The 55,305-nt window shown below is 67.4% G+C and carries 57 protein-coding genes, 3 tRNA genes and 1 pseudogene; 37 read left to right on the forward strand and 24 right to left on the reverse strand.

All coding sequences use genetic code 11. The features are described 5' to 3' along the window. The 3 genes from ACR9Y5_RS00005 to ACR9Y5_RS00015 form a co-directional block, all read left to right on the forward strand. A partial coding sequence (locus ACR9Y5_RS00005) for a tyrosine-type recombinase/integrase (RefSeq protein ID WP_481296022.1) occupies nt 1-1,071 on the forward strand: 1,071 nt, incomplete at its 5' end. A 280-nt stretch (nt 1,072-1,351) separates the two neighbouring features. Continuing rightward, nucleotides 1,352-3,064: a tyrosine-type recombinase/integrase gene (locus tag ACR9Y5_RS00010; protein WP_481296023.1), complete on the forward strand. Its 1,713-nt coding sequence runs from the start codon at nt 1,352-1,354 to the stop codon at nt 3,062-3,064. Further along, the gene (locus ACR9Y5_RS00015; protein WP_481296024.1) at nt 3,057-3,437 is read left to right on the forward strand and encodes a DUF6262 family protein; all 381 of its coding nucleotides are present in this window, start codon (nt 3,057-3,059) and stop codon (nt 3,435-3,437) included. Before ACR9Y5_RS00010 ends, ACR9Y5_RS00015 begins: the two co-directional genes overlap by 8 nt. Nucleotides 3,438-3,478: 41 nt before the next feature. Here ACR9Y5_RS00015 and ACR9Y5_RS00020 read toward each other — a convergent pair. The 11 genes from ACR9Y5_RS00020 to dnaA all read right to left on the reverse strand — a co-directional run bounded on the left by ACR9Y5_RS00020 (nt 3,479) and on the right by dnaA (nt 14,522). Next, nucleotides 3,479-3,551 (reverse strand) — tRNA-Ala (locus tag ACR9Y5_RS00020). 65 nt (nt 3,552-3,616) lie between these two features. Beyond that, a tRNA-Ala gene (locus tag ACR9Y5_RS00025) sits at nt 3,617-3,674 on the reverse strand. 19 nt (nt 3,675-3,693) lie between these two features. Then, a tRNA-Ile gene (locus ACR9Y5_RS00030) sits at nt 3,694-3,770 on the reverse strand. 50 nt (nt 3,771-3,820) lie between these two features. After that, nucleotides 3,821-4,234, reverse strand: a complete 414-nt coding sequence (locus ACR9Y5_RS00035) for a DUF3566 domain-containing protein (RefSeq protein ID WP_310132685.1) — start codon at nt 4,232-4,234, stop codon at nt 3,821-3,823. Continuing rightward, a complete protein-coding gene (gene gyrA / locus ACR9Y5_RS00040) occupies nt 4,224-6,773 on the reverse strand; it encodes a DNA gyrase subunit A (protein ID WP_481296025.1) in 2,550 nt (849 codons plus the stop codon). The genes ACR9Y5_RS00035 and gyrA overlap by 11 nt, the downstream gene beginning before the upstream one ends. Nucleotides 6,774-6,820: 47 nt before the next feature. Continuing rightward, nucleotides 6,821-8,821 (reverse strand): DNA topoisomerase (ATP-hydrolyzing) subunit B, encoded by a 2,001-nt coding sequence (gyrB, locus tag ACR9Y5_RS00045; protein ID WP_481296026.1) that lies wholly within the window; start codon nt 8,819-8,821, stop codon nt 6,821-6,823. Nucleotides 8,822-8,944: 123 nt separating this feature from the next. Next, nucleotides 8,945-9,433: a DciA family protein gene (locus ACR9Y5_RS00050; RefSeq protein ID WP_481296027.1), complete on the reverse strand. Its 489-nt coding sequence runs from the start codon at nt 9,431-9,433 to the stop codon at nt 8,945-8,947. Further along, entirely contained in the window at nt 9,426-10,592 is a 1,167-nt protein-coding gene (gene recF, locus ACR9Y5_RS00055; protein WP_481296028.1) for a DNA replication/repair protein RecF, read from the reverse strand. The genes ACR9Y5_RS00050 and recF overlap by 8 nt, the downstream gene beginning before the upstream one ends. Before the next feature lie 13 nt (nt 10,593-10,605). Continuing rightward, nucleotides 10,606-11,493 carry a phosphogluconate dehydrogenase (NAD(+)-dependent, decarboxylating) gene (gnd, locus tag ACR9Y5_RS00060; protein ID WP_481296029.1) on the reverse strand — a complete coding sequence of 296 codons (888 nt, stop codon included), beginning with the start codon at nt 11,491-11,493 and terminating at the stop codon, nt 10,606-10,608. 37 nt (nt 11,494-11,530) lie between these two features. Next, nucleotides 11,531-12,676 (reverse strand): DNA polymerase III subunit beta, encoded by a 1,146-nt coding sequence (gene dnaN, locus ACR9Y5_RS00065; RefSeq protein ID WP_310132672.1) that lies wholly within the window; start codon nt 12,674-12,676, stop codon nt 11,531-11,533. 412 nt (nt 12,677-13,088) lie between these two features. After that, the gene (dnaA, locus tag ACR9Y5_RS00070; RefSeq protein WP_481296030.1) at nt 13,089-14,522 is read right to left on the reverse strand and encodes a chromosomal replication initiator protein DnaA; all 1,434 of its coding nucleotides are present in this window, start codon (nt 14,520-14,522) and stop codon (nt 13,089-13,091) included. A 448-nt stretch (nt 14,523-14,970) separates the two neighbouring features. Here dnaA and rpmH point away from each other — a divergent pair, with 448 nt between their 5' ends. The 7 genes from rpmH to ACR9Y5_RS00105 all read left to right on the forward strand — a co-directional run bounded on the left by rpmH (nt 14,971) and on the right by ACR9Y5_RS00105 (nt 19,500). After that, nucleotides 14,971-15,108, forward strand: coding sequence for a 50S ribosomal protein L34 (gene rpmH, locus ACR9Y5_RS00075; protein ID WP_018189031.1), 138 nt, complete (start codon nt 14,971-14,973; stop codon nt 15,106-15,108). Between the two features lie 25 nt (nt 15,109-15,133). After that, nucleotides 15,134-15,511, forward strand: a complete 378-nt coding sequence (gene rnpA, locus ACR9Y5_RS00080; protein ID WP_481296031.1) for a ribonuclease P protein component — start codon at nt 15,134-15,136, stop codon at nt 15,509-15,511. A gap of 15 nt (nt 15,512-15,526) precedes the next feature. Continuing rightward, complete coding sequence (gene yidD, locus ACR9Y5_RS00085; RefSeq protein WP_481296032.1) at nt 15,527-15,853, forward strand: membrane protein insertion efficiency factor YidD; 327 nt, start codon at nt 15,527-15,529, stop codon at nt 15,851-15,853. Nucleotides 15,854-15,862: 9 nt separating this feature from the next. After that, complete coding sequence (gene yidC / locus ACR9Y5_RS00090; RefSeq protein WP_481296033.1) at nt 15,863-16,828, forward strand: membrane protein insertase YidC; 966 nt, start codon at nt 15,863-15,865, stop codon at nt 16,826-16,828. Nucleotides 16,829-16,844: 16 nt separating this feature from the next. Then, complete coding sequence (locus ACR9Y5_RS00095; protein ID WP_481296034.1) at nt 16,845-17,405, forward strand: Jag family protein; 561 nt, start codon at nt 16,845-16,847, stop codon at nt 17,403-17,405. Nucleotides 17,406-17,419: 14 nt separating this feature from the next. Continuing rightward, nucleotides 17,420-18,046: a 16S rRNA (guanine(527)-N(7))-methyltransferase RsmG gene (rsmG, locus tag ACR9Y5_RS00100; RefSeq protein WP_481296035.1), complete on the forward strand. Its 627-nt coding sequence runs from the start codon at nt 17,420-17,422 to the stop codon at nt 18,044-18,046. A gap of 1,265 nt (nt 18,047-19,311) precedes the next feature. Beyond that, nucleotides 19,312-19,500, forward strand: a complete 189-nt coding sequence (locus ACR9Y5_RS00105) for a hypothetical protein (protein WP_481296036.1) — start codon at nt 19,312-19,314, stop codon at nt 19,498-19,500. Nucleotides 19,501-20,122: 622 nt separating this feature from the next. Here the strand turns inward: ACR9Y5_RS00105 and ACR9Y5_RS00110 are convergent. Next, nucleotides 20,123-20,254: a hypothetical protein gene (locus tag ACR9Y5_RS00110; RefSeq protein ID WP_481296037.1), complete on the reverse strand. Its 132-nt coding sequence runs from the start codon at nt 20,252-20,254 to the stop codon at nt 20,123-20,125. Nucleotides 20,255-21,079: 825 nt separating this feature from the next. On the opposite strand from ACR9Y5_RS00110, the gene ACR9Y5_RS00115 reads away from it, so the two are divergent. Together ACR9Y5_RS00115 and ACR9Y5_RS00120 are read left to right on the forward strand one after the other, a co-directional pair. Beyond that, nucleotides 21,080-21,976 (forward strand): ParA family protein, encoded by an 897-nt coding sequence (locus ACR9Y5_RS00115; protein ID WP_396427089.1) that lies wholly within the window; start codon nt 21,080-21,082, stop codon nt 21,974-21,976. Further along, nucleotides 21,976-22,941 (forward strand): ParB/RepB/Spo0J family partition protein, encoded by a 966-nt coding sequence (locus ACR9Y5_RS00120; protein WP_481296038.1) that lies wholly within the window; start codon nt 21,976-21,978, stop codon nt 22,939-22,941. The genes ACR9Y5_RS00115 and ACR9Y5_RS00120 overlap by 1 nt, the downstream gene beginning before the upstream one ends. 9 nt (nt 22,942-22,950) lie before the next feature. Here ACR9Y5_RS00120 and ACR9Y5_RS00125 read toward each other — a convergent pair whose 3' ends face one another. The 6 genes and pseudogenes from ACR9Y5_RS00125 to ACR9Y5_RS00150 all read right to left on the reverse strand — a co-directional run bounded on the left by ACR9Y5_RS00125 (nt 22,951) and on the right by ACR9Y5_RS00150 (nt 30,645). Then, nucleotides 22,951-23,907, reverse strand: a complete 957-nt coding sequence (locus tag ACR9Y5_RS00125; RefSeq protein ID WP_481296039.1) for a D-alanine--D-alanine ligase family protein — start codon at nt 23,905-23,907, stop codon at nt 22,951-22,953. Between the two features lie 42 nt (nt 23,908-23,949). After that, nucleotides 23,950-25,274, reverse strand: a pseudogene (locus tag ACR9Y5_RS00130) (aminotransferase-like domain-containing protein). A gap of 138 nt (nt 25,275-25,412) precedes the next feature. Further along, nucleotides 25,413-25,757, reverse strand: coding sequence for a thioredoxin (trxA, locus tag ACR9Y5_RS00135; RefSeq protein WP_481299496.1), 345 nt, complete (start codon nt 25,755-25,757; stop codon nt 25,413-25,415). Next, on the reverse strand, nt 25,754-26,740 hold the full coding sequence (gene trxB / locus ACR9Y5_RS00140; RefSeq protein ID WP_481296040.1) for a thioredoxin-disulfide reductase: 987 nt from the start codon (nt 26,738-26,740) through the stop codon (nt 25,754-25,756). The genes trxA and trxB overlap by 4 nt, the downstream gene beginning before the upstream one ends. 82 nt (nt 26,741-26,822) lie before the next feature. Then, nucleotides 26,823-28,430 (reverse strand): murein biosynthesis integral membrane protein MurJ, encoded by a 1,608-nt coding sequence (murJ, locus tag ACR9Y5_RS00145; protein WP_481296041.1) that lies wholly within the window; start codon nt 28,428-28,430, stop codon nt 26,823-26,825. Beyond that, nucleotides 28,423-30,645: a DUF6049 family protein gene (locus tag ACR9Y5_RS00150; RefSeq protein WP_481296042.1), complete on the reverse strand. Its 2,223-nt coding sequence runs from the start codon at nt 30,643-30,645 to the stop codon at nt 28,423-28,425. The genes murJ and ACR9Y5_RS00150 overlap by 8 nt, the downstream gene beginning before the upstream one ends. 95 nt (nt 30,646-30,740) lie before the next feature. On the opposite strand from ACR9Y5_RS00150, the gene ACR9Y5_RS00155 reads away from it, so the two are divergent. The 6 genes from ACR9Y5_RS00155 (at nt 30,741) to dnaB (ending at nt 35,951) form a co-directional block, all read left to right on the forward strand. Next, nucleotides 30,741-32,165: a CCA tRNA nucleotidyltransferase gene (locus ACR9Y5_RS00155; protein ID WP_481296043.1), complete on the forward strand. Its 1,425-nt coding sequence runs from the start codon at nt 30,741-30,743 to the stop codon at nt 32,163-32,165. 258 nt (nt 32,166-32,423) lie between these two features. Then, nucleotides 32,424-32,795, forward strand: coding sequence for a 30S ribosomal protein S6 (gene rpsF / locus ACR9Y5_RS00160; RefSeq protein WP_018189014.1), 372 nt, complete (start codon nt 32,424-32,426; stop codon nt 32,793-32,795). Nucleotides 32,796-32,799: 4 nt separating this feature from the next. Next, nucleotides 32,800-33,312: a single-stranded DNA-binding protein gene (locus ACR9Y5_RS00165; protein ID WP_310132637.1), complete on the forward strand. Its 513-nt coding sequence runs from the start codon at nt 32,800-32,802 to the stop codon at nt 33,310-33,312. An 81-nt stretch (nt 33,313-33,393) separates the two neighbouring features. Continuing rightward, the gene (rpsR, locus tag ACR9Y5_RS00170) at nt 33,394-33,657 is read left to right on the forward strand and encodes a 30S ribosomal protein S18 (RefSeq protein ID WP_018189012.1); all 264 of its coding nucleotides are present in this window, start codon (nt 33,394-33,396) and stop codon (nt 33,655-33,657) included. 11 nt (nt 33,658-33,668) lie between these two features. Beyond that, on the forward strand, nt 33,669-34,121 hold the full coding sequence (gene rplI / locus ACR9Y5_RS00175; RefSeq protein ID WP_018189011.1) for a 50S ribosomal protein L9: 453 nt from the start codon (nt 33,669-33,671) through the stop codon (nt 34,119-34,121). Nucleotides 34,122-34,577: 456 nt separating this feature from the next. Next, nucleotides 34,578-35,951: a replicative DNA helicase gene (gene dnaB, locus ACR9Y5_RS00180; protein WP_018189010.1), complete on the forward strand. Its 1,374-nt coding sequence runs from the start codon at nt 34,578-34,580 to the stop codon at nt 35,949-35,951. 20 nt (nt 35,952-35,971) lie between these two features. Here dnaB and ACR9Y5_RS00185 read toward each other — a convergent pair whose 3' ends face one another. Further along, nucleotides 35,972-36,697: an SDR family oxidoreductase gene (locus tag ACR9Y5_RS00185; RefSeq protein WP_481296044.1), complete on the reverse strand. Its 726-nt coding sequence runs from the start codon at nt 36,695-36,697 to the stop codon at nt 35,972-35,974. Between the two features lie 87 nt (nt 36,698-36,784). Between ACR9Y5_RS00185 and ACR9Y5_RS00190 the strand changes: the two genes are divergently transcribed. Then, on the forward strand, nt 36,785-37,363 hold the full coding sequence (locus ACR9Y5_RS00190) for a TetR family transcriptional regulator (protein WP_481296045.1): 579 nt from the start codon (nt 36,785-36,787) through the stop codon (nt 37,361-37,363). Nucleotides 37,364-37,400: 37 nt separating this feature from the next. On the opposite strand, the gene ACR9Y5_RS00195 is transcribed toward ACR9Y5_RS00190, so the two are convergent. After that, nucleotides 37,401-38,159 (reverse strand): SDR family NAD(P)-dependent oxidoreductase, encoded by a 759-nt coding sequence (locus ACR9Y5_RS00195; RefSeq protein ID WP_481296046.1) that lies wholly within the window; start codon nt 38,157-38,159, stop codon nt 37,401-37,403. Nucleotides 38,160-38,243: 84 nt separating this feature from the next. Between ACR9Y5_RS00195 and ACR9Y5_RS00200 the strand changes: the two genes are divergently transcribed. Continuing rightward, nucleotides 38,244-38,846, forward strand: a complete 603-nt coding sequence (locus ACR9Y5_RS00200; RefSeq protein WP_481296047.1) for a TetR/AcrR family transcriptional regulator — start codon at nt 38,244-38,246, stop codon at nt 38,844-38,846. Here ACR9Y5_RS00200 and ACR9Y5_RS00205 read toward each other — a convergent pair. After that, nucleotides 38,843-39,766 (reverse strand): helix-turn-helix domain-containing protein, encoded by a 924-nt coding sequence (locus tag ACR9Y5_RS00205; RefSeq protein ID WP_481296048.1) that lies wholly within the window; start codon nt 39,764-39,766, stop codon nt 38,843-38,845. The genes ACR9Y5_RS00200 and ACR9Y5_RS00205 overlap by 4 nt on opposite strands. A gap of 73 nt (nt 39,767-39,839) precedes the next feature. On the opposite strand from ACR9Y5_RS00205, the gene ACR9Y5_RS00210 reads away from it, so the two are divergent. After that, on the forward strand, nt 39,840-41,225 hold the full coding sequence (locus tag ACR9Y5_RS00210; protein ID WP_481296049.1) for a dihydrolipoyl dehydrogenase family protein: 1,386 nt from the start codon (nt 39,840-39,842) through the stop codon (nt 41,223-41,225). A 298-nt stretch (nt 41,226-41,523) separates the two neighbouring features. Further along, nucleotides 41,524-42,033 carry a hypothetical protein gene (locus ACR9Y5_RS00215; protein WP_481296050.1) on the forward strand — a complete coding sequence of 170 codons (510 nt, stop codon included), beginning with the start codon at nt 41,524-41,526 and terminating at the stop codon, nt 42,031-42,033. Nucleotides 42,034-42,126: 93 nt separating this feature from the next. Here the strand turns inward: ACR9Y5_RS00215 and ACR9Y5_RS00220 are convergent, their stop codons facing one another. After that, a complete protein-coding gene (locus ACR9Y5_RS00220; protein WP_481296051.1) occupies nt 42,127-42,252 on the reverse strand; it encodes a hypothetical protein in 126 nt (41 codons plus the stop codon). Between the two features lie 96 nt (nt 42,253-42,348). Between ACR9Y5_RS00220 and ACR9Y5_RS00225 the strand changes: the two genes are divergently transcribed. Both ACR9Y5_RS00225 and ACR9Y5_RS00230 read left to right on the forward strand, forming a co-directional pair. Next, nucleotides 42,349-42,951, forward strand: a complete 603-nt coding sequence (locus tag ACR9Y5_RS00225; RefSeq protein ID WP_481296052.1) for a DUF308 domain-containing protein — start codon at nt 42,349-42,351, stop codon at nt 42,949-42,951. Nucleotides 42,952-42,977: 26 nt separating this feature from the next. Then, the gene (locus ACR9Y5_RS00230) at nt 42,978-43,280 is read left to right on the forward strand and encodes a hypothetical protein (RefSeq protein ID WP_481296053.1); all 303 of its coding nucleotides are present in this window, start codon (nt 42,978-42,980) and stop codon (nt 43,278-43,280) included. 42 nt (nt 43,281-43,322) lie between these two features. Here ACR9Y5_RS00230 and purB read toward each other — a convergent pair whose 3' ends face one another. Next, nucleotides 43,323-44,702, reverse strand: coding sequence for an adenylosuccinate lyase (purB, locus tag ACR9Y5_RS00235; RefSeq protein WP_481296054.1), 1,380 nt, complete (start codon nt 44,700-44,702; stop codon nt 43,323-43,325). Nucleotides 44,703-44,771: 69 nt separating this feature from the next. Beyond that, nucleotides 44,772-45,158, reverse strand: coding sequence for a phage holin family protein (locus ACR9Y5_RS00240; protein WP_481296055.1), 387 nt, complete (start codon nt 45,156-45,158; stop codon nt 44,772-44,774). Nucleotides 45,159-45,213: 55 nt separating this feature from the next. On the opposite strand from ACR9Y5_RS00240, the gene ACR9Y5_RS00245 reads away from it, so the two are divergent. From ACR9Y5_RS00245 to ACR9Y5_RS00305, 13 genes are all read left to right on the forward strand, one after another. Next, complete coding sequence (locus ACR9Y5_RS00245) at nt 45,214-45,732, forward strand: hypothetical protein (RefSeq protein ID WP_481296056.1); 519 nt, start codon at nt 45,214-45,216, stop codon at nt 45,730-45,732. A 9-nt stretch (nt 45,733-45,741) separates the two neighbouring features. Further along, complete coding sequence (locus ACR9Y5_RS00250) at nt 45,742-46,851, forward strand: histidinol-phosphate transaminase (protein WP_481296057.1); 1,110 nt, start codon at nt 45,742-45,744, stop codon at nt 46,849-46,851. A gap of 4 nt (nt 46,852-46,855) precedes the next feature. After that, on the forward strand, nt 46,856-47,989 hold the full coding sequence (locus ACR9Y5_RS00255; RefSeq protein ID WP_481296058.1) for a thiamine pyrophosphate-dependent dehydrogenase E1 component subunit alpha: 1,134 nt from the start codon (nt 46,856-46,858) through the stop codon (nt 47,987-47,989). A 324-nt stretch (nt 47,990-48,313) separates the two neighbouring features. Continuing rightward, nucleotides 48,314-49,273 (forward strand): alpha-ketoacid dehydrogenase subunit beta, encoded by a 960-nt coding sequence (locus ACR9Y5_RS00260; RefSeq protein ID WP_481299497.1) that lies wholly within the window; start codon nt 48,314-48,316, stop codon nt 49,271-49,273. A 46-nt stretch (nt 49,274-49,319) separates the two neighbouring features. After that, a complete protein-coding gene (locus tag ACR9Y5_RS00265; protein ID WP_481296059.1) occupies nt 49,320-50,711 on the forward strand; it encodes a dihydrolipoamide acetyltransferase family protein in 1,392 nt (463 codons plus the stop codon). Between the two features lie 94 nt (nt 50,712-50,805). Continuing rightward, nucleotides 50,806-51,708 (forward strand): metal ABC transporter solute-binding protein, Zn/Mn family, encoded by a 903-nt coding sequence (locus ACR9Y5_RS00270; protein WP_481296060.1) that lies wholly within the window; start codon nt 50,806-50,808, stop codon nt 51,706-51,708. Next, complete coding sequence (locus ACR9Y5_RS00275; protein WP_481296061.1) at nt 51,705-52,565, forward strand: metal ABC transporter ATP-binding protein; 861 nt, start codon at nt 51,705-51,707, stop codon at nt 52,563-52,565. The genes ACR9Y5_RS00270 and ACR9Y5_RS00275 overlap by 4 nt, the downstream gene beginning before the upstream one ends. Next, the gene (locus ACR9Y5_RS00280; RefSeq protein ID WP_481296062.1) at nt 52,562-53,467 is read left to right on the forward strand and encodes a metal ABC transporter permease; all 906 of its coding nucleotides are present in this window, start codon (nt 52,562-52,564) and stop codon (nt 53,465-53,467) included. The genes ACR9Y5_RS00275 and ACR9Y5_RS00280 overlap by 4 nt, the downstream gene beginning before the upstream one ends. 6 nt (nt 53,468-53,473) lie before the next feature. Continuing rightward, nucleotides 53,474-53,890, forward strand: coding sequence for a Fur family transcriptional regulator (locus tag ACR9Y5_RS00285; RefSeq protein ID WP_310132597.1), 417 nt, complete (start codon nt 53,474-53,476; stop codon nt 53,888-53,890). Between the two features lie 138 nt (nt 53,891-54,028). Further along, entirely contained in the window at nt 54,029-54,265 is a 237-nt protein-coding gene (rpmB, locus tag ACR9Y5_RS00290; RefSeq protein WP_121263096.1) for a 50S ribosomal protein L28, read from the forward strand. 2 nt (nt 54,266-54,267) lie between these two features. After that, nucleotides 54,268-54,435 carry a 50S ribosomal protein L33 gene (gene rpmG, locus ACR9Y5_RS00295; RefSeq protein WP_055922173.1) on the forward strand — a complete coding sequence of 56 codons (168 nt, stop codon included), beginning with the start codon at nt 54,268-54,270 and terminating at the stop codon, nt 54,433-54,435. 2 nt (nt 54,436-54,437) lie between these two features. Further along, nucleotides 54,438-54,743 carry a 30S ribosomal protein S14 gene (gene rpsN, locus ACR9Y5_RS00300; RefSeq protein WP_481296063.1) on the forward strand — a complete coding sequence of 102 codons (306 nt, stop codon included), beginning with the start codon at nt 54,438-54,440 and terminating at the stop codon, nt 54,741-54,743. A 213-nt stretch (nt 54,744-54,956) separates the two neighbouring features. Continuing rightward, entirely contained in the window at nt 54,957-55,241 is a 285-nt protein-coding gene (locus ACR9Y5_RS00305) for an HU family DNA-binding protein (RefSeq protein ID WP_018188985.1), read from the forward strand. The last annotated feature ends 64 nt before the right edge of the window (nt 55,242-55,305 follow it).

Genomic DNA, 55,305 nt, shown 5'->3' on the forward strand with positions numbered 1-55,305 from the left:
TCGTGGACAGTGGTCGATGCTTCGGGCCTGCCGATTATCCCGATCGAGGACTTCCTCGGAGTCCTTCGGGCGACCATGTCGGTCAATACAGTCTGTGCCTACGCACGCCACCTGAGTCTGCTCTGGCGGTGGCTCGATGCCCGGCAGCTGGATTGGGAGCGCATCAAGTTTCCGGAGCTGACGGAGTTCCTCCTGACATACCGCCGGGGTATCTACCCCTTGGAATCCAGCTCGGGCGAGCGGGCCGAATCCTCCGCCAAGGCAGTGGCCGCAGCCGTCAAGGAGTTCTTCGATTACCACCGCATTGAGGGACGCGGACCGTCGGAGCTGTCCCTGAGCCGAGCCGTTCGTTACTCTGCAACGACCTCACACCGGTTCCTGGCGCACGTCGAGCGTCGACGGCCCGTTGCGAAGAACCGGCTAACCCAGGGAATGCGAGCCCGACCGGCCAGACCTAAGATCGTTCAATTCGAGGACGACTTCGACCGGTTGATAGCTGCCGCCGAAAGCTGGCGCGACAAGCTGCTGATCTCAGCACTCTACGACGGCGGCCTCCGTATCGGTCAGGCGCTCGGACTACGACATGAGGATCTGCACATCGCCGAGCGTGACCTGATGGTGGTGCGCCGGGATGACAACCCAAACGGAGCCCTTTCCAAGTCCAAGCACTCCTATCCAGTCCGGATGCCCAAGCGGTTCTTCGACCTGTACAGCCAGTACCTGCTGAAGGAGCTGGTCCCGGCAGAGATTGAGAACGAGCTGCTCTTCGTCACTCTCCACGGCCCCACGAAGGGTGCCGCCTGCTCGTACTCGAACATCTACCAACAGATCACTGCGATCGGTGACCGCGCCGGCATCCCCGACCTATATCCCCACATGCTTCGCCATACCCACGCCACCAAGCTCGTGAAGGATGCCGGGTGGACGGCTGCCCAGGTGGCGGCGCGGTTGGGGCAGACGCACGCATCATCGTCCAGCGTCTATGTGCATCTGGCCGCCGAGGATCTCGCTGATCAAGTAGACGACTTCCATCGCTACCTCGCCAACGAGAGGCAGGCTGATGCCCCGTAGGTTTGCTCCAACAATCACCAGCGAGGTCGATCGTCCTCGGTCGAGCGATGTGCTCGAGCTCGTCACAGGCCCTTGGATGAACGATGAGTGGGCGCTCCTGGAGAACGCCGGACGGTCGGCGCGAGGTCCATCGGTGGAGTGCGCCGTCGATGGGTGTTCCAATCCCCGGCATACAGACGCCGAGGGCGATCCCCTCTGCCACGGCCACTATTGGCGGTGGCGTCGCGATGAAATGCCGGTCATCTCGTCTTGGCTAGCAATCCCCCAACCCCCGGTCCGCGTGAAGAATGACGATCGCACGCGACGGTCGGTACGGCTGAACGAGCTCCCCATCGACATTGCGCACGAGATTCGTTTCGTGTTCGGGACGAAGCTGAGCCTGGGCGACTGGACGCCGACCGCGGGCTTGCGGATTGTTCTCGAAGCGCTGCACACAGCGGCGCTTTCGACTGGCGCTAATTCATTCACCGAACGCCGGCCCGAGGACTGGTATCTCCTCACCAGGCAGTGCAGTCCGTCCGGCAGGACGAAGAAGTGGGACAGGGAGATGGCACCGTACCTGCGCTCCTTCTTCCACACACTCAACCGCGCGCTCGTGCGCGATCCGTGGTCCGAAGACACCTGGCTGTGGAAGGACCAGTTTGATCAGATCCTGGGTGGCGACCGCTTTGACCAACGCCCGAACCTCTTCTGGGTACGCATCTCGCAGAGCTGGCTCCGCGAACCGCTGAAGCAGTACGCGCGCCTCAGCCTGCAGACTCAGACCCGCTCCTGGTCGACGCTCAACACCTGGGTGCGCGGCTTCTCAAACTTGTCGGAGTTCCTCGAGCGATGCGGTATCAAGGACCCGAGAGACCTTACGCGCAAGGTTCTCCTACTCCACCTAGAAGAGCGTCGAGCGCTCAATGGTTCAGGCAAAGACTTGGCGGTCGTCAACACGGTCGCTTCGGTACTGAGTGTCCTGAAGCTCGAGGAGTTCCTGCCCGAGCTCGGCTCCGAGGTCTTCCTTCGTCAGGGCGAGAACACCGTCGCGAAGATTCGGGCCCCACGCCCGTGGCCGTCAGACGTCCTGCGAAGGATCGAGCAAGAGCTCATCGACAACGATGACGTGGATCAGCAGATGCGGTTGATGCTCCGGTTCTGTCGGTGGGCCGGCCCCAGAGTCAGCGAGCTCGCCTCCCTACCTATCGACGCCCTGATCGAGAACGGCAACGGCGGATTCTGGATCGAGTACTGGATGCCGAAGGTGGAGGCGTATCGCCGGTTCCCGGTCCTCGATCCCACGCTTGGGGAGTTGCTTGCGGAGCAGGCTCGAACCGTTCGCGAGGAATACGGGCCGGAGGCCCGCTACCTGTTTCCACAGCCGAGGATGTCGGATCCGAAGTTCGGCCGCGTGCGTCCCTGGACTGGTCCCGGTTTCGCAAAGGCAGTAGGCAAGCTCTTCATCGAGCGCGGGATCGTTGACTCCTCGCTCACGGGTGAAGTCATATCCGGGGCGGACATTCACCGCTTCAGGCACACAATCGGCACCCAGCTACTCAATGCCGGCTGGACCCAACAGCAGGTTCAGCAGTTCCTGGGGCATCAATCTCCCACCATGACTGCCGCCTATGCGCAGATTCTCGACGAGACCCTAAACCGCAAGGCCGACGAGTTCCACCGGCTAGTTCAGTCTGAACGAGCGGCGGTTGGCGCGGCATATTCTGATCCGGTCGTCGAGCGTCTCCGGCAGCTATCCACAGCGGTCAACCCACTCGGCTTCTGCAACCTCCCCGCTAGCCAGCACTGCTCGGTTCGCGACAACCCGTGCTTGTCCTGTTCGTTCTTCGCTCCTGGCGACACCCCCGACCACGCTCGTCAACGAGATCACTATCGAGAGCAGCTGGTGCGGCGAATCGACGAGGCAGTCGACAAGGGGCAGCAGAAGATCGAGGAGATCAATCGCGGCATCTTGGACAACCTCGACGCGCTCACCAAGGAGCAACATGGATGACCGCCAAGAGCGAGTAACTCGCCTTACGGCCTCAGCTCGTGAACGCTCGGCACAGGCGCACGCATCCGCGCAACGCGCTATCACTAGCTTGGACGCCAGAGGGTTGCCCGTCACTTTCGCGGCCGTCGCGAGAGAGGCGAACGTGTCGCTTGCGTTCGTCTATAAGGACGAAGCAATCGCGGATCGAGTCCGCGGACTTCGGGGCAAGGCACCGTCGCCGCGAGCTCCTCGGCCTTCCGTCAGCCCAAGCGAGAGAGCGCTGCGCACCAAACTAGACGCTGCAGTCGAGCGCAATCGAGAACTCGAGAAGGAAGTCGAGCAACTCCGGAAGGAGAATCGGGCGTTGCTCTCCAGACTTCTGGATCGGCCCTAGCCGCTCGATAGATGAGATCTGGCTGCTGACCGGGATTTTTGTGGAGCCTAGGAGATTCGAACTCCTGACATCTTGCTTGCAAAGCAAGCGCTCTACCAACTGAGCTAAGGCCCCGTGTCGTGGAAACTTCCACCACGGTGGATCCGCGTATTTACTTGTGTGTTACGACCCTACCTGTAGATAAGATTCGAACTCCTGACATCCTGCTTGCAAAGCAGGCGCTCTACCAACTGAGCTAAGGCCCCGCGAGAAGTGATGGTGGGGATACGAGGACTTGAACCTCGGACCTCTTCGTTATCAGCGAAGCGCTCTAACCGCCTGAGCTATATCCCCGAATGGGCAGATACGAGACTACCCGATCGGCCCTGGCATTGCGAAATCGGTCAGTTGTTGGTGAACCCGACCAGCAGGCCGCCCGTGATCTTCACGGACAGGTTGTACAGCAGGGCGAAGACGGCGCCCAGGGCGGTCACCACGACGATGTCCAGGATGGCGACGATGAGCGAGAAGCCCATCACCTGACCGAGCCCGAGGATGGAGCGAAGGTCGCTTCCGCCGGCACCCGAGATGTCCTTGAACAGGCTGTTGATCTGGTCGAAGATCCCGGTGCGGTCGAGGACCGTCCACACCAGGAACGTACCGACGATGGCGATGATCGCCAGGCAGATGCCCGCGAGGAACGACAGCTTCACGGTCGACCAGAAGTCGATGTAGACCAGCTTGAGCCGCACCTGCTTGGCGGATGCGGGTCTGCGGGTCGACTTCTTGGCGAGCTTGTCGGCGACGCTACTGCTCATCTACGGTTTCTTCCTTCCCGACCGCCTCGGTCTCCTCCGCGAGAGTGGAGTCGACGAGGTCGCGTTCGGTGTTCTTCGCCAGAGCGATGATCTTGTCGGACTCGGCGAAACGGGCAAAGACGACACCCATGGTGTCACGGCCCTTGGCGGGTACCTCGGCCACGGCAGAGCGTACCACCTTGCCGCTGGCAAGAACCACAAGGACCTCGTCGTCCTCACCGACGATGAGAGCGCCCACGAGATCGCCGCGGTCGTCGCTCAGCTTGGCCACCTTGATGCCCAGGCCACCGCGTCCCTGGAGCCGGTACTGGTCGGCGGACGTCCGCTTGGCGTACCCGCCCTCGGTGACGACGAAGACGTAGCCCTCGTCGGAGACGACGGAGGCGTCCAGCAGGCTGTCCTCGCCGCGGAAGTGCATTCCGATCACACCGGACGTCGAGCGTCCCATCGGGCGGAGCGCCTCGTCCGTCGCGGTGAAGCGGATCGACATGCCCTTGCGCGAGACCAGCAGGAGGTCGGAATCCTCGTCGACCAGCAGCGCGGAGACGAGCTCATCCCCCTCGCGCAGCTTGATCGCGATGATGCCGCCGGTGCGGTTGGTGTCGTACTCCGACAGCGCCGTCTTCTTGATCAGGCCCTCGCGGGTGGCGAGCACCAGGTACTTGGCCGCCTCGTAGTCGCGGATGTCGAGGATCTCGGCGATCTGCTCATCCGGCTGCATGGCGAGCAGGTTGGCGACGTGCTGACCCTTGGCGTCGCGGCCGGCCTCCTGCACCTCGTACGCCTTGGCGCGGTACACGCGGCCCTGGTTGGTGAAGAACAGGAGCCAGTGGTGCGTGGTGGTGACGAAGAAGTGGTCGACCACGTCCTCGCCGCGCAGCTGCGCCCCCTTCACACCCTTGCCGCCGCGGTGCTGGCTGCGGTAGTTGTCGCTGCGGGTGCGCTTGATGTAGCCGCCACGGGTGACGGTGACGACCATCTCCTCTTCCGGGATCAGATCCTCGACGCTCATGTCGCCGTCGTAGCCGAACATGATCTCGGTGCGGCGGTCGTCGCCGAAGCGGTCCACGATCTCGGTGAGCTCCTCACCGACGATCGACCGCTGGCGGGCCGGGTCGTCGAGGATGGCGTGGTACTCCGCGATCTGTTTCTCGATCGCGTCCGCCTCCTCCATGATCTTCTGGCGCTCGAGAGCGGCCAGCCGACGCAGCTGCATCGCCAGGATCGCGTCCGCCTGCACGTCGTCGACCTCGAGCAGGCCCTTCAGGCCGTCGCGGGCGTCGTCGACCGTGGCCGACCGGCGGATGAGCGCGATGACCTCGTCGAGCGCGTCCAGCGCTTTGAGATATCCGCGCAGGATGTGCGCCCGCTCCTCCGCCTTGCGGAGACGGAAGCGGGTGCGGCGCACGATGACGTCGATCTGGTGGTCGACCCACGCGACGATGAAGCCGTCGAGCGACAGCGTGCGCGGCACGTTGTCGACGATGGCCAGCATGTTGGCGCCGAAGTTCTCCTGCAGCTGCGTGTGCTTGTACAGGTTGTTGAGCACGACCTTGGCGACGGCGTCGCGCTTCAGCACGATGACCAGTCGCTGACCGGTACGGCCGGAGGTCTCGTCCCGGATGTCGGCGATGCCGCCGATGCGGCCCTCCTTGACCAGGTCGGCGATCTTGATCGCGAGGTTGTCCGGGTTGACCTGGTACGGCAGCTCGGTGACCACGAGGCAGACCCGGCCCTGGATCTCCTCGATGTTCACGACGGCGCGCATGGTGATCGAGCCGCGGCCCGTGCGGTACGCGTCGTGGATGCCTTTGACACCCAGGATCTGCGCACCGGTCGGGAAGTCCGGTCCCTTGATCCGCTTGATCAGCTCTTCGAGCAGCTCCTCGCGCGGAGCGTCCGGGTTCTCCAGGTACCACAGCGCGCCGGCGGCGACCTCGCGCAGGTTGTGCGGCGGGATGTTCGTGGCCATGCCGACCGCGATTCCCACCGAGCCGTTGACCAGCAGGTTCGGGAACCGGCTGGGCAGGACGGCGGGCTCCTGGGTGCGACCGTCGTAGTTGTCCTGGAAATCGACGGTCTCCTCGTCGATGTCGCGGACCATCTCCAGCGCGAGCGGCGCCATCTTGGTCTCGGTGTACCGCGGGGCGGCGGCGCCGTCGTTACCGGGCGAGCCGAAGTTGCCCTGGCCGAGCGCGAGCGGATAGCGCAGGCTCCACGGCTGGACGAGGCGGACGAGCGCGTCGTAGATCGCCGAGTCGCCGTGCGGGTGGAACTGTCCCATCACGTCGCCGACGACGCGGGCGCACTTCGAGAACGCCTTATCGGGACGGTATCCGCCGTCGAACATCGCGTAGATGACGCGACGGTGCACCGGCTTCAGGCCGTCGCGCACCTCGGGCAGGGCGCGCCCGATGATGACCGACATGGCGTAGTCGAGGTACGACCTCTGCATCTCCGACTGGAGATCGACCTGGTCGATCCTCCCGTGGATGCCGAAACCGGCCCCGTCGCCCGACACGTTCTCTTCGTCCGTCACAGTCTTCTCTTCCTCTTCGGTTCCCTCAGGTCATCGGCGCCGGAGCGTCAGATGTCGAGGAACCGGACGTCCTTGGCGTTCTTCTGGATGAACGAGCGTCGCGATTCGACGTCCTCGCCCATCAGGGTGGCGAAGATCTCGTCGGCCGCGGCCGCGTCGTCGAGGGTGACCTGGAGCAGCGTGCGCGTCTCCGGGTTCATCGTGGTCTCCCACAGCTCCTGGTAGTCCATCTCGCCGAGACCCTTGTAGCGCTGAACGCCGTTGTCCTTCGGGATCCGCTTGCCGGCGGCCAGCCCCTCGGCCAGGAAGGCGTCCCGCTCGCGGTCCGAGTAGACGTACTCGTGCTCGGCGTTCGACCACTTCAGACGGTAGAGCGGCGGCTGCGCCAGGTAGACGTAGCCGAGCTCGATCATCGGCCGCATGTAACGGAACAGCAGCGTGAGCAGCAGCGTGGTGATGTGCTGACCGTCGACATCGGCATCCGCCATCAGCACGATCTTGTGATAGCGCGCCTTCTCGGGGTCGAAGTCCTCGCCGATGCCGGCGCCGAACGCCGTGATCATCGCCTGGACCTCGTTGTTGCCGAGCGCGCGGTCGAGCCGCGCCTTCTCGACGTTGAGGATCTTGCCGCGGAGCGGGAGGATCGCCTGGGTCTCCGGGTTGCGGCCCTGCACGGCGGAACCGCCGGCCGAGTCGCCCTCCACGATGAAGATCTCGGAGATCGTCGGGTCCTTGGACTGGCAGTCCTTGAGCTTGCCCGGCATCCCGCCGCTCTCGAGCAGTCCCTTGCGGCGAGCGGTCTCGCGGGCCTTGCGGGCGGCGAGTCGCGCGGTCGCGGCCTGCAGCGCCTTGCGGATGATGTCCCTGGCCTGGTTCGGGTTGCGGTCGAACCAGTCGCCGAGCTGGTCGCCGACGACCTTCTGCACGAAGGCCTTGGCCTCCGTGTTGCCCAGCTTGGTCTTGGTCTGCCCCTCGAACTGCGGCTCGGAGAGCTTCACGGAGATGACCGCGGTCAGGCCCTCGCGCACGTCGTCGCCGGAGAGGTTGTCATCCCGGTCCTTCAGGATGCCCTTCTCACGCGCATAGCGGTTGACCAGTGTGGTCAGCGCTGCGCGGAAGCCCTCCTCGTGCGTGCCGCCCTCGTGGGTATTGATCGTGTTCGCGTACGTGAAGACGCTCTCGTTGTAGCTGGTCGTCCACTGCATGGCGACCTCGAGTGCGATCTTTCGCTCGGTGTCCTCCGACTCGAACGAGATGATCTCGTCGTGGACGACCTCCACCTTCTTCGCGGAGTTGAGGTATTGCACGTAGTCCATGAGGCCGCGCTCGTAGAGGAACACCTCGTGGCGGGGAGTGTGCTCGTCGTCCACCTCGCCCTCGACCGGCTCGATCTCGGGGGCGCGCTCGTCCGTGATCGCGATCCGGAGCCCCTTGTTGAGGAACGCCATCTGCTGGAAGCGGGTACGTAGCGTGTCGTAGTCGAACTCGATCGTCTCGAACGTGTCCGGGCTCGGCCAGAAGGTGATGATCGTTCCGGTGCGGTCCGACGCCTCGCCCTGCTCGAGCGGCGCCTGCGGCACACCGTTGCGGTAGCTCTGCCGCCAGACGAACCCCTGCCGGTGCACCTCGACGTCGAGCCGGCTGGACAGTGCGTTGACGACGGAGCTGCCGACGCCGTGGAGTCCACCCGACACCGCGTATCCGCCGCCGCCGAACTTGCCTCCGGCGTGCAGGATCGTGAGGACGACCTCGACCGTGGACTTCTTCTCCACCGGATGCTCGTCCACGGGGATGCCGCGACCGTTGTCGTCGACGCGCACGGCACCATCGTGGAGGATGGTCACCTCGATGTTGTCGGCATGGCCGGCGAGGGCCTCGTCCACCGAGTTGTCGACGATCTCGTAGACCAGGTGGTGAAGACCGCGGGGACCGGTGGAACCGATATACATCCCAGGTCGCTTGCGGACGGCTTCGAGACCCTCGAGGACCTGGATCTCATTCGCGCCGTATTCGTGTTCCGTCCCGGCCGCGTTCGGTTCCGTCGTCATATGAAATTAGGCTCCTGACCGCACTCAACAGTGACTCTCCATTCTACCAAGAGCGCGCGGTGGAAATGCCGGAAAACGGCCGTCTGAGCCATTTTCTTCGGACTGGCGACCTCTTTTGTGCCCTCAGCCGTAAGTATCGCGCGGACCGCGCCCTGGAATCGACCTGGGGCCTCTTTTCCAGGAGGGGGCGTCCGGCCCCTGAAAACGGATCGAAGCAATGCCCGCCTCGGGGAACCGTTCCGCGATGTGCGCGAGGAGTTCGGAGCGCATCATCCGCAGCTGCGTCGCCCACGCCGTCGACTCGCAGCGGACCACCAGGACACCGTCCACGATCTGGTCCGGAACGGCGTGTTTCGCCGTCTCTTCACCGGCCAGTTCGCGCCATCTCTCGAGGAGGTCGGACTGGGCGAGCGCCGAGGTCCAGCCCAGCTGCGCGGCCAGCGCATCCACCACGTCCCCGACGCCGTGAGGGTCGCGGCCGGCACCGAACGGCGTGCTCGTCCCGTCGCCCTGCTCGTCGCGCGCGGCGCGTTTGCGACGTGCCGGGGTGCCGGTGAAGAGCGACTTGAGCCGGAGGTAGACCGCGGACGCCTCGCTCGGCCGATCAGACACCGGTGGCCTCCACGATCGCTCCGCCCTCGATCCGGACGGTGTGCGCGGTCAGCTCGCCGGGCACGTCGTCGAACACCGCCGCCGTGATGAGCACCTGCTCGTAACCCGCCACGGCGGTTGCGAGCATCCGTCGCCTGGCCTGGTCGAGCTCGGCGAAGACGTCGTCGAGGATGAGCACGGGATCACCGGTGGTGGACTCACGGCGCAGCAGCTCGGCGGAGGCCAGCTTCAAGGCGAGCGCGAACGACCACGACTCCCCATGGCTGGCGTACCCCTTCGCCGGAAGCCCGTTCAGCTCGAAGAGGACGTCGTCGCGATGCGGGCCGACGAGCGTCAGCCCGCGGTCGAGCTCCTTGCGGCGCCCGGCGGAAAGCGCCCGGCGGAAAGCCTCGGGCGTGGTGACACCGGCTGACCCGGTCACATCGTCCGGGGCGGATTCGTCGTCATCCTCGACCTGAGCGCCGTAGATGGTGAGTTGTGGGACGAGACGCGGATGGTGGTCGTCGCCGGCCACCGAGCGGTAGGCCGCCACGAGGGGATCGCTCAGCCGTCCGACCAGCTCGAGCCGCGCATCCATCAACTCGGAGCCCAGCTGAACCAGGCGATCATCCCAGATGTCGAGGGTGCCGAGCTGGTCCTCCCGGACACGCGAGGCACGGGCGGACTTCAGCAGCGTGTTGCGCTGCTTGAGCACCCGCTCGTAGTCGGCGATGACGGCGCTGAACCGCGGATTGCGCTGGATGAGCAGCTGATCGAGGAAGCGACGGCGGATCCCGGGCTCCCCACGGACCAGCGCCAGATCCTCCGGAGCGAACAGGACGCTCGAGAAGTACCGCGGGAGTTCACGCGGCTTGATCGGCGCCCGGTTCACCTGCGCCCGATTCGGGGCGCCCCGGTTGAGCTGCACCTCGACGAGGAGCTCACGGCCATCATGCTGGATGCGGGCCCGCACGATCGCCGCGTCCGCATCCTTCCGGATCATCGCCTGGTCGCTCGACACCCGGTGCGACCCGAGAGTGCTCAGGTAGCCGAGCGACTCGACGAGATTGGTCTTCCCCTGACCGTTGCGGCCGACGAAAAGGTTCGCGCCGGCCGCGAACGGCACCTCCGCGGTGCGGTAGTTGCGGAAGTCGGTCAGGGAGAGGTGTGTGACTCGCACAGAGTGACGGGTCTCAGTCCACGGCCTTCACAGCGTGGCCGCCGAACTGGTTGCGCAGCGCCGCGACGGCCTTCATCGCGGGCGAGTCCTCCTGGCGGGACACGAAGCGTGCGAAGATCGAGGCGCTGATCGTCGGAACGGGGACGGCGTTGTTGAGCGCCTCCTCGACGGTCCAGCGACCCTCGCCCGAATCCTGCACGAAGCCCTCGATGTGTTCGAACTCCGGGTCCTGCTCCAGGGCCCGGACGAGCAGGTCGAGCAGCCACGACCGGACGACGGTCCCGCGCTGCCACGCCTTGAAGGTGCCCGTGACGTCCTTGATGATGTCCTTCCGGGTGTCCAGAAGTTCGTAGCCCTCGGCGTACGCCTGCATCAGCGCGTACTCGATGCCGTTGTGGACCATCTTCGCGTAGTGGCCGGCGCCGACCTCGCCGACGTGGACGAAGCCCTCGTCGCGCGGACCCTCCGGCCGGAGGGCGTCGAACACCGGCATCACACGCCGAACCTGCTCGGCCGAGCCGCCGACCATGAGGCCGTAGCCGTTCTCCAGCCCCCAGATTCCGCCGGAGACACCGACGTCCATGAAGTCGACACCGCGCGGTGCGAGCAGTTCGGAGTGCTTGAAGTCCTCGGTGAATTTCGAGTTCCCGCCGTCGATGACGAGGTCGCCCTTCTCGAGCAGCGGCTCGAGCTCGCGGATCACGGAGTCGGTGATCGCGCCGGCGGGCACCATGACCCAGATGGTGCGCGGCGCGGGAAGCGCAGCCACCAGGTCGGCGACGGTCGCCACGTCCGACACCTCGGGGTTGGTGTCGTAACCGGTGACGTCGATGCCGTTCTTCTCGAGCCGGGCGCGCATGTTGTTGCCCATGCGTCCGAGGCCGATGAGGCCGATGTGCATGATTGTCCTTCTTCTTTCGCTTCGACGGCGCCGGGATCTAGCGCAGGAGCAGGTTCGGCTGGAGCAGATACTTGTAGGAATCCGCGCCGGCCTGATCCTTCGACGTCTGGCTCGTGATGAGCACGGGCCCCGGCTTGTTGGGGTTCTCGGTCTTGGTGAACGAGATGCGCACGAATTCCGAGTGCACCGCACCGAGACCATCGAGCAGGAACTGCGGCTTCAATGAAACCACCGTCTCCTGGCCAGTGAGAAGAGCGTCGATGCTCTCGGATGCCTGCGCCTGCTCGGAACCGATCGCTTCCAGCGTCAGCCCGTCGGCGGTGAAGGTGTAGCGGAGCGCGGCCTCGCGCTCCAGGACCAGGGCGACGCGTCGCGTCGCCTCGATGAGCTCGGCGGTGTTGATCACCGCGTAGTTGTCGACCTGCTCCGGGAACAGCCGACGGACCGGCGGGAAATTGCCCTTGATCAGCAGTGACGTCACCGTTTTCCGGTCGGCGGTGAACGCGATCAGTTCGCGGTCGTCGCGGTTGGTGATCGAGATGGAGACGTTGCCGCTGTGCCCGAAGGTCTTGCCGATCTCGGTCAGCGTCCGGGCGGGGACCAGCGCGGTGACCGGTTCGCCGGAGGTGGTGCCGTTGTCCCAGTCGATCTCCCGGACGGCGACGCGGTAACGGTCGGTCGCGACCAGTCCGAGGGTGTTGTCGCCGACCTCGAGCTGCACGCCGGTGATGACCGGGGTGACGTCGTCGCGGGAGGCGGCGACACCGACCTGGGCGACCGCTTGCGCGAACTCCTCGGCCGGCACCAGTCCGGCCTCTCCCCCGACCTGCGGAATGCTCGGGTATTCCTCCACGGGCATGGAGAGCAGGGTGAAGTTCGCGGATCCGGCTCGCACGACGATCTTCGACTCCTCGGTCGAGAAGCGCACCGGAGCGTTCGGCAGTTTCGATGCGATCTCCGCGAGCAGCCGGCCGGACACGAGGACGCGTCCCGGTTCCTCGACCTCGGCGGCGATCTCCGTCTGAGCCGAGACCTCGTAGTCGAAGGACGACAGCTGCAGTCCGTTGTCCGTCGTCTCGATCAGCACGCCGCTCAGGATGGGCAGGGTCGTCCGCTGCGGAAGAAGCTTCACCGCGAAGGAGACGGCCTCGCTGAACACATCCCGATTGGCTTGGAACTTCACGAAGTCACCTCTGACGGCTTGACGATAACGGACGTGACAAATCCTAGCGCCTGGCCTCTGACGTGGAAGCGGCGCCTGTCGGGCCTTGAGGTTGTCGTCCGCACCCTATGAGAAGAGTTAAGAAGTAATCGTGTTAACCGCTGTGGAAAATGTGGATAACTCTGTTGAGGCCAGACGGCGACTGGAAACTACACGTCCGTGACTTGTTGATGGCTTGAGGATTCGAGGTGTTCACAAGGTTGTCGGCCAGCGAGGTCAAGGACCGCTTTGCACAGGGCCACGAGTGTCGTCCCCATTAATCGTGGAGTTCTCCGGAACCTTTCCACAAGTTATCCACACGTGTTAATAAAGCGCTGTCCCCACTCTGGGGATGGATATGTGGATAAGTGGTGCGCTAGAGAGGCCGGCCGGCTTACTTGCCGTAGCGGTGGTTCTGCTTGATCCGGCTGGTGAGCTCGGTGACCTGGTTGTAGATCGAGCGCCGCTCCTTCATGAGCTCGCTGATCTTCTTGTTCGCGTACATCACGGTCGTGTGATCGCGGCCGCCGAAGAGCTGGCCGATCTTGGGAAGGGAGAGGTTGGTGAGCTCGCGGCACAGATACATGGCGATCTGGCGCGCCGTCGCGACAGCCTGCGAACGGCTCGACCCGTACAGGTCGTCGACCGAGAGCTTGAAGTACTCGGCCGTGTTGGTGATGATGTCCGTCGGTGCGATCACGTTGTCGTCGTCGAGCGTGATCAGGTCCTTGAGGACGGTCTGCACCAGCGGCATGTCGACCGGTGTGCGGTTGAGGCTGGCGAACGCCGTGACGCGGATGAGCGTCCCCTCGAGTTCGCGGATGTTGCTCGACACCTTGGTCGCCATGAACTCGAGGATCTCGTCCGGAACCTGGATCTTCTCGCTCTGCGCCTTCTTGCGCAGGATGGCGATGCGCGTCTCGAGGTCCGGCACCTGGACGTCGGTGATGAGTCCCCACTCGAACCGCGACCGCATCCTGTCCTCGAACCCGGTGAGGTGTTTCGGGGGCAGGTCGGAGGTGATGACCACCTGCTTGTTGTGGTCGTGCAGCGTGTTGAAGGTGTGGAAGAACGCTTCCTGCGTCTCGACCGCTCGCTGAAGGAACTGGATGTCGTCGATCAGCAGGATGTCGATGTTGCGGTAGCGCGCCTGGAACGATGAGCCGCGGTTGTTCGCGATCGAGTTGATGAAGTCGTTCGTGAACTCCTCGGAGGACACGTAACGGACCCGGATGCCGGGGTACAGGCTCATCGCGTAGTGCCCGATGGCGTGCAGGAGGTGCGTCTTGCCGAGTCCCGAGTCGCCGTAGATGAACAGCGGGTTGTAGGCCTTGGCCGGAGCCTCGGCGACAGCGACCGCCGCCGCGTGGGCGAAGCGGTTGGACTGGCCGATGACGAAGTTGTCGAAGCTGTACTTGGCGTTGAGGCGCGTGTCCCCACCGCGCGGGGGTGCCGTGATCTCCGTGGGCTGGCTGACCATCGGTGGGGCGACCTGCTCGACGTACGCCGGGGCGACCTCCGGCTCGGCGTTCGTGCCGGCCATCGTCTCCTGCTGGATCTCCGGGTTCACCACGATGGCGAACGTATTGACCGCGAGGTCGTCGTCGAGACCGCCGATCGCGTTCAGCAGGGGGAGCCGGCTGCGCTGCTCGATCATCCCGCGCGTGAACTCGTTGGGCACCTCCAGATAGAAGGTGCCGGCCATGATGCCCTTCGGCTCGACCAGGCTGAGGAATCCGTACAGCTGTGGGGTGATCCGGTCGTCCGTCTCGAGCTTGCCGAGCACGTTCTGCCACGCCGCAGCTATGGACTCTTCGCCGCCTGCCATCGTTCCCCGTCTTCGTCTGTGTTGCGGATGCCGTCAGCCCGACGAGGGGACGAGTCGACCCCCGGTGACTCTCATCGGGTTGGCGGCTTCGGATGCCGCCGGTGGGTATTCACAGAGTTATCCACCGCTGTGTGAGAAATACCGTAGTCATCTCCGGCCAGAATTGGCACGGCCTGGGGATAACTTTCGACCTCACGGTAACTTGTCCACAGAAGCTCGATCAAATCCGATCCGCGGCATATGACGGCGAGTCGAACATCGTCTCCCTGCCAATACCGTGCATAATCAGTGGATTTGAGTCCATCGGTTTGACCTCGCCCGCACCAAGGCCGTAGTTTTAATCAGTTGACTTGCGGCCTTCGCGGCTGCCCTGAAACTTTCCTGGCCTCCTCGTGCTGGCCCTTCCGCCCAGCACCGGCCTGTGAAGAGACCACCCACGGAGATTGATATGAGCAAGAGAACGTTCCAGCCGAACAACCGCAAGCGCGCGAAGACCCACGGCTTCCGCCTCCGCATGCGTACCCGTGCGGGTCGCGCGATCCTCTCGGCCCGCCGCCGTAAGGGCCGCGAGAAGCTTTCGGCCTGACCTTCCCCCGGCAGAGGGCCGACCGGTGCTCGCCAAAGCCCATCGCATCACGCGAGGGTCGGATTATCGGAGGACGGTACGGCGCGGATCCCGCTTCTCCGGAGCGGCGACCGTCACGTACATCCGACCGAACCCCGACTCGGACGTGGTGCGATTCGGTTTCATCGTGAGCAAAGCGGTCGGCAACGCGGTGCACCGCAATCTGGTCAGGCGCCGATTGAAGGCGGCCGCCTACGACCTCCTCCCCCACTTCTCCTCCCCCGGCTCTCCGGTCCGGGGCCTGGATGTGGTGGTGCGCGCATTGCCAGCCTCCGTTCAAGCGCCGTGGGCTAGCCTGCACGGGGAGCTTCTCGACGCTTCCACCCGATTCACCAGCCGCAGTCAGACCAGGTCGTCACAGTAAGGGCATCGTCCGTCCATGAACACCGCGCTCGCAGCAGTGCTCCTCGCGCCGCGGAATGCCGCGGTGCTGGTGCTGCGTGCCTATCGAGCGGTGATCTCCCCGCTCTACGGTGATGTCTGCCGCTACTACCCGTCATGCTCGGCGTACGCGCTGCAGGCGGTCCAGCAGCACGGAGTGATCATGGGATCGGTGCTCGGCATCCGTCGCATCGCGCGCTGCCACCCGTGGGCTGCCGGAGGGGTCGACGACGTCCCCCCGGTGAAGAAGCCGCGTTACCGGGTCACCCCGTTCGGATTCGTCGTGGCGCCCCACGACAGTGTCATCAGCCAGCGAAGGGCTTAGCCACAACACATGGACATCATCGGTACCATCCTCTGGCCCATCAAATGGGTCGTGGAGCTGATCCTCGTCGCCTTCCATTGGCTGTTTACGCAGATGGGCCTCGACCCGGCGGCGGGCATCACCTGGGTGCTGGCCATCGTCGGTCTCACGGTCGTGGTTCGCGCCGCTCTGATCCCGATCTTCGTCCGGCAGATCAAGAACCAGCGACGGATGCTGGAGATCGCACCCCAGCTGAAGAAGATCCAGGACAAGTACAAGGGCAAGAAGGACCAGTTCTCGCGTGAGGCGATGTCCCGCGAGACCATGGAGCTCTACAAGAAGACGGGCACCAACCCGCTGAGCTCGTGCCTGCCGCTGCTGCTCCAGATGCCGGTGTTCTTCTCGCTCTTCCAGGTGCTCAACGGCGCGCAGGGCGGACACGCCGGCGTCGGCCCCCTGAACGAGGAGCTGGCCCAGCAGTTCGGGAACGCGACCCTCTTCGGTGTCGCCCCCCTGCACCAGAGCTTCCAGGGTGCCATGAACGCCCACCCGCCCCAGGTCGCCGTCATGATCATCGCGGCTGTTATGGTTATTCTGATGACGGGGTCGCAGTTCCTCACGCAGCTGCAGATCGTGTCGAAGAACATGTCGCCCGAGACCAAGGCGAGCCCGCAGTTCAAGCAGCAGCGCATCCTCCTGTACCTGCTCCCCTTCGTATTCCTGTTCTCCGGTTTCGCGTTCCCGCTCGGCGTCATGTTCTACTGGCTGACCTCGAACCTGTGGACCATGGGCCAGCAGTTCCTCGTGATCCGCAACATGCCGACCCCCGGTTCTGACGCCGCGAAGGCGCGCGAGGCTCGGCTTGCGAAGAAGGGCAAGCTGGTCCAGGCGGACGGTTCCACGGTGCTCACTGTGGAGGAGCAGCCGAAGAAGCAGCCGACTCAGCGTGTGCAGCCCGTGAGCAAGACGCGTGCCAAGAAGCAGGCAGGAAAGTAGTGAGGACCTCGAACCGATGACCGACGTGCAGACCTCCTCCCCCGACCCGGTGGACGCCGCCGACAGCGACGTTCTCGACGGCGACCCCGAGGGTTCGTCCGAGACGACTGAACTCGCACCGGCCGACCTCGACCGCGAGGGCGACATCGCCGCCGACTACATCGAGGAACTGCTCGACATCGCGGACATCGACGGGGACATCGACATCGACACCCGCAACGGTCGCGCCTACATCTCGGTGAACGCCGAGGAGGGTTCGAACCTCTCGCTTCTTGCGAAGCCGGACACCGTGGCCGCGCTTCAGGAGCTCACCCGGCTCGCCGTACAGAACCAGACCGGCGGTTTCTCGCGTCTGATCCTCGACATCGCCGGCTCGCGCGATGCTCGCCAGGCTGAACTTGCCGTGCTCGTCGACCGGGCGATCGCGCGCCTCGACGAGGGCGCGGCCGAGGCGGCGCTGCCCCCGATGTCGTCGTACGAGCGCAAGCTGGTGCACGACATCGTGTCTGAGCGCGGCTACGTCTCGACCTCGCACGGCGAGGGTCGTGACCGCCACACGGTCATCACCGCGGCCTAGTTTCACGTGAAACTGTGACTGATCTCGAACCCGAGCCGGCTGCCGCACGCGTCCTGTTCGGCGATCGCATCGACCTCGCGCGTCGTTTCACTCAGAACCTTGCCGAGCAGGGTGAGGAGCGAGGCCTGATCGGACCGCTCGAGCTTCCGCGGCTCTGGTCCCGCCACATCCTCAACTGCGCGATCGTTGCGCCCCTCCTCCGTCCCGGAGTCGTGGGAGATGTGGGGAGCGGGGCGGGCCTGCCCGGGCTCGTCCTGGGGATCGCGCGTCCAGACGTGTCGTTCGTCCTTATCGAGCCGATGGAGCGGCGTATCGCGTGGCTGAATGAGCAGGTAGACGAACTCGGCCTGTCGAATGTGCGCGTTGTGCGCGATCGCGCGGAGGACGTTCGGCTGTCCGAGCCGCTCGATCAGGTGACGGCTCGGGCGGTGAGTGCCTTCCGTAAGCTGCTTCCCTTGACCGCTCCCCTACTCCGGGACGGCGGCGAACTGGTCCTCATGAAGGGCGCCGCTGCCCAGGCCGAGGTCGAAGCCGCCGGCAAGGAGATCCGCAAGTACGCCGTGCACGATATCGAGGTTCTGCAGCTCGGCGAGGGTGTGCTGTCGGAGACGACCAGGGTCATACGCGCGACGGTTCGCTGACCTCAGTTCCCGTTCCGGGCCCTTACGTTGCTCCTGAGAGAACGGAAGCGCGTGCTTCAGTTCGCTGAGAGCTATCCTGCGGTCGCGCGGGAGTCGATGGATCGAACCGAATTGCGGCTTTCTTGGGCGATGAAGCCGCCGGTGCGAGATCCCCTGTACGGCCCTGACGCAGATGTGACCGCTGGTTCCGGAATGGCTTGATCCAGGCGCCGGCCGTGACTCCCCCGTGCGCGGGATCCGACCCGGTGGTGGGCATGCGCGGGCCCGTTCATAGTCTCTGCAGTGGCGAGTCACCTAGACGTCGCCCCATCGAGTTGAGATGTGCCGAGTGTCCGGCGATCGGTGATGGGTCAGGGTGGTGGTGTTTCGGCACGAGTCTCCGCCGTCCCGAGAGCTTCCCTCTTAGTCGCGCACGTTGTGGGACGGTCCTCGACTCGAGCGCCAGCGGCCCACTCGGCCGAACCGGGATCTGTGTAGCCGTTCACTCGCGCTTGAGCACAACGCGATTCACGCGGTCGTGTCTCGGAAGTCCGATGCGTCCCGAAGTCACTCACGCACCTGGGGTTCGCTGGACGACTGTCATGGACTCGTAACAGCTGCGGATCGTCGCTGCGAAGGGATCCGACGCAAGGCGGCCCAAACGTTGATGGTGAGCGTCTGAACATGCAGGCATCGGAACGGGGTCGGCATTTGTCGCGACAGGAGAAGGTGCAGCTGTACGCGGCACGCTTCCCCACGGCACCTGACGTATGTTGTGTGTCTCCCATCGTGGTGCCGCTCGATCGCGCGGTGAGGACCGAAGTCCATCGGGACGCCTCTGTCGGTTGGAGGGCGCCCATGAGCGCGGAAGTGGCTTTGCCTACGTTCAGCGGACAGCGGAGCTGGGAGAGATTCACGCAACAGGCCCCATTGTGTCGAGGCGCGACCGGTCTCGCGACCGGGCCAGCCGGCTGATGAGGTGGTTTCACGTGAAACGCGTAGAAATGTCTCCGGCCCCGCCGATTGATAGAGGTAGCCGTGACGGCCCGACCGAAGCCCCGCGTCGGAGATGAATATATGTCGCCAAACTGGAATTCGCAGTTGCTCTGGAACCGGTGAGTGCAGTGTGCCCGGCTTTCGTTTCACGTGAAACAAGCGGGGAGGCCGGTCAACGTGGGCAGGTACCGCGTTGCACCGGGCCTGGTAGGCGTTTGGCGATGCGCGACCCTGTGCCGGGTTACGCTCAAGCGTTCGGCACCGGGCCGGCGCCCGCGTAGCATCACCCGATGCTCGCCGACGCTCAAGGCTCAAGGCTCAAGGCTCAAGGCTCAAGGCTCAAGACCCAAGGGCAACGGCAAGCCAAGGCCACGGGAAAAGACCAAGCTAGGCCGACGCTGGACCGGGGCGAGACCCGGAGCCACGACCAGAGCATCAGCGCCAACGACAACGCGGCATTCGACATCGCAGCCACGTAGCCGGAGTGGGAGACCGAATCAGCGCCAGAGTCTGAGTCGATTTTGCTTCCTCAGCCGGAGGCGGTGCTGCCGGGCGTGGGCAGGGCTCTGCGATCCGGAGCAGGTGGTGGTGCTGGCGGGCGTGGGCAGGGCTCTGCGATCCGGAGCAGGTGGTGGTGCTGGCGGGCGTGGGCAGGGCTCTGCGATCCGGAGCAGGTGGTGGTGCTGCCGGGGCGTGGGCAGGGCTCTGCGATCCGGAGCAGGTGGTGGTGCTGCCGGGGCGTGGGCAGAGCCCTACAACTCGAACCGGCTGCTGCGGTGCTGCTGCAAGTGGGCCAGAGCTCCACGATCCGGAGGCGGAGGCGGAGGCGGAGGCAGTCGTGCGACCTGAGCGGGAGCAGAGTCGGGGCAACAGGCGAGGCTGGAGTCGCTGCTCAGGTTACGAAATACCGGGCCGAGACTCGCCGCAGCCCCGGATGTCGCGGACGCGGTGGTGAAATTCGGTACCCGTCCAGACCGCGCGGCAGACCGGGCCCTAGCGGACGATCGCACGAGCTCGGAGAGCAGCCGAAACGGCGAGCACGACCACGGCCGCAGAGCCACGACGACCACGGCCGCAGAGCCACCACGACCACGACCACGCTCACCACGACCACGCACCACGACCACGCTCACCACGACCACGCACCACGACCACGCCCACCACGACCACGCCCACCACGACCACGCCCACCACGACCACGCCCACCACGACCACGCCCACCACGACCGCCATGATTACGGCCGAACGGCCACCACAGCCGAAGCTGCGTCAGGGGCGAGAGCTGGCGGGGAGGGCTGCAACGGGATGAAGAAGGTGATGTACTCACTGTCCTGCGCTCGCGCCTCGACTAACGCGGTCGGGCGGAATCTTCGAGCGGGAATGGTGAAAGGTCGCCTAGAGGGTTTGGGCCGGACGGCCAAAGCCCGTGTCCTTCTGCTGCGCCTCCCGCAATACCGACACGCGTCGATACGAAGCGTCAGTACCAACGAGAGAAGACGGCCCAGCGGTGACCCAGCCGCATCGGGCGGCCGCGAGGAGAGCAGGTAGACACCGGGAGAGTTTCACGTGAAACATAGCCCCCTTGCGCACAGCGTTCGCATCCGTCGGCAGCTGTTCCCGGCACCAGGCGCACTTCCGGCCGACGGATCAGCGACCACGGCAGCCAGATCGCTGCTCCCAGGTCAGCCCCGACACGTTTCACGTGAAACACGACTGCGGAGCGGCCCAGTCGTGCGTCGCTACGCAATGGGAACCGCACTCCCCCGCCCTTGAATTCGACTGCCGAGGCCGATCTACGTGTTGTTCGGAGCTCGGGGCCGGCACGCGCGACGGCCGACTCACAACTCTCCACAACAAAGGACGCAACACCCGCCTCCACACATCGCGCGGCGCGTCAGGAAGCGTCAGACATCCGAGTTAGAGTTGATCGACGGGTGCGCTGAGGGTGTGCCGAACGACCGACCAAGAGCCGGTGCGACGCACCACAGAGCGACGAGGTTTCACGTGAAACAACCCCACCACGATGACCGCGGCAGAGTAGGTGAGATCGACAGCGAGATGGAGCCGATGACTGAGGATGCGACCTTCGACGGGACCACCCCGCTCGCGCAGGAGATCGCGAATCTTGCCCGTCGTCGGCAGGCGATCGCAGCTACAACGCTCCCCCTCCCCTCCAAGACGCGCATCTTCACGATCTCCAACCAGAAGGGTGGGGTCGGCAAGACCACGACCGTGGTCAACCTGAGCGCCGCACTTGCCAAATCGGGTGCGCGGGTGCTCGTCATCGACCTCGATCCGCAGGGCAACGCATCCACTGCGCTCAGCGTCGAGCATCGCGAGGGTACGCCCAGCGTGTACGACGTCGTCGTGAACGACAGGGAGCTCGAGGATGTCATCCAGAAGAGCCCCGAGTTCGACGGGCTGTTCGTCATCCCAGCCACGATCGACCTTGCCGGCGCGGAGATCGAGCTCGTGTCCATGGTGGCGCGGGAGCAGCGGCTGTCCCGGGCGCTCGACCGGTTCCTGGACGAGTACGACATCGACTATGTCCTGATCGACTGCCCGCCGTCGCTGGGTCTGCTGACGATCAATGCTTTCGTCGCGGCGACCGAGGTGCTCATCCCCATCCAGTGCGAGTACTACGCACTCGAGGGGCTGAGCCAGCTGCTCAAGAACATCCAGCTGATCGAGCGGCACCTCAACCCCAAGCTCCGCGTGTCGACGATCCTGCTCACGATGTACGACTCGCGCACCAACCTGGCACACCAGGTCGCGGCGGACGTCCGGGAACACTTTCCCAACGAAGTGCTCGACACGATCATCCCCCGTTCCGTCCGCATCTCCGAAGCGCCGAGCTACGGACAGAGCGTCATCAGCTACGACACCAACTCCAGTGGATCGCTCTCCTACATGGAAGCGGCCGCGGAAATCGCACGCAGAGGAGTACCCCGCTAATGGCAGCGAAGCGCACCGGACTGGGCCGAGGCATCGGCGCTCTCATCCCGACCAGCGACCAGAGCAGTCGCCCGGTCGACGTCTTCTTCCCTGACAGCACCGCGGGCCTCGGTGGCTCCGCCGTCGCCGTGGCGGAGCGCCCCGACGACCTGGTCGCCGTGCCGGGCGCACGGCTCGCCAGCCTCTCCCCCGACGACATCGTGCCCAACCGGGTACAGCCGCGAACAGAGTTCGACAGGGACGCGCTCGACGAGCTCGTCGCCAGCATCCGCGAGGTCGGCGTGCTGCAGCCCGTCGTGGTGCGACCCCTGCCCGACGAGCCCGGACGCTACGAGCTGATCATGGGCGAGCGTCGTCTCCGCGCGACGAAGGAACTGGGTCTCGAGACGATCCCGGCGGTCGTCAAGGACACCGCGGACGAGGACATGCTCCGGGATGCGCTTCTCGAGAACCTCCACCGCAGCCAGCTGAACCCGCTCGAGGAGGCCTCGGCCTACCAGCAGCTCCTCGCCGACTTCGGCATCACACAGGAGGAGCTGGCTGCGAAGATCGGCCGGTCACGACCGCAGATCACCAACACGATCCGCCTCCTCAAGCTGCCGGCAGCGGTGCAGACCCGGGTGGCGGCGGGCGTTCTCAGCGCGGGCCACGCGCGCGCCATCCTCTCGCTCGGCGATGACCACGAGGCGATGATCCGGCTCGCCGACAAGATCGTCAACGAAGACCTGTCGGTTCGCCAGGCGGAGGCGGCGGCCAGCAAGACACCGAAGCCCGCCAGGACCAAGGCGACCGCCGGCCGTCACCGCGGCCACCTCGACGAGATCGCAGGGACGCTGGGCGACCGCCTGAACACGCGGGTCAAGATCACTCTGGGAGCACGAAAAGGCCAGATCGTGGTGGATTTTGCGACGATCCAGGACCTCAACCGGATCCTCGACGAGCTCGGTCAGCCGAGCTTCACCTGACCGCCGACATCAAGCGTCGGCGATAGCGGCCGACGCCAGTGCGGCGTAGACCTCGCCGGCCTCGCGGCCGGCGGCGGCGATCGCCTGCGGCATGATCGACGTCTCGGTGAGGCCCGGAAGGACGTTCGCCTCCAGGAACCATGGGGTTCCAGCGGCATCCACGATCAGGTCGATCCGTGACAGATGCCGCAGGCCCAGCGCGATGTGGGCGGTCGTGGCCGCTTCGGCGACGGCTGCGCCGACCCCGGAATCGAGCCGCGCGGGAACATAGAACCGGGTCTCCCCCGCGTTGTATCGTGCGTCGAACGTGTAGGCGCCGTCGATCGGCTCGATCTCCACCGCGGGAAGCGCTTCGGGGCCCTCACCGGTGTCGATGACGGCGACGGACACCTCCACACCGTCCACCTTCTGCTCGATGAGGGCCACGTCGGAGTAGGTATACGCATCCACCATGGCGCGGGGCAGCTCCTCCGCGGTCGCCACGATCGTGACGCCCTGAGCCGAACCTCCGTGCGCCGGCTTCACCACGAGCGGGAGGTCGAAGCCTGCGAGAACGGTCTCGAGCACGCTCCCCGCGCCGAGCTCGCGGAACGTCTCCTGCGGCAGGGTCACCGAGCGCGGGGTGGCGACGCCGGCCCGCTCGACGATGGTCTTCGCGGTGGGCTTCGACCAGGCCAGGCGCGAGGCGTCGGCGCGCGAGCCGACGAACGGCACGCCGGTCAGCTCGAGCAGCCCGCGGAGCGCGCCGTCCTCACCGCTCGCACCGTGCAGGGCCGGCCAGACGACAGCGGGCCGCGACTCGTTCAGGAAGGCCAGCAAGGACGCGTCCGGATCCCGGAGGGTGACGCGGTGCCCCAGACCGTTGAGTCCGTCGGCGACACGACGGCCGCTCCGGAGCGAGATGTCGCGCTCGTGCGAGATCCCGCCGGCGAGCACGACGATGTCCAGTGCTTCGTTTTCAGCCATGATCAGGCCTTTCTCGTCATCCATGCGTCTACGGCGGCGCGGTCAGCGCAGATCGGTGGGCGGATTCGCGCTCGTGCGGTTGCGACGGGAGGCGGCTTCGAGGGGTCCGGTCCCGGCGAAGGTCTCCAGCAGATCCTGCTCCCCCCGATGACGTTGGCGAGCCGGCGCACGCCCACACGGATATTCTCGGGGGTCGGGTAGCAGAAGGAGAGCCGGATGTTCTGGGCGCCTGACCCGTCCGCATAGAACGCGGTCCCCGGGGTGTAGGCGACGAGCTCCGTGACCGCGCGCGGCAGCATCGCCTTCGAGTCGAGGTGCGGCGGAAGGGTCACCCAGACATAGAAGCCGCCGTTCGGATCCGTCCAGCTCAGCTCCGGCAGATGCTCCTGCAGCGCCTGGATCATCGCCTCCTTGCGTTCGCGGTACACACCGCGGAAGGTGTCGATCTGACCCTTCCAGTCGGCATCCCGCAGATACTCGGAGATCACCAGCTGACTGAAGGAGCTGGGGCTCAGCACGGCGGCCTCGTTGGCGAGAATCAGCTTCTCGCGGATGGCGTGCGGGGCGAGCGCCCATCCCACGCGGAACCCGGGAGCCAAGGTCTTCGAGAACGTGCCGAGGTACACCACGCCGTCCTTCTCGACCGACCGCATCGCGGCGGGAGGCTTCTGGCCGAAGTACAGCAGGCCGTACGGGTTGTCCTCCAGCACCAGGATGTCGTTCTGGCGCGCGATCTCGAGGATCTCCAGCCGCCGCTCCCAGGTGAGGGTGACGCCCGCGGGGTTGTGGAAGGTCGGCACCGTGTAGAGGAACTTCACCCGACGTCCGGCGGCCTTCAGCCGAGCGATGTGCTCCCGCAGCGCCTCCGGGATGAGGCCGTGCTCATCCATCGGGACGTGGTCGACCTCCGCCTGGTACGACTTGAAGATGACCATGGCGGTGACGTAGCTGGGCCCCTCGGCGAGCACCACGTCGCCCGGGTCGATGAAGAGCTTGCTGAACAGTTCGAGCGCATGCTGCGAGCCCGTCGTCACGATGACGTCGTCCGCGCTGCCACTGATCCCCTCGAGCGCCATGACCTCCAGGATCTGCTCACGCAGCGCCGGGACGCCCTGGCCGGACCCGTACTGCAGGGCGACCGCCCCCTGCTCGCGCATGACCCGGTCCATCGCACCGACGACGAGGTCCTGCGGCAGGGCGGAGACGAACGGCATGCCGCCGGCCAGCGAGACCACTTCGGGTCGGCTGGCGACGGCGAACAGGGCTCGGACCTCACTGGCGGCCAGGCCGCTCGTACGCTGCGCGTAGTGGTGATACCACGGGTCCAGATTGTTGCCCCGCTGCTGCGGGGAGCCCTGTTCGATCACGTGTGGGTTCCGTTCGTCTGCCGTTCAGCAATGCTATGGGGACGGCCCGCCGCGGAGAAAATCGGCGGACCGCCAGGGGTACGAAAAAGACCCGCCCGGCGGGTGAGCGCCGGACGGGTCTGAAGAGGACGGGTCGCGCTACGCCAGGTAGGCGGCCAGGTCGGCCTCGAGGGCGGGCTTCGGCTTGGCGCCGATGACGGTCTTGACGACCTCGCCACCCTGGTACACCTTCATCGCGGGGATGGAGGTGATCTGGTACTTCGCAGCGGTCTGCGGGTTCTCGTCCACGTTGAGCTTGACGATCTCGATCTTGTCGGCGTGCTCGGACGCGATCTGGTCGAGGATCGGACCCACCGCGCGACACGGACCACACCACTCAGCCCAGAAGTCCACCAGGATGGTCTTCTCGCTGTTGAGGACGTCCTGCTCGAAGCTGGAGTCCGTGACCGAACGTGCTGCTGACATTTTCTTGTATCTCCTTATGCGGTGGTCGTGAGTTCGAGGTCACCCGACGCGCCATCCGCTGCGCTGTCGAGCAAGTTCTGGGGAAGCGTGGTCAGGTAGTGCTCCGCGTCGAGCGCGGCGACCGTACCGGACGCCGCAGCGGTGACCGCCTGACGGTAGGTCGGGTCGATGACGTCGCCCGCGGCGAAGACGCCGGGCAGGTTGGTCTTCGAGCTGCGGCCGTCGACCGCGATAGTACCCTCGGCGGTCAGATCGAGCTGGCCGTGCACGAGGTGCACCCGCGGGTCGTTGCCGATGGCGATGAACAGTCCGTGGAGCTGCAGCTCGCTCTGCTCGCCGGTGACCAGGTTGCGGAGCGTGACGTTCTGCACCTGCTCGTCACCGCCGATCGCCACGACCTCCGAGTTCCAGATGAACTCGATCTTGTCGTTCGCGAAGGCGCGGTCCTGCATGATCTTGGACGCGCGCAGCGAGTCGCGGCGGTGGATGACATAGACCTTGTCGGCGAAGCGCGTGAGGAAGGTGGCCTCCTCCATCGCGGAGTCGCCGCCGCCGACGACGGCGATCGTGCGCTGGCGGAAGAAGAATCCGTCACAGGTGGCGCACCAGGAGACGCCGTGTCCGGAGAGCCGCTCCTCGTCGGCGAGACCGAGCTTGCGGTACGCCGAACCGGTCGCGAAGATCACCGCGAGGGCCTCGTGGACCGCTCCCGAGCCGAGGGTGACCTTCTTGACCTCGCCGGTCAGGTCGACCGAAACGACGTCGTCGAGCACGATCTCGGTGCCGAACTTCTCGGCCTGCGCCTGCATCTTGAACATGAGGTCGGGGCCCATGACGGCCTCCGGGAAGCCCGGGAAGTTCTCGACCTCGGTGGTGTTCATGAGCTCACCGCCCGCCTCGACCGAGGAGGCGATCAGCAGCGGCTTCAGGTTGGCGCGGGCCGCGTAGACGGCTGCGGTGTATCCGGCAGGGCCGGAACCGATGATGATGATCTGCCGCACGGCGGAACTCCTTGAGCTGTCACGACGCCTTCGTGTGGAGGCGTCGACCTGTAGAACACATCCTAGGCGGATGCTATTCCTGTCACCTGGGCGCGCGCGAACGCCGTGCGGCGCGGTTCAGGATGGGCGCCAACCCGCTCTCGAGATCGGGCGAGCGCAGGATCACGAGGAAGCCGATGTACACGATCAGCATGACGACGCCGACGACGCCCGTGGCGACGACCGCGGCGATCGGACCGCTGACCGGGAACGCGCCCGCATCCACTCCGCCCAGGATGACGAGGAAGCCCGCTCCCGCGGCGATGGAGGCGAGTGCAGCGACCACGAACCGCCACAGCGAACCGAGGATGCGGCTGCCGTCCACTCCCCCGGTGCGCCGGCGGAGGAGCCAGAAGGCGAGCGCCGCCTGGATGAAGCTGGCGATGGAGACGACGAGAGCGACGGAGGCGGCACGGACGCCGGGCGGGACCAGGAAGCACAGCAGGACGCCCGCGATGATGACGGCGACCTGCGCCACAGTGAAGAAGAACGGCGTACGGGTGTCGCCGAGCGAGTAGAACGCTCGCTGGGCCATGAACACCAGCGAGAACGGCACGAGGCCCACGAGGTATGCGATCAGGACCAGCCCGAGCGCGTGATAGTCGGACGTGAACACCCGGGCCACGGGGAACGCGGTGACGATGAGGGCGGCCGACGAGAAGACGATGAGCAGCATGATCGAGCGAGCGGCCGACGAGAAGTCCTCGCGGAACTCCGTGATCGATCCGCGGTGGGCGTGCTCCGCCATCCGGGTGTAGAACGCGGTGACGATCGAGACCGCGATGATGCCGTGGGGCAGCATGAAGATCAGCCAGGCGTTCTGCATTGCGAACGGTCCGGCGTAGCCCTGCCCGGCGGAGTTCGACACATTCGTCTCGATGAGCCCGGCGACCTGGGTCGCGATCAGCATGGCGAAGGTCCACCCGGCCGCCTTGCCGGCGGTGCCGAGGTCCACGCCCCGCCAGCCGAAGTCGAAGCGGAATCGCAGCCCGACGCGACGCCAGAAGACGAAGAGGATGAGCGCCTGCACCGCCACACCCAGGGTGGCTCCGCCGGCGAGCAGCGCGATCATCCCGAAGGACCAGTCGCTGCCGTGGCGCCCGGACGCGGCCGAGCCGAACGCGAGGATGAACGCCAGCAGCGTCGCGATGGCGACGATGTTGTTGATCACGGGCGCCCAGGTGAACGGCCCGAACGACTTGCGGGCGTTGAGCACCTCGCCGAGGAGCGTGTACAGCCCGAGGAAGAAGATCTGCGGCAGCGACCAATAGGCGAAGGCCGTAGCGAGTTCCTTCTGCGCCGCCGGGATGCCGAACAGCGTGACGAGGACGGGCGCCAGGAGCGTCGCGACCAGTGCCACGGCCCCGAACACCACCATCCCCAGCGTGACCAGCTTGTTGATGTACGCCCGGCCGCCGTCCGCATTCACGGAGGCGCGGACGATCTGCGGGACCAGGATCGCGTTCAGGATGCCCTGCGCGATGATCGCGTAGATGCTGTTCGGGACGATGGTCGCGGTGGCGTAGGCGTTCGCTCCGAAGGCGACGACACCGATCGCCTGCACCAGCAGCCAGGCTTTGGCGAAGCCGAGGAGGCGGGAGACCAGCGTGCCGGAGGCGAGCATCGCGCTGGCGCGTCCGACGCTAGCCACCGGGGAGCTCCTCACCCGAACCATCCGACCCGGTTACATCCCCGTCGCTATTCCGGGAGCGGCGCCGGCGCAGGATGTTGCGCACGATCCCGAAGCCGAAAAGCAGCACCAGCAGCACGCCGAAGATCAGCGCGCCGATGCCCTCCCAGTCGGCGTGCACATCCACCGTCACCGAGGTCGGGTCGCCGATCGGCACGCCGGTCGGGCTGTAGAGGTGCAGCGAGAGGACGACCTGTCCGTTGCCCACCTTGGCCTTCACCGGGATCAGGACGGTCGCCCGGGAGTCCTGCGGGATACGCTTGGTGGTCGACTGGTCGACCTCGAGCCGGCTGTTGGAGGGCGAAGCGGCCAGCACGACGGTAACCGCGTCACCCGGTAGCCCGTTGCTCACGGTGAACGGGATCGATCCCTGCGCGCTCACCAGGTTCACGTTCTCGGTCGGGAGGATCCGGATGGAGTGCAGCGTCCTGACCGTCGCGGCGCGCTCGGCGGTCACCGCCGTGGGCCAGTCCGCCCTCGGGTTGAGCCAGGAGACGGCGAGCAGGGTCAGGAGGTCGGCGTGCGTGCGTCCGGTGAGCCGGGTCGGGTCGTCGAGGACCGTGGCGAACTGGCCGAGCGCGCCCTCATCCTCGACGAGAGCACGGATGTCGGTGATCCGCTGCGCGGACTCCGGGGAGTCGACCAGGTCGAGGCCAGAGGTCGGCGTCGCGTCCTTGATGGTCGCGAACGACGTGGGCGTCGACCAGGGCGACGAGAACAGCGCATTGAGCGTGCGTTCGAGCTGCGTGCCGCTCGACGGCCAGGAGCGGTCCAGCGCCACCAGCAGACGCCGCGGGTCACCGGACTCCTGATTGATCAGCTCCAGCTGTGCGTTCACCTTCGACATCGCGGTGTTCCACGCGACGTCGCTCGGAGCCGAGATCGCCTGTCGCAGCGCATCACTGAGCCGCTGGTCGGACGACACCAGTCGGTCGTCCCCGGAGGCGATCGGCGCGTTGGGTGTGGATCCGAGGTCGGCGGCGTTCGTGTTGCTGCCCGACAGGATGGTGGTCTTCAGCCCGACTGCGGCGAGCGGTGCGAGGTCGGCGCGGCGGACGGTCTTGTCACCCGGCCAGCTGATGCCGGTCAGTGTGTAGTCCCAGGCGAGCAGGGTGTTCAGGTCCGGGACGACCGGGCCGGGGGTCGCCGTGGGCGTCGGGGTCGGGGTGGTCGCCTTGGGCGAGGGAGTCGCGGTGGGGGTCGACGGCTCGCCCACCGGCGTGGGCTGGGGCGTGAAGTTCTTCGGGTCGAGGGCGTAGGCCAGGGATGTCGGCGCCAGGGGCGCGGGAAGACCGGCCTGGATCTGGCCGACAGCGTCCGCATCCGCGTAACCCAGAGAGAATGTGTCGTTCGGGAGCTCCGACAGCCGGGTGAGCCAGTCGATGGCGCTCGCGGGAGCGGCGTTGCCCAGCACCCGGATCGACGCGATGATCATCGGGTCGATCCCGACCGTCACGGTGGTGTGCCCGGTGAGACCGTCGAGCTCGCGGGTCAGGATGCCGTTCGGCGCCGTGTAGGACGTGAGGTCGTCCGCCGCGATCAGGCCTTGCGATCCTGCCGGCGTGACGATGGGCATCACGACGTTCACGCTCGCCTGCTTCGCGGCTCCGCCGGGGTACCAGACGACGGAGCCGCGGGCCTGGGCGCCGGCCGAACCGATCGTGACCGAGGCGCCGATCCCGAACACGCCCGACGTGGTCCGGCTCGCGAACGGCAGCGACGTGGCGGGCGCGGCGACCCGCACGACCGTGCTCGAACCCGGCTCCAGGGTGTTCAGCAGGGCTTGACCGACAGGGACGGCGTCCGCAGGCTCGCCGGTCCCGGCGAGCCACTCCGTGAGGGCCTTACGGCTCTCCTGTGCGGAAGGGTCGGTCCAGAGGGTCACGGTTCCGGAGGAGAACGCGTGGTCGGTCGGATTCGAGACCGTCACGGAGACGCCCAGGTCTTTGCCCGGCGAGAGGATGCCGCCCTCGTCCGCCGTCACGCTCGCGGTGAGCGCCGCGGCGCTGGAGGATGCCGTCGGCGCCGGGGTCGGTGAAGCGGCCCGCGCGGATGTCGCTGTGCCGGTCGCAGCGGTCACGACCGCGAGGGCGCCGACCGTCAGGGCCGCCGCCAGCACCCGCACGCGGGCGCGGAGCCGCGCACCCTTCCGGAGGGTGGAGGGGACTGCGCTCATGCGTCGACGCGCGATCCCGACTCGGCCTCCATGACGACGATTCTAGAGGCCACCCCCTGAGAGCCCGGCCAGCGGGGCCGTTAAACTGAGGCACCATGCAGAGCGTCGCCGAATCCCTCGAACGCCTCGGCGACCTGGCGCGCACGCCCTCGGTCGCCCGCCTGGCCGACGCTTTCGAGGTCGCCGGGCACGAGCTCGCCCTCGTCGGAGGCCCGGTCCGCGACGCGCTCCTCGGGCGTGCGGTCCACGATCTCGACTTCACGACCGATGCGCGGCCCGACGACATCCTGCGCATCGTCGGCCCGATCGCCGACGCCGTCTGGGATGTGGGTCGCAAGTACGGCACGATCGGCGCCCGTCTCGGCGATGACACGGTGGAGATCACGACCTACCGCAGCGACAGCTACGACGGCGCCACGCGGAAGCCCGAAGTGGAGTTCGGCGACACCCTCGAGGGCGATCTGCTGCGCCGCGACTTCACCGTGAACGCACTGGCCCTGCGCCTGCCCGAGGTGCGGCTGGTGGATCCGTCCGGTGGCGTCGAGGATCTTCTCGCCGGGGTGCTGCGCACGCCCAGCACCCCGCAGATCTCGTTCGGCGACGATCCCCTCCGGATGATGCGGGCGGCCCGTTTCACCGCCCAGCTCGGATTCACGGTCGACGGCGAGACGCGCGAGGCGATGAGCGCCATGGCCGAGCGGATCGAGATCGTGAGCGCCGAACGCGTCCGCGACGAGTTCAGCAAGCTCCTGCTGTCCGACGAACCGCGCCCCGGACTGGAGCTGCTCGTCGAGACCGGACTGGCCGAACTCGTAGTGCCCGAAATCCCGGCCCTGCGGCTGGAGGCGGACGAGCACCACCACCACAAGGACGTCTACCAGCACAGCCTCACAGTGCTCGACCAGGCGATCGGGTACGAGCAGGAGCGGCACCCGGGCGAGGCGCCTGACCTCGTGCTGCGGCTGGCCGCCATCCTCCACGACATCGGCAAGCCCGCGACGCGCCGGTTCGAGCCGGGTGGTGCGGTCAGCTTCTACCACCACGACCTGGTCGGCGCGAAGCTCGCGAAGAAGCGCTTGACGGCGCTCCGCTTCGACAAGTCCACCATCGACGCCGTCGCGCGGCTCATCGAGCTGCACCTGCGGTTCTTCGGCTATGCGGACGCCCAGTGGACCGACTCCGCGGTGCGTCGTTACGTGCGGGACGCCGGACCCGAGCTCGAGCGACTCCACATGCTGACGCGCGCCGACGTCACCACCCGCAACCGGCGGAAGGCCGACCGGCTCGGCTTCGCCTACGACGATCTGGAAGCCCGCATCCGGGAGCTGCAGGAGCGGGAGCAGCTGGAGGCCGTGCGTCCCGACCTCAACGGCGAACAGGTGATGAGCATCCTGGGGCTGCGCCCGGGCCGCGAAGTGGGACAGGCGATGAAGTACCTGCTGGAGCTGCGGCTCGACGAGGGCCCGCTCGGCGAGGAGGAGGCGACGCGCCGTCTGCTCGCGTGGTGGGACGAGCGCTGACGCGTCGTTCCGGCGCACCGATTCCTCCACAACCGCGTGCAGCGGCGGCTTGTCCACTGATCGGGCGCCGGCGCTCGGTAAGCTCGCCGCACTCGCGAGAGTGGAGGCATGACCGAGATCACCGCCGGCTGGCGTCCCGCACCCGCATCCGTTACGCTAGGGAAGTTGCCCGGGCAGAGTCCTGCCCTGGGCACGTCTATGACACCCTCCTGCTGCAGAACGTCTGCAGCCGCTGAGACCAGAGGAGGTGGGTTAGTCATGCATCAGTACGAGTTGATGGTCATCCTCGATCCCGAGATCGATGAGCGCACCGTGGCTCCGAGCCTTGACAAGTTCCTCAACGTCGTCCGTAACGACGGTGGAACGATCGACAACGTCGACATCTGGGGACGTCGTCGCCTGGCTTACGAGATCAACAAGAAGTCCGAGGGCATCTACGCCGTCGTTCAGCTCACCGCTGAGGGCGACACGACCAAGGAGCTCGACCGCCAGCTGAAGCTCAGCGAGGCCGTCATGCGCACCAAGGTCCTCCGCGCCGAGGAGGCGATCGCTCAGGTCGCCGCCGCTCAGAAGCGTGCCGACGAGAAGGCAGCCCGCAAGGCCGCCACCTCCGAGAAGGCCGGCGCCTAGTCCCATGGCCGGCGAGACCGTCATCACCGTGGTGGGAAACCTCACCGCCGATCCCGAGCTGCGCTACACGCAGAATGGGCTGGCAGTCGCCAACTTCACCATCGCATCCACCCCCCGCACGTTCGACCGTCAGGCGAACGAGTGGAAGGACGGCGAGGCTCTGTTCCTCCGCGCCAGCGTCTGGCGCGAGTTCGCGGAGCACGTCGCGGGTTCGCTGACCAAGGGGTCGCGCGTCATCGCGCAGGGCCGCCTGAAGCAGCGTTCCTACGAGACGAAGGAAGGCGAGAAGCGCACCAGCATCGAGCTCGAGATCGATGAGATCGGGCCGTCGCTGCGTTACGCCACCGCTCAGATCACCCGTACGCAGTCCTCCGGTGGCGGACGCGGCCAGGGTGGTTTCGGTGGCGGTTCCCCCGCCGTCGAGGAGCCGTGGGCGGCTTCGGCTCCGGCCGACCCGTCCGCCGGTGCGGATGTCTGGAACACTCCGGGCTCCTACAACGACGAGACCCCCTTCTAACGAGACTCGCCTCTCGGACGAGGGGCACACATCATCAGCCCGCCGGCCCAGCGCCGGGACGGGCGGAAAGCAAAGGAAACCATGGCTGGAAAGTCGAGCGGCGACCGCCGCAAGCCGATCCGCAAGGGCAAGGACGGCAAGAACGCCGCCCCCGCGAAGTCCGTTCGCGTCGGCGTCATCGATTACAAGGACGTCGCCACCCTTCGGAAGTTCATCTCGGAGCGTGGAAAGATCCGCGCTCGCCGGATCACCGGTGTCTCCGTCCAGGAGCAGCGTCTCATCGCCCGCGCGGTCAAGAACGCGCGCGAGATGGCGCTCCTCCCCTACGCCGGCTCCGGCCGCTAAGGAGAAACGACATGTCGAAGGTTATTCTCACGCACGAGGTCACCGGCCTCGGCTCGGCCGGTGACGTCGTCGACGTCAAGAACGGCTACGCCCGCAACTACCTCGTCCCCCAGGGCTTCGCGATCGCGTGGAGCCGCGGTGGCGAGAAGCAGGTCGAGCAGATCAAGGCGGCCCGCGCGGCTCGCGAGCTGCACACCGTCGAGCAGGCCCAGGACCTCAAGGCCAAGCTCGAGGCGACCAAGGTGAAGCTGACCGTCAAGGCGGGCCGCGAGGGCCGCCTCTTCGGTTCGGTCAAGACCGGCGATGTCGCGGACGCCGTCAAGGCGGCCGGCATCGGCGAGCTCGACAAGCGCAAGATCGAGCTCCCGAACCCCATCAAGGTGGTCGGCGACCACGAGGCGACCGTGCGTCTGCACGACGACCTCTCGGCCGTGATCTCCCTGCAGGTGGTCGCTGCTAAGTAGGCAAACACGCGAAGTGTAGCGGCGGGCGAAGGCCCGCCGCTACCTCTCGTTAAGGGGATTTTCCCCCGTCTTGTACACAGGCCGGGATGCGCGCGTCCCAACGTTGAACACAGGGTTCAAGGAACTTTTTGCACACAGGGTGGGGAAAGAAAAAGAGCAGATCAGGCGGGACAAAGTCGCAGAAGCTCATTTGTTGTCCACAGGTTTCCACACACCTTCTACACACACTCCACGGCGTTTCGCGCAGATTCTCCCCAGTTTTATCCACAGGCTGAGTTGTGATGTGGGGATGGGGTTCATAGTGTTGACCGACGTCGACGGACGACAGCCGCCGCAGAGCGGCGATGTCGGAGGTCGTCCCGACAATCGAGCCAGGGAAGCGGTTCGTGCGACCAGCGCGAGCCTGCGCCCCGGGATGGTCTCGTCGTGCCCGCGCGAAACAGTGGAGGAGTGAACGTGTCGATCGCCCATATCGGTCTCGCCGACGGTCGTGACCCGGGCGACGCCCGCTCCCCCGAGCGCACGCCGCCGCACGACCTCCTGGCCGAGCAGAGCGCCCTCGGCGGCATGCTGCTGAGCAAGGACGCCGTCGCCGACGTGGTCGAGGTCATCCGCGGCACCGACTTCTACATCCCCAAGCACGAGATCATCTACGACGCGATCCTGTCGCTGTACTCGCACGGCGAGCCGACGGATGTCATCACCGTCACCGACGAGCTCACCAAGATCGGCGAGCTCTCGCGGGCCGGCGGCGCCGAATACCTTCACACTCTGACCAGCCTCGTGCCGACCGCGGCCAACGCGGGCTACTACGCCAACATCGTCGGCGAGAAGGCGCTGCTGCGCCGACTGGTCGAGGCCGGCACCCGCATCACGCAGATGGGCTACAAGGCCGAGGGCGAGGTGCTCGACCTCGTCAACAACGCCCAGGCCGAGATCTACTCCGTCACCGGCACGCAGGAGACCGAGGACTACGTCCCGCTCACCGAGGCGGTGACCGTCGCGATCGACGAGATCGAGGCCGCGAAGCACAAGGACGGCTCGATGACGGGCGTCCCGACCGGCTTCGCCGAGCTGGACGAGCTGACGAACGGGCTGCACCCCGGCCAGATGGTGATCGTCGCGGCGCGACCCGCCCTCGGAAAGTCGACGCTCGCCCTCGACTTCGCCCGCGCGGCGGCGATCAAGCACGACATGCCGACGATCTTCTTCTCCCTCGAGATGGGCCGGAGCGAGATCGCGATGCGTCTGCTCTCGGCCGAGGCGACCGTCCCGCTGCAGAACATGCGCAAGGGAACGGTCGACAACCGCGACTGGACGACCATCGCCTCCACCCGCGGGCGCATCAACGACGCGCCGCTGTACATCGACGACAGCCCCAACATGACGCTGGTCGAGATCCGCGCCAAGTGCCGCCGGCTCAAGCAGCGCGTGGGCCTCAAGATGGTGATCATCGACTATTTGCAGCTGATGACCAGCGGCAAGCGCGTCGAGAGCCGCCAGCAGGAGGTCAGCGAGTTCTCGCGTGCGCTGAAGCTGCTCGCGAAGGAGCTGCAGGTGCCCGTCATCGCCCTGTCGCAGCTGAACCGCGGTCCGGAGCAGCGCGCCGACAAGCTCCCCGCCCTGAGCGACCTCCGCGAGTCCGGATCGATCGAGCAGGACGCGGACGTCGTCATCCTGCTCCACCGCGAGTCGGCGTACGAGAAGGACAACCCGCGCGCCGGCGAGGCCGACCTCATCGTCGCCAAGCACCGCAACGGCCCCACGCGCACCGTCACGGTCGCCTTCCAGGGCATGTACTCGCGCTTCACGGACATGGCGCCGATCTAGGCCGTCCACCCACGCAGATGTCAGCTCGCCGCGAGCAGCGAGCCTCCGTCGACCGCGAGGGTGGTGCCGGTGACGTAGCCGTTCTGCATCAGATAGAGGTGTGCCAGGGCGATCTGCTCCGGCTCGCCGACGGCTCCGACCAGTGTGCGCTGCGCGAGGCGAGCCAAGACGGCGTCTCTGTGCGGGGCGGCGATGCCGTCCCACATCGGGGTCCGGACGGCGCCGGCCCGCACGGCGTTGACCCTGATCGGGGCGAGCTCAACGGCCAAGCCGCGGACGAGTGCCTCCGTGGCGCCCGCACCGGCGGCCGCAAGCGCAGCGCCAGGCATCGGGCGCTGCCCCACCGTTCCGGTGGTGAGCGAGATGGAGCCGGTCGAGCGCAGTCGCCCGATCGCATGCTTGATGACCGTGACGGCGCCCCAGAAGCGGACGTCGAGGATGGAGCGCGCATCCCGGAGGTCGAGCTCGTCCAGCGGCCGTGGGGTGAACTCATCGCCGGCGGTGAAGACCACGTGATCGACCTCATCGAACTGCTCGAGCGCGGCCGCGACCTGGTTCTCGTCTCGCACATCGAGCGCGATACCTGCGCAGCCCTCGGGCAGTTCGCGTAATGCTGCATCGATGCGCTGCCGGCTGCTGGATGCGATGGTGACGTCGGCGCCATCGCGAGCCGCCGCCCGCGCCGTCGCCAACCCCATGCCGGAGCTTCCTCCGACGATGATGACCTGCTGTCCGTCCATGCTCATGTCTGACTCCCATCCGGGTGATGTCCCAGTGAGTCATGACGCTAGCACAGTCATGTCTCATTGCGACATGACTGCTAGGTTGTTCTCATGACCAGGTGGGAGCCGGACGCCGAGGAACGCTTGCGCGCGGCCGCCATCGAGCTGTTCCTCGAGCGCGGCTACGAGAACGTCACCGTCGCGCAGATCGCGGAGCGTGCGGGCCTGACCCGGCGCACGTTCTCTCGCTACTTCGCCGACAAACGTGACGTGCTCTTCGCCGGCTCGGAACAGCTGCCAAGTGCGCTCGCAGACGCGCTGCGGCGGGTGGACTCCACTCTCGCGCCGTTCCCGGCGATGCTCCAGGCCCTGGCCGATGTCAGCGAGATGCTCGCCGAGCGTGTCGGCGAGCACGCAGCGCAGCGCCGCGAGGTCATCGCCGCCAGCCCGGAGCTCCAGGAGCGCGGGCACGCGAAATTCGCCGCCGTCGCCGCCGGCCTCGCCGCGGGATTGCGGGAACGCGGCGCGGACCCCTCCGCGGCCGGGCTCTTCGCGGACGTCGGGGTCGCGATCTTCCGCAGGGGCTTCGATCAGTGGGCGGCCGCCCCTCGCGAGGCCAGCTTGGCCGGATGTATTCACGAGGCAGCGGATCAGCTCAGGGACGCAGCGGGAAGCGTCCATACCGCCTGAAACCCAGGATCGACGCATCCGGATTCGGGAGGACCGACTACCAGGGTGCGCGGGTGCCGTCCCAGGACCAGAGGGCTCCGGTCGGACCGTCGTCGGGGAGGAGCGCGAGGCGGACCGCTCCTGTAGCGGCTTCGGCAGGGTCGCCGCCGACGGACATGCCGGCGATGAGGTTCGTGCGGCGCAGCCCGGGCGCGAGGGCGTTGACCTTGAAGCTCTCGCCGAGGGACTGGGCCGTCAGGAGGGTGACGGCGTTGACCGCAGCCTTGGAGCTCCGGTACGCGAGGCCGCCGCCTTGGACCTTCTCCCAGTCGAACTGCGGGTTCGGGCTGCTGTTCCAGGTCAGCGACCCCGTGCCGCTGGACACGTTGACGATGCGAGCGTGCGCCGACCGTCCCAGCGCGGGGAGGAACGCCTGCGTGACGGCGATGAGGCCGAAGACGTTGGTCTCGTAGGCTGTCTTCAGCTGCTCGATCGTGGTGGCCGTGATGTCTTCGCTGCCGGGGTTCACGCCGGCGTTGTTGATGAGGATGTCCAGCTCGCCGATCTGCTCCGCTGCGGTGGCGACGGAGGAGGGATCGGTGACGTCCAGTTCCACGACACGCGCAGCCGAGCCGAGCTGCTCCGCGGCGCGCCGGCCTTTCGCGAGGTCGCGTGCGCCGATCCACACCGCCACTCCACGGTCGAGGAGTTGCCGCGCGATGGCGAAGCCGATGCCGCTGTTCGCCCCGGTCACGAGTGCGATCGAGTTCGGCTCGGGCGATCGGATCTCGGCGGGAAGGCTTTCACTCTGAGTCATGGTTCCTCCGATTCCAACGGTGTGGTTGGAAATGGTAGCGCGCTCGCGGTCAATCTCCAACTCAGTCGTTGGTATTCTTGCGGTATGGCCTGGGACACCGAAGGGACGCGTCGCCGGCTTCGCGACGCTGCCCTGGTGGAGTTCGCCGCCCGGGGCTTCGACGGCACGACGGTCGGCGCCATTGCGGCGCGTGCCGGGGTGAACAAGGAACGGCTGTACAGCTACTTCGGAGACAAGCAGGCGCTCTGGGACCTCGTGCTGGCCACAGAGCTCGAGCGTCTCGCCGCCGCCGTCCGCCTCACCGGGGTCGGATTGGATGACATCGGGGAATTCGCGGGTGCGACGTTCGACTATCACGCGGCCCACCCCGAGCTGGGCCGCCTGCTTCAGTGGGAGGGGCTGCAGGAGGGCCCGCCCGCTGACGTCGTCGGCCGGACGGCGCACTACCGGGAGAAAGTCGCACGGTTCACGGCCGCCCAGCGGGAGGGCGTACTCGATCGCGGCCTCGATCCCGCCCACCTCGTGTTCGCGCTGATCGCACTCGCAGCCTGGTGGCAGACCGTTCCGCAGCTGGCCGAGATGATCACGGGCGCGGGACCGGATGACGAGCAGGAGTGCGCGCGACGTCGCCGGTTCGTCGTCGAAGCAGCCCGGCGACTCGCGTCGCCATCCCGAGTCCCCGGCTAGACCGGCTGCGTCCTCTGCGCCCTGCGGAAACGCGCGGGAGTGACGCCCAGCTCGTCGCGGAAGGCGCGGGTGAACGCTGACTCGGAACGGTAGCCGACCTGCGCCGAGATCGTCGAGACGGTCAGGTCGGTGCCGGCGAGCAGATCCGCGGCGCACATGAGGCGGGTGCGGACCAGGAACCGGCCGAACGTGTCCCCGGTGGCGGCCTGGAAGCGGCGGATGAAGGTCGCCCTCGACATCGAGGAGTCCCGTGCCAGGCCGCTGATGGACCAGGCCTCCCCGGGAGTCTGCAGCACCCGTTGGATGACGTCCGCGATGGCGCCGTCGGCGGCGGCCGTCCAGACGCCGCGATGAGCGCCGCCGGAGGCTGAGGTGCGGAGGACGAGGGCGATCAGCACCGTGCACAACGCCGACATGATGGCCGCGCTCCCGGCGCCGTCATGCTGCGCTTCGGCTCGCATCAGCGCGCTCAGCTGCAGAAGCACCGACTTGCCCTCCTCCGAATCGAACAGTGACACGTGGGTCGGGGTGGGCAACGACCCGAACAGGATGGCGCCCGCGCCAGGAGCCACGCGGTAGTGGCCGCAGAACAGGTCGATGACGGCGGGGCCGCCTCCGGCGCTGGACGTGCGCGTGAAGGTGGCCCCCGCCGTCTCCACCGTTCCGCGCGCGGGCAGTGAACCGGAGGTGATGATCCGGTGCCGTACGGCGGCAGGGAGGACGATCACGTCGCCGGCGACCATCGGGAACAGGCGCCCGTCGACCTCGAACTCCAGCTCGCCCTCGAGGAGGACGTGGAACGGCACTTCGCGTTCGGCGCCGGGCTGCACCACCATGGTCGTGGAGGCGGCGAGCAGGCACCTCTTGTCGAGTGCGGCCTGCAGGCGCGCCATGTGCAGCAAGCGGCTGATGTCATCCATGATGAGACTTTCGAGCGCTTTCTTGATACGAGAACATGTATGAGTATCATCCGCGCCGCTGTTGACTGCAAGCATGGAAACCACGACAGCACTCACCGCGGACGTTCTCGTCCTCGGATTCGGCAAAGGCGGCAAGACCGCCGCGCACGCTCTCACCGACGCGAGGAAGCGGGTCATCCTGATCGAGCAGTCCGCCGACATGTACGGAGGGACCTGCCCGAACGTCGGCTGTGTCCCGACCAAGATGCTGGTGCACTACTCCAGCTCCAAGCGGCTGGAGGACGAGGCCCAGGAGTTCTTCGCCAACTCGATCGAGGGCGTCCGGGCCCTGACCAGCGCATTCCGGGCGGGCAACTTCGACGCGCTCGATGGCAAGGACACCGCGACTGTCATCACCGGCGCCGCCAGGTTCCTCGACGCCCACACGGTGGAGGTGGGGATAGGCGCCGACCGGATCACGGTCACGGCTCCGACCATCCTCATCAACACCGGCTCGGAGCCGATCGTCCCCGACATCCCCGGGCTGGCGGACAGCGCCCACCTGGTCAGCAGCACCGACCTCACGCGCACCGGAACGCTCCCCGGTCGGCTGGTCGTCATCGGCGGAGGCTACCTCGGTCTGGAGTTCGCCTCCATCTACCGGCACTTCGGGGCGGAGGTGACCATCCTGGAGGCCGCCGATCGGCTGCTGGTCCGCGAGGACGAGGATGTCGCCGCCGTGGCGACGGGGATCCTGGAGGGCGACGGCATCTCGATCGTCACCGGCGCCCGCGTCACCGCAGTCGCCGACACCGACGGCGCAGCGACCATCAGCTACGAGAAGGACGGCCGCACGCACACCATCGAGACGGATGCCTTCCTCGCCGCGACCGGACGCCGCCCGGCCACCGCCGGCCTGGGCCTCGAGGCGGCGGGAGTCCGGACCACGCCGCGCGGCGCCATCGTGGTAGACGACACGCTGCGTACGACGCAACCGCACATCTTCGCGCTCGGAGACGTCAACGGCGGCCCGCAGTTCACCTACGTGTCGCTGGACGACGCCCGGATCGTGATCGACCAGTTGCTGGGAGACGGAAAGCGCAGCCGGGCGGATCGCGCCGCCGTGCCCGCGACGCTGTTCATCACACCGCCGCTCGCGACCGTCGGGATGACCGAACGCGAAGCCCGTGAGCGTGGGCTCAACATCCGCGTGGCCCGCGAGAACGTCGCCGACATCGTCGCGATGCCCCGGGCATACACGGTGGAGGAGACGCGCGGGGTGATGAAGTTCATCCTCGACGCCGACACCGACCTCATCCTCGGTGCGGCCATCCTCAGCATCGACGCCCAGGAGATCATCAACACGATCGCGCTCGCCATGCGCCAGGGCGTCACGGCGACAACGCTCAAGAACGCGATCTACACGCACCCGAGCTCGACGGAGGCGCTCAACGAGGTCCTCGGGGTGATCGTCGCGTAGCGCGATCGTCACAGAGCGAGATCGGGAGAGCCGGGGGTGCGTGACCGGCTCTCCCGTCGAGCCCCGTGATTCCCGAGGCCGCCTACCGTCGAGCAGCAGCGCCTGCATCCGGGGTGCGCGGTCGTCCGTGCCGGGTGCGGCTCGCCAGGGCGCGGCCGTGAACTGCAGCGGATGCACGGATGGGCGCGTTTCGTCTCCCTGCAGGACCACTACGACCTCCTCGCCGAACCGAATGGAGGGCGGCGGATCATCCTCGCGGAGGACGCGCTGCCGCCCGGCCGGCGGTTCAATGGGACCCATGATGGGCATCATCCTCCCCGTTCTGCAGGGCGCCGGCAGCGTGGCGCTCGCCCTCGTGGCCTTCGCGCTGTCGTTCACGTGGCCGTCCCTGCGGCAGCCGATCGCGGCTCTGCGCACCGACCGGGCACGCGTGCTCGCGTCGCTCGGCCTCGGCGTGGTCCTCATCCTGTCGGCGGCGCTGGTCTACGTCACGCCCGGCGTGCTGCTCCGTGACCCGCTGGGGATGCTGCTCGCCGTGCCCGTCGCCATCCTCTGGCTGACGGGCGCCGTCGCCCTCGTCATCCGCGGGATCGTTCTCGGCGGTGCCGCCCAGGGCGTCTCCTACGCGCTCGCGACGGTCGCCGTCGTGGGCGTCGTCGCGGGGATCTTCTCCGCCGCCCTCGTGGAGCACGGCGCGACGGACACGGTGACGCCGACCGGTGGGTTCCTCCTCGCGCTCGGCGCGCTCGCAGCCGTCAGTCTGTGGGCACGCGCCGAGGAGCCGGCACCGCGCCCGCTGGCCGTGTGACCGCCCAGCGGCGCGAGATCAGCAGCACCGCGCCGACGGCGAGCACGACCAGGCCGACGAGGTTCGACTCCATGGTGAAGTAGCTGAAGAAGTTCAGAACCAGCCGGCCACGTTGCGGCCGCGTCCGCCGGCCGACCGGATGCTCGTCGCAAGCTGCGCCACCGCGGCGACCATGGGGAGGACGACCACGGCGCGGATGACCGCGAAACCGATCCGCATGCCTGGATCGCAGCGAGCGCGTCCCCACGATGCGGCGAACGCGCAGGAAGCCGTTGACTAGACTGGAGGGCGAATCCGTACGAAAGAGGTCGCCGAATGGCTACCGCCGTCCCTGCCCAGGACCCGACCGTCCACGCGCACAGCCGCTACTGGGTCGTCCCCGCGATCCGGGCCCTGGCGGCCCTCGCCGCCGGCGCGGTGATCACGTTCACCCGGGATGCCCACACGGCCGCGTTCGGGCTCATCGTCTTCGGTGTGTTCTCCCTCGTCGACGGACTCGCAACGGGCATCCTGAGCTGGCTCTTCGCCGGCCGACGCCTCACCCGCACGCTGTTCGCGGTGCAGGGCGCCATCGGCGTCATCGCCGGCGTGCTGGCGCTCGCCCTGTCGGGCGGCGGGCTGGGGCTGTTCCTCTACCTGGTCACGGTCTGGGCGGCGCTCGCCGGATTCTTGGAGCTGTACAACGGCATCCGTGAGCGCGGACGGGACGCCGCCGCCCGCGACTGGCTGATCACCGGAGCGCTCACCGCGGTGCTCGCCCTCGTCCTCCTCTTCATCCCCGCCGACGCAGTGCTCGCCATCGGCCTGTTCGGCGCCTGGGCCGTCATCGTGGGTGTCTTCCAGGGGATCGGCGCCGCGACGCTGCGCGGGGCCTCCCGCACCAGCGCGGATGCTCGCGGAGCGGAGACCGGATCGTGACCGCGCGCGACAAGAAAGACCCTCGAGTGACCCAGAACCTCCAGCCCTCGCGGCGCGACCGCTTCCTCCCCGTCGAGTTCCTCGGTATGTCGGCCGGGCTCGCGGTCTTCGTCGGCCTCATCGTGCTGATCGCCACGCGCGAGTTCGTGCTCGCCGGGATCGCCCTCGGTGTGACGTTCATCGTCGCGCTGGTGCTGCTCGCACTCTTCGCCCTCGCCTGGAAGCCCACCGAGGCCGAGGTGGCGGACATCCACGAGCAGGATGCCGAGGCCCGCGCGAAGGCCGACCAGGCGCGCCGGGACGGCGACGACCGCCCCCGCGGTCACTGACTCGGGGCGAGCGCCCCCGAGGCCGCGCGCGGTCGCCGGTCTCTACAGGTAGTCGACCAGCTCCGACGCCAGGCCGGTGTAGCCCGCGGGCGTCAGCGCCAGCAGCCGGTTCTTCGCCGCCTGCCCGATCTCCAGCCCCTCGACGAACGCGATGAGCGCCGTGTGGTCGACCCGCTTTCCGCGGGTCAGCTCCTTGAGCAGCGCGTACGGGTCGGAGATGGTCGAGCGCCCGGCGGTGACCTCGGCACGGATGACGGTCTGAATGGCCTCGGCCAGCACCTCCCAGTTCGCGTCGAGGTCGTCGGCGAGCGCCTGACGGTCGATGGCGATCTGGCCGAGGCCCCGCTCGATGTTGTCGAGCGCGAGCAGCGAGTGGCCGAGCCCGACGCCGATGTTCCGCTGGGTGGTGGAGTCGGTCAGGTCGCGCTGAAGGCGGCTGGTGACGAGCGTCGCGGCCAGCGAGTCGAGCACGGCGCTCGACAGCTCGAGGTTCGCCTCGGCGTTCTCGAACCGGATCGGGTTCACCTTGTGCGGCATCGTCGACGAGCCGGTCGCGCCCGGCTCCGGCACCTGGCGGAAGTAGCCGAGCGAGATGTAGGTCCAGATGTCGGTGCAGAGGTTGTGGAGGATGCGGTTGGCGTGCGAGATGCGGCTGTACAGCTCCGCCTGCCAGTCGTGCGACTCGATCTGCGTGGTCAGCGGGTTCCAGTCGAGACCGAGGCTCTCCACGAACTCGCGCGAGATGCCGGGCCAGTCGGCGTCGGGGTCGGCGACGAGGTGGGCGGCGAACGTGCCGGTGGCCCCGCTGAACTTGCCGAGGTGCACGCCGCCCTCGATCTGCTCCCGGACCCGCTCGAGGCGATGGACGAAGACCGCGATCTCCTTGCCCATCGTGGTGGGCGTCGCCGGCTGGCCGTGGGTGCGAGCGAGCATGGCGTCGTCGCGATACTGCTTCGCCTGCGCTCGCAGCTCGCCGATGACCGCGCGGAACTTCGGCAGCCACGTCTCGCGCACGGCGGCGCTGACGGTCAGGGCGTAGGAGAGGTTGTTGATGTCCTCGCTGGTGGCCGCGAAGTGCGTAAGCTCGGCGATGCCGTCGAGGCCGAGCGCGTGCAGCCGCTCGCGGACCAGGTACTCGACCGCCTTCACGTCGTGCTTGGTCGTCGCCTCCAGCTCGGCGAGCCGGTCGATCTCGGGCTGGCCGAAGTCGTCGGCAAGCGCGCGGAGCCCGCGCTTCTGCTCGTCGGTGAGCGGCGACGATCCGAACATCCGGTGCTCGGTCAGGTAGAGCAGCCACTCCACCTCCACCTGCACGCGCGCGCGGTTGAGCCCGGCCTCGGAGAGGTGGTCGCCGAGCCCGAGCACGGCGGACCGGTAGCGGCCGTCGAGCGGGCTGAGCGGCTGGGGAGGCAGGGCGGTCATGGTGCTCCTCGCGGGATCAGGCGGCGGGTTCCCCACCATTCTCCCGCACCAGGAGCGGCCCCGACGACGTCAGTCCCGGCGCACCGGACGGATCAGCAGACCGAGCAGCCACGCGATGATGCTGAGCACCAGCGCTCCGAGCACACCGGACCAGAAGCCGTCGATGTGCAGCCCGAAGCCCATCGCGTCGCTGATCCACGAGACGATGAACAACAGGAACGCGTTCACGAGCAGGGAGATCAGACCCAGCGTCAGAACGTAGAGCGGGAACGCGACGATGCGGATGACCGTGCCCACGATCGCGTTCACCACACCGAAGATGAGCGCGATGAGCAGGTAGGTCAGCACGAGCGCGGTCGTGTCGTCCGCGTAGGGCTTGACGGTCACGCCGCTGACGATCAGCGTCGTGAGCCAGAGGGCGAAGGCGTTGACGATCAGTCTGAGCAGGAATCGCATGGCCACATCCTCTCAGTGAGGGACACCGGGGTACAGGGGTCGCTAGAGTCGGCGTGTGGCGAGACGACCCGACGGCCTGGTGGCACCCGAGCCTCTGGACGACGCGCCGACGAAGAAGGTGTACCCGTCGCTGCAGCGCTGGCCTCTGCGGGTGATGAACCCGTGGCACAAGTTCGGCTTCCTCATCGCGTACGCCGTGGGTGGCCGCCTGGGGAGCTGGGGTCTTTCGCTGGTCGTTCCGGAGCCCGTCTCTGCCGTCGTCTTCCAAATCGTGTGGAGCGTCGTCCTGGTCTCAATGGCGCGGTCCTTCCGCGGTTACGGCGAACCGGTGTCGCCCAAGCGAGCGTGGTGGCGTTTGACCGCGCGCCCGCCGGCGGGGTGGTGGCTCGGAGCGCTGCACCTGGTCGCGTCCGTCAATCTGTTCACCGCCCCCCGGGGCGTCGGTATCGTGGCCGCCGATGTGTGCGATCTCCTGCTCGGACTCGCCTTCCTGAACTCCTCGGTCCGTCTCCACATCCACCGCCGCCGTCCACAGGCTCAGGGAATTCCCCTGCCGGTACGCGGGCGCGGCTAAGTTGGGTCTGTGAGTTCCGATGACACGCTCGGCGTGAGACTGCGCCCGGAGATCGTCGCCGTCCCCGCCTACCGGCAGGGCCGCCCGGCGCCGGCCGACGGTTACAAGCTGTCGAGCAATGAGAACCCCTACCCGCCGTTGCCCTCCGTGGTGGATGCGGTGGCCGCGACCCTCGGGGAGCTCAACCGCTATCCGAACGCCGGCGGCGCCGACCTCCGCGCGCGCCTGGCCGAGCGTCACGGCGTCGGCATCGAGCAGGTGCACCTGGGCAGCGGCTCGGTCGCCCTGCTCTCCCAACTCATCTCCGCCGCGGCCGGGGCGGGCGACGAGGTCGTGTACTCGTGGCGGTCGTTCGAAGCGTACCCGGGCCTCGTCACGGTCGCGGGCGCCACCAGCATGCAGGTGCCCAACCGACCCGACGGCAGCCACGACCTCGACGCCCTGGCCGGGGCCGTCACCGACCGCACCCGCGTGATCATCGTCTGCACCCCCAACAACCCGACCGGCACAATCGTCACCGCCGCGGACTTCGAGGCGTTCATGGCGCGCGTCCCGTCCGACCTGCTCGTGCTGCTCGACGAGGCCTACTACGAGTTCGTCACCGATGACGCCGCCGTGGACGGCATCCCGCTGCTCTCCCGCTACCCGAACCTCGTCGTGCTGCGCACGTTCTCGAAGGCGTACGGGCTCGCGGCCCTCCGCATCGGCTACGCCGTCGGCCCGGCGGCCGTGCTGAACGCGGCACGATCGGCGGCGATCCCGTTATCCGTGACCGACGCCTCCCGCGTCGCCGCCCTCGCGTCGATCGACGCGGAGGACGAGCTGATGGAGCGGGTCGCCCGCATCGCCATGGTGCGCGACCGCCTCCGGGATGCGCTGATCGGCCAGGGCTGGGCGGTCCCCGAGGCGCAGGGCAACTTCGTCTGGCTGGCCACGGGCGAGCAGACGGAGGCCGCGAACGACGCCTTCTTCGATGCCGGCCTGACGGTCCGCGCCTTCCCGCCGGAGGGCATCCGGATCAGTGTCGGCGAGGAGCAGTCTGTGGACAAACTCCTTCAGGTGGCGGCCGATGTTGTGCGGAACCTACCAAATGGCCACCCCGGCAAGCGGTTAGGTTAGTACGGTGGTTGCGACGAACGAGAATCCGCGCCCGGCGAACACGGTCCAGCTGCTGACAGCGGACGGCCGCTTCCAGCCGAGCGAGACGGCGGCTGAGTACCTCCCCTATCTGGAGCGTCTCGACGAGAACGACTACCGACGCTTCTACCGCGACATGGTGCGGGTCCGCGCCTTCGACAACGAGGCGGCCAACCTGCAGCGGCAGGGCCAGCTGGGCCTCTGGGTGCCGAGTCACGGCCAGGAGGGCGCCCAGGTCGGGTCCGCCCACGCCGCGAAGCCCCAGGACCACCTGTTCCCGTCGTACCGCGAGCACGTGATCGGCATGATCCGGGGCATCGACCCGATCGGGATCATCGGGCTGCTCCGCGGCACGACGCACGGTGGGTGGGACCCGACGGATCCCGCCGTCGGCAACTTCCACCTCTACACGCTGGTCATCGGATCGCACACACTGCACGCGACCGGGTACGCGATGGGCATCAAGTTCGACGGCGCGGTCGGCACGGGCGACCCCGAGAAGGATGCGGCCTCCATCGTCTACTTCGGCGACGGCGCCACCAGCCAGGGCGACGTGAGCGAGGCGTACGTCTTCGCCGCCAGCTACCAGACCCCGCAGGTCTTCTTCCTGCAGAACAACCACTGGGCGATCTCCGTGCCGGTGAGCACGCAGTCCCGCACTCCGCTCTACCTGCGCTCCAGCGGCTTCGGCATCCCGGGCGTGCAGATCGACGGCAACGACGTGCTCGCCTCCTACGCGGTCACCGCCAAGCACCTGGACGACGCCCGCAATGGCGAAGGCCCGAGCATGATCGAGGCGCTGACGTACCGGATGGGCGCGCACACCTCGAGCGACGACCCCAGCAAGTACCGCAGCGACGATGAGGTGACCTACTGGGCCGAGCGCGACCCCATCCTGCGCTTCCGGATCTTCCTGGAGCAGCAGGGCGTCGGGCAGGCGTTCTTCGAGAGCGCGGACGAGGAGGGGGCCGACCTCGCGGCGGACATCCGCCGGCGCACGCTGGAGCTCGGGACGCCGAGCGTGGCCTCCATGTTCGACCACGTCTACAGTGAGCCGCACCCGGTGACCGAGGAGCAGCGGCGATGGCTCGAGGAGTACGAAGGCATCGTTCGGAGGTGACGCATGAGCGACGTGAGAAGCGAGGCCGAGTACGTGGAGGCCGAGTTGATCGAGACTCCTCCGGAGGACGCCGACCCGAGCGACGGTGAGGACGCGGTGGACAGCACCTCCCTCGACACCCAGGCGATCGACGTCGTGGAGATCGTCGAGAGCGACCCCGGCGCGCGCGTGCTCGAGGAGCACGTCGCCGAGCAGGAGTGGACGCGCGAGTTCGTGATCGAGGACGAGGATGCCGCCGCCGCGGATCACGCGACGGGCGCCACGTCCGACGCGGTGCAGCCGTCCGAAGAGGCGGCTCCCGAGCCGCGCATCCAGTCGCTCCCCATGGTGAAGGCGCTCAACGCCGGTCTTCGCCGCGCGCTCGCCGCCGACCCGAAGGTGCTCATCCTCGGCGAGGACGTGGGCCCGCTCGGGGGCGTCTTCCGCGTCACCGAGGGCCTGCAGCAGGAGTTCGGAACCCAGCGGGTCGTCGACACGCCCCTCGCGGAGGCCGGCATCATCGGCACGGCGATCGGGCTCGCGATGCGTGGGTACCGTCCGGTCGTCGAGATCCAGTTCAACGGCTTCGTCTTCCCCGGCTTCGACCAGATCACGACGCAGCTCGCCAAGATGACGAACCGCCACAGCGGCAGAATGCGCTTCCCCGTCGTCATCCGCATCCCGCACGGTGGCCACATCGGCGCCGTCGAGCATCACCAGGAGTCGCCGGAGGCGTACTTCGCCCACACGGCCGGGCTCCGCGTGGTGGCGCCCTCGACCCCGCACGACGCCTACTGGATGATCCAGGAGGCGATCCGCTCCGACGACCCCGTGGTCTTCTTCGAGCCGATGAGCCGCTACTGGCCCAAGGGCGAGGTCGACCTGGTCGAGAACTCGACGCCGCTGCACGCGAGCCGCGTCGTCCGCACCGGCACCGACGCGACCGTGGTCGCCTGGGCCGGCATGGTCAGCGTGGCGCTCCGCGCCGCCGAGCTCGCGGCGGAGGAGGGGCGCAGCGTCGAGGTGATCGACCTGCGGTCGCTCTCCCCCATCGACTACGCGCCGGTCGTCGCCTCGGTGCAGAAGACCGGGCGCCTGATCGTCGCGCAGGAGGCGCCGGGCAACGTGTCCGTCGGCTCGGAGGTCGCGGCGACGGTCACCGAGAAGGCGTTCTACTCGCTCGAGGCCCCGGTGATCCGTGTCGCCGGCTTCGATGTCCCGTTCCCGCCGGCGAAACTCGAGGAGCTCTACCTCCCCGACGCCGACCGCATCCTCGAGGCCGTCGACCGAGCGCTGGCGTACTGACGCCGGCGGCGCAGCGACGCCGCACCCCGACAGAGAGAAGTCGCACATGAGCGAGTCCCAGTTCTTGCTGCCCGATGTGGGCGAGGGCCTGACCGAGGCGGAGATCGTCTCGTGGAAGGTGGCGCCCGGCGAGCAGGTCGCGGTGAACCAGGTGATCGTCGAGATCGAGACCGCCAAGTCGCTGGTGGAGCTGCCGTCGCCGTTCGAGGGCATCGTCGGCGAACTCCTCGTCACGGAGGGGCAGACGGTCGAGGTCGGCACGCCGATCTTCACCGTCACCGCGGGAGGCGATGCGGCACCCGCTCCCGAGCCGGAACCGGCCGACGAGCTGGTGGCCGACGCGGCCGCGACGGTGTCGCACGAGGAGGAGCCGAAGCCGGGCGCCGTGCTGGTGGGCTACGGCTCGGCCGGGCACGGAAGCAGCCGGCGGCGGCGCGTGACGCACCCGGGCACCGCGTCCATCCCCGTCGCGTTCAGCGGCAGCGTTCCGCCGCAGGCCACCGCGCCCGCCGCCCCGGCCGCGCAGGCGCCGACGACCGCGCGCGGGACCACGACCGTCCCTGCGTCCCGGCCCACCGGCCCGGTGGTCGCGAAGCCGCCGATCCGCAAACTGGCCAAGGACCTCGGCGTCGATCTCACGCAGGTGACCCCGACCGGCCCGATCGGCGACATCACGCGTGACGACGTGGTCCGCGAGGCGACGCAGGCGACGGTGTTCCGCAACCTCCAGACGCCGGAGTGGCCGGACGACCGCGAGGAGCGCATCCCCGTCAAGGGCGTGCGCAAGGCGATCGCCAGCGCGATGACGTCGAGCGCCTTCAGCGCGCCGCACGTCAGTCTGTTCGTCGATGTGGACGCCAGCCGCACCATGGAGTTCGTGAAGCGCCTGAAGAACTCGGCCGACTTCGCGGGCGTCAAGGTGTCGCCGCTGCTGATCATGGCCAAGGCGATCATCTGGGCCGTGCGCCGCAACCCGACGGTGAACTCCACGTGGACGGACGAGGAGATTGTCATCCACCACTACGTCAACCTCGGCATCGCCGCCGCCACGCCGCGCGGCCTGATCGTGCCGAACGTCAAGGAGGCGCAGGGCATGACCCTGCTCGAGCTCGCGCGAGCGCTCGAACAGCTGACGCTGACGGCCCGCGACGGCAAGACGCCGCCGAGCGACATGAGCGGCGGCACCATCACGATCACGAACATCGGCGTGTTCGGGATGGACACCGGCACGCCCATCCTGAACCCCGGCGAGGTCGGGATCGTCGCCCTGGGAACGATCAAGCAGAAGCCGTGGGTGGTCGACGGCGAGGTGCGTCCGCGTTACGTGACGACTCTGGGTGCATCGTTCGACCACCGCGTGGTGGACGGCGACGTCGCCTCGCGTTTCCTCGCGGATGTGGCGTCGATCATCGAAGAGCCGGCGCTCCTGCTCGATTGAATTTGACAATCATTTTCAATAAGCCGTAGCCTGATCCGGTGCACGCGACCGCGTGCACTCGCTTCGTGTCGTTCGCGACTTAGACAGGCTCCCCATGAAGACGCGCTCCATCGTCTCCGCCCTGGCGCTCGCCGCCGTGACCGCGCTGGCGCTCGCCGGCTGCTCCACCCCGTCGGCCTCGGCCGACGGCACCCTCCGCGTCGTCGCCAGTACGAACGTGTACGGTGACATCGCCCAGACCATCGGCGGCGACGCCGTGCACGTGACCTCCCTCATGTCCGACCCCGCCCAGGACCCGCACTCCTTCGAGGCCAGCGCTCAGAACCAGCTCGCCGTGAAGAAGGCCGACGTCGTGATCGAGAACGGCGGCGGCTACGACGACTTCATGCAGACGCTGGTGAAGGGTGCCGGGAGCGATGAGGCGGCCGTCCTCAATGTCGTCGACCTGTCGGGAAAGAAGCCGGTGGACGGCGAACTGAACGAGCACGTCTGGTACGACATCCCGACCATCCGGACCCTGACGGACGCGCTCACCTCCGCGCTCGCGAAGGCCGATCCGTCGAAGAAGGCCGTCTTCGAGAAGAACGCCGCGGGCTTCGCGGCGAAGCTGGACGGCCTGCAGGCCGACGAAGCACGCCTCAAGAGCTCGTACGCCGGCGAGGGCGTGGCCATCACCGAGCCCGTTCCGCTCTACCTGCTGGAAGCGATCGGGCTGCGGAACAAGACGCCCGAGAAGTTCAGCGCCGCGATCGAGGAGGAGAACGACGTCTCGCCGGTCGTGCTCAAGGACACGCTCGCGCTGTTCAGTGGGCACCAGGTGAAGCTGCTGGTCTACAACGAGCAGACGACCGGCGCCGAGACGGAGAGGGTGCTCGCCGCGGCGAAGCACGCCGGCATCCCCGTGGTGCCGGTGACCGAGACCCTGCCCGACGGCCTGCACTACACGGGGTGGATGCAGGGCGCGCTCGACGAGATCGGGAAGGCGCTGGCACGATGAGCGAACCGTTGCAGCGGGTGGCCGCACCCGCCGACCGCGACGTCGTCCTGCGGCTGCGCGACGCCTCCCTCGGGTTCGGCGAGCGGACGCTGTGGAGCGGCCTGGACCTGGACGTGCACGCCGGCGAGTTCGTCGCCGTCCTCGGACCGAACGGGTCCGGCAAGACCAGCCTGCTGCGCACCATCCTGGGCCAGCAGCGTCTCGACTCCGGTGAGATCGCCTTCGAGGGGCACGCCGTCCGCCGCGGCGACCGTCGCATCGGCTACATCCCTCAGCAGAAGCTCATCCCCGCCGGCACGCCCCTGCGCGCCCGCGACCTGGTCGCACTCGGCGTGAACGGTCACCGCTGGGGCCTCCCGCTCCCCCGTCGCGCGGACCGCGAGCAGGTGGACGGGCTCATCGACGCGGTCGGCGCCCGCCGTTACGCGGACGCCGCCGTCGGCGCGCTCTCCGGCGGCGAGCAGCAACGGCTGCGCGTCGCCCAGGCGCTCGCCGGCGACCCCGCGCTCCTGCTGTGCGACGAGCCCCTGCTCTCGCTCGACCTGCAGCATCAGCGCGGCGTCAGCGAGCTCATCGACCGGCGTCGCCGCGACCACGGCAGCGCAGTGGTCTTCGTCACGCACGACGTGAACCCCGTGCTCGGGATGGTCGACCGGGTGCTGTACCTGGCCGGCGGACGCTTCCGCACCGGCACGCCCGACGAGGTTCTGCGCAGCGACGTGCTGACGGACCTCTACGGCACGCCGGTCGACGTCATCCGCAGCCGGGGCCGCATCGTCGTGGTGGGCATCCCGGACGCGGAGACCCACGACCACCACGCCCACACCCGCGAAGCGCACCCGGAGCCCGCCGCATGACGCACCTCGACATCTGGTCGCAGCTCTTCGACTTCACCGACTACGGCGAGCTGCTGCTGCTCGTGAAGAACTCGATCTTCGCCGGAGCCGTCCTCGGCATCGTCGGCGGCCTCATCGGCGTGTTCGTGATGCAGCGCGACATGGCTTTCGCGGTGCACGGGATCAGCGAGCTCTCCTTCGCCGGAGCGGCGATCGCGCTGCTCTTCGGGGTCAACGTAGTGGCCGGCTCGCTGGTCGGCTCGCTGATCGCGGCCATGCTGATCGGCGTGCTCGGCGCGAGAGCCAGGGACCGCAACTCGATCATCGCGGTGCTCATGCCGTTCGGGCTGGGGCTCGGCATCCTGGCGCTCGCCCTCTATCCGGGCCGGAGCGCCAACAAGTTCGGGCTGCTCACCGGGCAGATCGTGTCGGTGGACGACCCGCAGCTGGGGTCGCTCCTGGTGATCGGCGCGATCGTGCTGATCGCGCTGCTGCTGATGTGGCGCCCGCTGACCTTCGACAGCCTGGATGCGGATGTGGCGGCCGCGCGCGGCATCCCGACCCGGTTCGTGGCGCTCGCGTTCATGGTGCTCCTCGGCCTGGCGGTCGCCGTCAGCGTGCAGATCGTCGGCGCGCTGCTCGTGCTCTCGTTGCTGGTCACCCCGGCGGCGGCGGCGATGCGCGTCTCGTCGTCTCCGCTCGCCGTGCCCGTGCTCAGTGTGGTCTTCGCGCTCGTCTCGGTGGTGGGCGGGATCCTGCTCGCCCTGGGCAGCGCCCTCCCGATCAGCCCCTACGTCACGACGATCTCCTTCGTCATCTACGTGGTGTGCCGGATCGCGGGCGGCCGGCGCGAGCGGCGCCGAGCGGTCGCGCGCGCCCCACGGCCCGAGGACTCACGGCCGCTCGTGAGCCGGGCGGGATAGCCTGAGATCGTGAAGCGCAACACGTGGCAGCGTGAGGCCGTCCGCGAGGCCCTGACCTCGACGGAGGGCTTCATCAGCGCGCAGGGGCTGCACCTGAGCCTGCACGAGGCAGGGTCCCCGATCGGCCTCGCGACGGTCTATCGCGCGCTCGCGGATCTCGCCGCCGAGGGGGACGCGGACTCGCTCCAGTCGCCCGAGGGCGAGAGCCTGTACCGGGCGTGCACCACCGGCCACCACCACCACCTCATCTGCCGGAACTGCGGGCTCACCGTGGAGATCGAGGCGGACGCGGTCGAGGAGTGGGCGCGCCAGGCGGCCGCCGCCCACGGGTTCACACAGGCGCAGCACGTCGTCGACGTGTTCGGCCTGTGCGCGTCGTGCACGGCCAAGGCGGATTTGGCCGGCCCCGCATCCATGGCGTAGAGTCTTTCTTTGGCTGAGTGGGCTCCTCCCGCTCAGATCGTGTACGAAACCCCCACACTTTCATGCGTAGGGAAGTCGTGCGCCGACAAGTGACCTTGGGTGGTGCCGTCCGGCACCACGGTATTGGAGAAGAAAGCAATGGCAGCAGTGTGCCAGGTGACTGGAGCCGTTCCCGGCTTCGGTCACAACATCTCGCACTCGCACCGTCGCACGAAGCGCCGGTTCGACCCGAACATCCAGAAGAAGACGTACTACGTTCCGTCGCTTCGCCGTAACGTCACCCTGACCCTGAGCGCCAAGGGCATCAAGGTCATCGACGCCCGTGGCATCGAGGCAGTGGTCAAGGACCTCCTGGCCCGTGGGGAGAAGATCTAAGCATGGCGAAGCAGCAGGACATCCGCCCGATCATCAAGCTCCGTTCGACGGCGGGCACCGGTTACACCTACGTGACCAAGAAGAACCGCCGCAACGACCCCGACCGCCTCGTGCTCAAGAAGTACGACCCCATCGTGCGCAAGCACGTCGACTTCCGAGAGGAGCGCTAATCATGGCCAAGAAGTCCAAGATCGCCAAGAACGAGCAGCGCAAGGTCGTCGTCGAGCGCTACGCCGCCAAGCGCGCCGAGCTCAAGAAGGCCCTGGTCGACCCGAACGGCTCCGACGAGTCCCGTGAGGCCGCCCGCATCGGCCTGCAGAAGCTTCCCCGTGACGCCTCCCCGATCCGCGTGCGCAACCGCGACGCCGTCGACGGCCGTCCCCGCGGAAACCTCAGCAAGTTCGGTATCTCCCGTGTGCGCTTCCGCGACATGGCGCACCGCGGCGAGCTGCCCGGCATCACCAAGTCGAGCTGGTAATCCAGCGCGACGACGCTCATCCGAGGGGCGTCCGGCTTCGGCCGGGCGCCCCTTCGGCGTATCCATCGGTGAAAAGGGCCGGAAATCCGCGAGTTTCCGCGGGATTCTGATACATTCGAGGCGGTCGACCGACCAAACGTAATGGCCCAGCGTGGCCTCAACCGTTCCACAAGATAGCTGTAGATCCAGCACAAGGTCCGAGGAGGACACTCAATGGCTGACAACCTGAACAAGACCGAGCTCGTTGCCGCCGTCGCTGCGGCGTCGGGTCAGAGCCAGGCCACCGTCTCGAGCGTCGTCGACGCGTTCTTCAGCACCATCAGCGAGACCGTCGCCAAGGGTGGCAAGGTGACCATCCCGGGTTGGCTCGCCGCCGAGCGCAGCGAGACCGCTGCCCGCACCGGCCGCAACCCGCAGACGGGCGAGGAGATCTCGATCCCGGCCGGTCACCGCGTCAAGCTGACCGCGGGTTCGAAGCTCAAGGCTGCCGTCAAGTAGTCCTTCCCAGCTTTGCCCGAAGGCGGCGCCGCGACATGCGGCGCCGCCTTCGTCGTACCCGGGC

Source organism: Leifsonia sp. KNZ13-11D (genome assembly GCF_056754895.1).

Coding starts and splice junctions, on each gene's coding strand:
- rpmH (WP_018189031.1), top strand. CDS start 14,971: ATGAGCAAGAGAACGTTCCAGCCGAACAACCGCAAGCGCGCGAAGACC.
- rpmG (WP_055922173.1), top strand. CDS start 54,268: ATGGCGAAGCAGCAGGACATCCGCCCGATCATCAAGCTCCGTTCGACG.
- ACR9Y5_RS00210 (WP_481296049.1), top strand. CDS start 39,840: ATGGAAACCACGACAGCACTCACCGCGGACGTTCTCGTCCTCGGATTC.
- ACR9Y5_RS00260 (WP_481299497.1), top strand. CDS start 48,314: ATGGTGAAGGCGCTCAACGCCGGTCTTCGCCGCGCGCTCGCCGCCGAC.
- ACR9Y5_RS00220 (WP_481296051.1), bottom strand. CDS start 42,252: ATGCGGATCGGTTTCGCGGTCATCCGCGCCGTGGTCGTCCTCCCCATG.
- ACR9Y5_RS00125 (WP_481296039.1), bottom strand. CDS start 23,907: ATGGCTGAAAACGAAGCACTGGACATCGTCGTGCTCGCCGGCGGGATC.
- ACR9Y5_RS00165 (WP_310132637.1), top strand. CDS start 32,800: ATGGCCGGCGAGACCGTCATCACCGTGGTGGGAAACCTCACCGCCGAT.
- ACR9Y5_RS00205 (WP_481296048.1), bottom strand. CDS start 39,766: ATGGATGACATCAGCCGCTTGCTGCACATGGCGCGCCTGCAGGCCGCA.
- ACR9Y5_RS00115 (WP_396427089.1), top strand. CDS start 21,080: ATGGAGCCGATGACTGAGGATGCGACCTTCGACGGGACCACCCCGCTC.
- ACR9Y5_RS00270 (WP_481296060.1), top strand. CDS start 50,806: ATGAAGACGCGCTCCATCGTCTCCGCCCTGGCGCTCGCCGCCGTGACC.
- dnaA (WP_481296030.1), bottom strand. CDS start 14,522: ATGGCAGGCGGCGAAGAGTCCATAGCTGCGGCGTGGCAGAACGTGCTC.
- ACR9Y5_RS00240 (WP_481296055.1), bottom strand. CDS start 45,158: ATGCGATTCCTGCTCAGACTGATCGTCAACGCCTTCGCCCTCTGGCTC.
- ACR9Y5_RS00035 (WP_310132685.1), bottom strand. CDS start 4,234: ATGAGCAGTAGCGTCGCCGACAAGCTCGCCAAGAAGTCGACCCGCAGA.
- ACR9Y5_RS00215 (WP_481296050.1), top strand. CDS start 41,524: ATGATGGGCATCATCCTCCCCGTTCTGCAGGGCGCCGGCAGCGTGGCG.
- ACR9Y5_RS00150 (WP_481296042.1), bottom strand. CDS start 30,645: ATGAGCGCAGTCCCCTCCACCCTCCGGAAGGGTGCGCGGCTCCGCGCC.
- rpsF (WP_018189014.1), top strand. CDS start 32,424: ATGCATCAGTACGAGTTGATGGTCATCCTCGATCCCGAGATCGATGAG.
- ACR9Y5_RS00015 (WP_481296024.1), top strand. CDS start 3,057: ATGGATGACCGCCAAGAGCGAGTAACTCGCCTTACGGCCTCAGCTCGT.
- ACR9Y5_RS00095 (WP_481296034.1), top strand. CDS start 16,845: ATGACCGACGTGCAGACCTCCTCCCCCGACCCGGTGGACGCCGCCGAC.
- ACR9Y5_RS00200 (WP_481296047.1), top strand. CDS start 38,244: ATGGCCTGGGACACCGAAGGGACGCGTCGCCGGCTTCGCGACGCTGCC.
- ACR9Y5_RS00265 (WP_481296059.1), top strand. CDS start 49,320: ATGAGCGAGTCCCAGTTCTTGCTGCCCGATGTGGGCGAGGGCCTGACC.
- ACR9Y5_RS00120 (WP_481296038.1), top strand. CDS start 21,976: ATGGCAGCGAAGCGCACCGGACTGGGCCGAGGCATCGGCGCTCTCATC.
- ACR9Y5_RS00185 (WP_481296044.1), bottom strand. CDS start 36,697: ATGAGCATGGACGGACAGCAGGTCATCATCGTCGGAGGAAGCTCCGGC.
- ACR9Y5_RS00280 (WP_481296062.1), top strand. CDS start 52,562: ATGACGCACCTCGACATCTGGTCGCAGCTCTTCGACTTCACCGACTAC.
- rplI (WP_018189011.1), top strand. CDS start 33,669: ATGTCGAAGGTTATTCTCACGCACGAGGTCACCGGCCTCGGCTCGGCC.
- ACR9Y5_RS00105 (WP_481296036.1), top strand. CDS start 19,312: ATGCTCGCCGACGCTCAAGGCTCAAGGCTCAAGGCTCAAGGCTCAAGG.
- ACR9Y5_RS00155 (WP_481296043.1), top strand. CDS start 30,741: ATGCAGAGCGTCGCCGAATCCCTCGAACGCCTCGGCGACCTGGCGCGC.
- yidC (WP_481296033.1), top strand. CDS start 15,863: ATGGACATCATCGGTACCATCCTCTGGCCCATCAAATGGGTCGTGGAG.
- yidD (WP_481296032.1), top strand. CDS start 15,527: ATGAACACCGCGCTCGCAGCAGTGCTCCTCGCGCCGCGGAATGCCGCG.
- gyrB (WP_481296026.1), bottom strand. CDS start 8,821: ATGACGACGGAACCGAACGCGGCCGGGACGGAACACGAATACGGCGCG.
- ACR9Y5_RS00225 (WP_481296052.1), top strand. CDS start 42,349: ATGGCTACCGCCGTCCCTGCCCAGGACCCGACCGTCCACGCGCACAGC.
- purB (WP_481296054.1), bottom strand. CDS start 44,702: ATGACCGCCCTGCCTCCCCAGCCGCTCAGCCCGCTCGACGGCCGCTAC.
- rpsN (WP_481296063.1), top strand. CDS start 54,438: ATGGCCAAGAAGTCCAAGATCGCCAAGAACGAGCAGCGCAAGGTCGTC.
- ACR9Y5_RS00275 (WP_481296061.1), top strand. CDS start 51,705: ATGAGCGAACCGTTGCAGCGGGTGGCCGCACCCGCCGACCGCGACGTC.
- ACR9Y5_RS00195 (WP_481296046.1), bottom strand. CDS start 38,159: ATGACTCAGAGTGAAAGCCTTCCCGCCGAGATCCGATCGCCCGAGCCG.
- rpmB (WP_121263096.1), top strand. CDS start 54,029: ATGGCAGCAGTGTGCCAGGTGACTGGAGCCGTTCCCGGCTTCGGTCAC.
- ACR9Y5_RS00305 (WP_018188985.1), top strand. CDS start 54,957: ATGGCTGACAACCTGAACAAGACCGAGCTCGTTGCCGCCGTCGCTGCG.
- ACR9Y5_RS00110 (WP_481296037.1), bottom strand. CDS start 20,254: ATGGCGGTCGTGGTGGGCGTGGTCGTGGTGGGCGTGGTCGTGGTGGGC.
- rpsR (WP_018189012.1), top strand. CDS start 33,394: ATGGCTGGAAAGTCGAGCGGCGACCGCCGCAAGCCGATCCGCAAGGGC.
- gnd (WP_481296029.1), bottom strand. CDS start 11,493: ATGCACATCGGCCTCATCGGCCTCGGACGCATGGGCAACAACATGCGC.
- ACR9Y5_RS00190 (WP_481296045.1), top strand. CDS start 36,785: ATGACCAGGTGGGAGCCGGACGCCGAGGAACGCTTGCGCGCGGCCGCC.